The 57,136-nt window shown below is 67.0% G+C and carries 50 protein-coding genes and 1 pseudogene (1 of these 51 cut by a window edge); 27 read left to right on the top strand and 24 right to left on the bottom strand.

The window, feature by feature from the left end; genetic code table 11:
- The 5 genes from bla to WAF18_RS11395 all read left to right on the top strand — a co-directional run.
- Positions 1–265, top strand: partial view of a class A beta-lactamase gene (bla, locus tag WAF18_RS11415; protein WP_337245200.1) — the 3' end only. Its footprint begins 737 nt before the window's first position; the window shows 265 of its 1,002 coding nt (coding positions 738–1,002); its start codon lies beyond the left edge, outside the window; the stop codon is at positions 263–265.
- Positions 262–1,410 (top strand): hypothetical protein, encoded by a 1,149-nt coding sequence (locus WAF18_RS11410; RefSeq protein ID WP_337245199.1) that lies wholly within the window; start codon positions 262–264, stop codon positions 1,408–1,410. The genes bla and WAF18_RS11410 overlap by 4 nt, the downstream gene beginning before the upstream one ends.
- Before the next feature lie 122 nt (positions 1,411–1,532).
- Positions 1,533–2,570, top strand: coding sequence for an N-acetyltransferase DgcN (dgcN, locus tag WAF18_RS11405; RefSeq protein ID WP_337245198.1), 1,038 nt, complete (start codon positions 1,533–1,535; stop codon positions 2,568–2,570).
- Positions 2,555–3,625, top strand: a complete 1,071-nt coding sequence (gene dgcA / locus WAF18_RS11400; RefSeq protein WP_337245197.1) for an N-acetyl-D-Glu racemase DgcA — start codon at positions 2,555–2,557, stop codon at positions 3,623–3,625. The genes dgcN and dgcA overlap by 16 nt, the downstream gene beginning before the upstream one ends.
- A 53-nt stretch (positions 3,626–3,678) precedes the next feature.
- Positions 3,679–4,581, top strand: coding sequence for a LysR family transcriptional regulator (locus tag WAF18_RS11395; RefSeq protein WP_337245196.1), 903 nt, complete (start codon positions 3,679–3,681; stop codon positions 4,579–4,581).
- Positions 4,582–4,596: 15 nt separating this feature from the next.
- On the opposite strand, the gene WAF18_RS11390 is transcribed toward WAF18_RS11395, so the two are convergent.
- From WAF18_RS11390 to WAF18_RS11375, 4 genes are all read right to left on the bottom strand, one after another.
- On the bottom strand, positions 4,597–5,514 hold the full coding sequence (locus WAF18_RS11390) for an alpha/beta fold hydrolase (RefSeq protein ID WP_337245195.1): 918 nt from the start codon (positions 5,512–5,514) through the stop codon (positions 4,597–4,599).
- Positions 5,511–6,908 carry a serine hydrolase domain-containing protein gene (locus tag WAF18_RS11385; RefSeq protein ID WP_337245194.1) on the bottom strand — a complete coding sequence of 466 codons (1,398 nt, stop codon included), beginning with the start codon at positions 6,906–6,908 and terminating at the stop codon, positions 5,511–5,513. Before WAF18_RS11385 ends, WAF18_RS11390 begins: the two co-directional genes overlap by 4 nt.
- A gap of 2 nt (positions 6,909–6,910) precedes the next feature.
- Positions 6,911–9,133, bottom strand: coding sequence for a TonB-dependent receptor (locus tag WAF18_RS11380; protein WP_337245193.1), 2,223 nt, complete (start codon positions 9,131–9,133; stop codon positions 6,911–6,913).
- Positions 9,134–9,603: 470 nt separating this feature from the next.
- The gene (locus WAF18_RS11375; protein ID WP_337245192.1) at positions 9,604–10,515 is read right to left on the bottom strand and encodes a LysR family transcriptional regulator; all 912 of its coding nucleotides are present in this window, start codon (positions 10,513–10,515) and stop codon (positions 9,604–9,606) included.
- A gap of 314 nt (positions 10,516–10,829) precedes the next feature.
- Between WAF18_RS11375 and WAF18_RS11370 the strand changes: the two genes are divergently transcribed.
- From WAF18_RS11370 to WAF18_RS11350, 5 genes are read left to right on the top strand one after another with little or no spacing between them, the layout of a single operon-like run.
- A complete protein-coding gene (locus WAF18_RS11370; protein WP_337245191.1) occupies positions 10,830–12,080 on the top strand; it encodes a 3-methyl-2-oxobutanoate dehydrogenase (2-methylpropanoyl-transferring) subunit alpha in 1,251 nt (416 codons plus the stop codon).
- Between the two features lies 1 nt (position 12,081).
- Positions 12,082–13,125: an alpha-ketoacid dehydrogenase subunit beta gene (locus WAF18_RS11365; protein ID WP_337245190.1), complete on the top strand. Its 1,044-nt coding sequence runs from the start codon at positions 12,082–12,084 to the stop codon at positions 13,123–13,125.
- A gap of 3 nt (positions 13,126–13,128) precedes the next feature.
- Positions 13,129–14,481: a dihydrolipoamide acetyltransferase family protein gene (locus WAF18_RS11360; RefSeq protein WP_337245189.1), complete on the top strand. Its 1,353-nt coding sequence runs from the start codon at positions 13,129–13,131 to the stop codon at positions 14,479–14,481.
- A gap of 7 nt (positions 14,482–14,488) precedes the next feature.
- Entirely contained in the window at positions 14,489–15,895 is a 1,407-nt protein-coding gene (gene lpdA, locus WAF18_RS11355) for a dihydrolipoyl dehydrogenase (protein ID WP_337245188.1), read from the top strand.
- A gap of 8 nt (positions 15,896–15,903) precedes the next feature.
- Positions 15,904–17,001, top strand: a complete 1,098-nt coding sequence (locus tag WAF18_RS11350) for a branched-chain amino acid aminotransferase (RefSeq protein ID WP_337245187.1) — start codon at positions 15,904–15,906, stop codon at positions 16,999–17,001.
- Between the two features lie 182 nt (positions 17,002–17,183).
- Here the strand turns inward: WAF18_RS11350 and WAF18_RS11345 are convergent, their stop codons facing one another.
- From WAF18_RS11345 to WAF18_RS11320, 6 genes are all read right to left on the bottom strand, one after another.
- A complete protein-coding gene (locus WAF18_RS11345) occupies positions 17,184–19,628 on the bottom strand; it encodes a M20/M25/M40 family metallo-hydrolase (RefSeq protein WP_337245186.1) in 2,445 nt (814 codons plus the stop codon).
- Between the two features lie 238 nt (positions 19,629–19,866).
- Positions 19,867–20,772, bottom strand: coding sequence for a hydroxymethylglutaryl-CoA lyase (locus WAF18_RS11340; protein WP_337245185.1), 906 nt, complete (start codon positions 20,770–20,772; stop codon positions 19,867–19,869).
- Positions 20,772–22,811 carry an acetyl/propionyl/methylcrotonyl-CoA carboxylase subunit alpha gene (locus tag WAF18_RS11335; RefSeq protein ID WP_337245184.1) on the bottom strand — a complete coding sequence of 680 codons (2,040 nt, stop codon included), beginning with the start codon at positions 22,809–22,811 and terminating at the stop codon, positions 20,772–20,774. Before WAF18_RS11335 ends, WAF18_RS11340 begins: the two co-directional genes overlap by 1 nt.
- Positions 22,808–23,596 carry an enoyl-CoA hydratase-related protein gene (locus tag WAF18_RS11330; RefSeq protein WP_337245183.1) on the bottom strand — a complete coding sequence of 263 codons (789 nt, stop codon included), beginning with the start codon at positions 23,594–23,596 and terminating at the stop codon, positions 22,808–22,810. The genes WAF18_RS11335 and WAF18_RS11330 overlap by 4 nt, the downstream gene beginning before the upstream one ends.
- Positions 23,597–23,618: 22 nt before the next feature.
- Positions 23,619–25,226: a carboxyl transferase domain-containing protein gene (locus WAF18_RS11325; RefSeq protein WP_337245182.1), complete on the bottom strand. Its 1,608-nt coding sequence runs from the start codon at positions 25,224–25,226 to the stop codon at positions 23,619–23,621.
- 13 nt (positions 25,227–25,239) lie between these two features.
- Entirely contained in the window at positions 25,240–26,403 is a 1,164-nt protein-coding gene (locus WAF18_RS11320; RefSeq protein WP_337245181.1) for an isovaleryl-CoA dehydrogenase, read from the bottom strand.
- Positions 26,404–26,533: 130 nt separating this feature from the next.
- Here WAF18_RS11320 and WAF18_RS11315 point away from each other — a divergent pair, with 130 nt between their 5' ends.
- On the top strand, positions 26,534–27,169 hold the full coding sequence (locus WAF18_RS11315; RefSeq protein WP_337245180.1) for a TetR/AcrR family transcriptional regulator: 636 nt from the start codon (positions 26,534–26,536) through the stop codon (positions 27,167–27,169).
- 60 nt (positions 27,170–27,229) lie between these two features.
- On the opposite strand, the gene WAF18_RS11310 is transcribed toward WAF18_RS11315, so the two are convergent.
- The 8 genes from WAF18_RS11310 to WAF18_RS11275 all read right to left on the bottom strand — a co-directional run bounded on the left by WAF18_RS11310 (position 27,230) and on the right by WAF18_RS11275 (position 34,871).
- The gene (locus WAF18_RS11310; protein ID WP_337245179.1) at positions 27,230–27,592 is read right to left on the bottom strand and encodes a hypothetical protein; all 363 of its coding nucleotides are present in this window, start codon (positions 27,590–27,592) and stop codon (positions 27,230–27,232) included.
- A gap of 678 nt (positions 27,593–28,270) precedes the next feature.
- Positions 28,271–29,185: a LysR family transcriptional regulator gene (locus WAF18_RS11305; RefSeq protein WP_337245178.1), complete on the bottom strand. Its 915-nt coding sequence runs from the start codon at positions 29,183–29,185 to the stop codon at positions 28,271–28,273.
- A gap of 183 nt (positions 29,186–29,368) precedes the next feature.
- Positions 29,369–29,758, bottom strand: coding sequence for a carboxymuconolactone decarboxylase family protein (locus WAF18_RS11300; protein WP_337245177.1), 390 nt, complete (start codon positions 29,756–29,758; stop codon positions 29,369–29,371).
- Positions 29,759–29,837: 79 nt separating this feature from the next.
- A complete protein-coding gene (gene glyA, locus WAF18_RS11295; protein WP_337245176.1) occupies positions 29,838–31,109 on the bottom strand; it encodes a serine hydroxymethyltransferase in 1,272 nt (423 codons plus the stop codon).
- 9 nt (positions 31,110–31,118) lie between these two features.
- Positions 31,119–32,099 carry a pyridoxine/pyridoxal/pyridoxamine kinase gene (pdxK, locus tag WAF18_RS11290; RefSeq protein ID WP_337245175.1) on the bottom strand — a complete coding sequence of 327 codons (981 nt, stop codon included), beginning with the start codon at positions 32,097–32,099 and terminating at the stop codon, positions 31,119–31,121.
- Positions 32,096–32,818, bottom strand: a complete 723-nt coding sequence (locus tag WAF18_RS11285; protein WP_337245174.1) for a glutamine amidotransferase — start codon at positions 32,816–32,818, stop codon at positions 32,096–32,098. Before WAF18_RS11285 ends, pdxK begins: the two co-directional genes overlap by 4 nt.
- Positions 32,815–33,624 (bottom strand): YggS family pyridoxal phosphate-dependent enzyme, encoded by an 810-nt coding sequence (locus tag WAF18_RS11280; RefSeq protein ID WP_337245281.1) that lies wholly within the window; start codon positions 33,622–33,624, stop codon positions 32,815–32,817. Before WAF18_RS11280 ends, WAF18_RS11285 begins: the two co-directional genes overlap by 4 nt.
- A gap of 5 nt (positions 33,625–33,629) precedes the next feature.
- Positions 33,630–34,871: a benzoate/H(+) symporter BenE family transporter gene (locus tag WAF18_RS11275; RefSeq protein WP_337245173.1), complete on the bottom strand. Its 1,242-nt coding sequence runs from the start codon at positions 34,869–34,871 to the stop codon at positions 33,630–33,632.
- A 104-nt stretch (positions 34,872–34,975) separates the two neighbouring features.
- On the opposite strand from WAF18_RS11275, the gene WAF18_RS11270 reads away from it, so the two are divergent.
- A complete protein-coding gene (locus WAF18_RS11270; RefSeq protein ID WP_337245172.1) occupies positions 34,976–36,472 on the top strand; it encodes a PLP-dependent aminotransferase family protein in 1,497 nt (498 codons plus the stop codon).
- A gap of 196 nt (positions 36,473–36,668) precedes the next feature.
- Here the strand turns inward: WAF18_RS11270 and WAF18_RS11265 are convergent, their stop codons facing one another.
- The 3 genes from WAF18_RS11265 to WAF18_RS11255 all read right to left on the bottom strand — a co-directional run bounded on the left by WAF18_RS11265 (position 36,669) and on the right by WAF18_RS11255 (position 38,959).
- The gene (locus tag WAF18_RS11265) at positions 36,669–37,223 is read right to left on the bottom strand and encodes a LysR substrate-binding domain-containing protein (protein WP_337245280.1); all 555 of its coding nucleotides are present in this window, start codon (positions 37,221–37,223) and stop codon (positions 36,669–36,671) included.
- A 14-nt stretch (positions 37,224–37,237) separates the two neighbouring features.
- A complete protein-coding gene (locus tag WAF18_RS11260) occupies positions 37,238–38,449 on the bottom strand; it encodes a serine hydrolase domain-containing protein (protein WP_337245171.1) in 1,212 nt (403 codons plus the stop codon).
- 135 nt (positions 38,450–38,584) lie between these two features.
- Positions 38,585–38,959, bottom strand: coding sequence for a hypothetical protein (locus WAF18_RS11255; RefSeq protein ID WP_337245170.1), 375 nt, complete (start codon positions 38,957–38,959; stop codon positions 38,585–38,587).
- Between the two features lie 260 nt (positions 38,960–39,219).
- On the opposite strand from WAF18_RS11255, the gene WAF18_RS11250 reads away from it, so the two are divergent.
- The 5 genes from WAF18_RS11250 to WAF18_RS11230 all read left to right on the top strand — a co-directional run bounded on the left by WAF18_RS11250 (position 39,220) and on the right by WAF18_RS11230 (position 43,257).
- The gene (locus WAF18_RS11250; protein WP_337245169.1) at positions 39,220–39,777 is read left to right on the top strand and encodes a hypothetical protein; all 558 of its coding nucleotides are present in this window, start codon (positions 39,220–39,222) and stop codon (positions 39,775–39,777) included.
- Positions 39,778–39,881: 104 nt separating this feature from the next.
- Positions 39,882–40,505: a GntR family transcriptional regulator gene (locus WAF18_RS11245; RefSeq protein ID WP_337245168.1), complete on the top strand. Its 624-nt coding sequence runs from the start codon at positions 39,882–39,884 to the stop codon at positions 40,503–40,505.
- Between the two features lie 153 nt (positions 40,506–40,658).
- A complete protein-coding gene (locus WAF18_RS11240; protein WP_337245167.1) occupies positions 40,659–40,799 on the top strand; it encodes a hypothetical protein in 141 nt (46 codons plus the stop codon).
- A gap of 50 nt (positions 40,800–40,849) precedes the next feature.
- Entirely contained in the window at positions 40,850–41,515 is a 666-nt protein-coding gene (locus WAF18_RS11235) for a lasso peptide biosynthesis B2 protein (protein ID WP_337245166.1), read from the top strand.
- Positions 41,515–43,257 carry an asparagine synthase C-terminal domain-containing protein gene (locus WAF18_RS11230; protein WP_337245165.1) on the top strand — a complete coding sequence of 581 codons (1,743 nt, stop codon included), beginning with the start codon at positions 41,515–41,517 and terminating at the stop codon, positions 43,255–43,257. The genes WAF18_RS11235 and WAF18_RS11230 overlap by 1 nt, the downstream gene beginning before the upstream one ends.
- Before the next feature lie 17 nt (positions 43,258–43,274).
- Here WAF18_RS11230 and WAF18_RS11225 read toward each other — a convergent pair whose 3' ends face one another.
- Together WAF18_RS11225 and WAF18_RS11220 are read right to left on the bottom strand one after the other, a co-directional pair.
- A complete protein-coding gene (locus WAF18_RS11225; RefSeq protein ID WP_337245164.1) occupies positions 43,275–45,323 on the bottom strand; it encodes an Atxe2 family lasso peptide isopeptidase in 2,049 nt (682 codons plus the stop codon).
- A 5-nt stretch (positions 45,324–45,328) separates the two neighbouring features.
- Positions 45,329–47,662, bottom strand: coding sequence for a TonB-dependent receptor (locus WAF18_RS11220; protein WP_337245163.1), 2,334 nt, complete (start codon positions 47,660–47,662; stop codon positions 45,329–45,331).
- 357 nt (positions 47,663–48,019) lie between these two features.
- On the opposite strand from WAF18_RS11220, the gene WAF18_RS11215 reads away from it, so the two are divergent.
- Positions 48,020–48,286 carry a helix-turn-helix transcriptional regulator gene (locus WAF18_RS11215; protein ID WP_337245162.1) on the top strand — a complete coding sequence of 89 codons (267 nt, stop codon included), beginning with the start codon at positions 48,020–48,022 and terminating at the stop codon, positions 48,284–48,286.
- A gap of 95 nt (positions 48,287–48,381) precedes the next feature.
- On the opposite strand, the gene WAF18_RS11210 is transcribed toward WAF18_RS11215, so the two are convergent.
- Positions 48,382–48,921 carry an integrase core domain-containing protein gene (locus WAF18_RS11210; protein ID WP_337245161.1) on the bottom strand — a complete coding sequence of 180 codons (540 nt, stop codon included), beginning with the start codon at positions 48,919–48,921 and terminating at the stop codon, positions 48,382–48,384.
- A 67-nt stretch (positions 48,922–48,988) separates the two neighbouring features.
- On the opposite strand from WAF18_RS11210, the pseudogene WAF18_RS11205 reads away from it, so the two are divergent.
- From WAF18_RS11205 to WAF18_RS11165, 9 genes and pseudogenes are all read left to right on the top strand, one after another.
- Positions 48,989–49,303 (top strand): annotated as a pseudogene (locus WAF18_RS11205) (DUF1153 domain-containing protein).
- Entirely contained in the window at positions 49,303–50,964 is a 1,662-nt protein-coding gene (locus WAF18_RS11200) for an IS3 family transposase (protein ID WP_337245160.1), read from the top strand. Before WAF18_RS11205 ends, WAF18_RS11200 begins: the two are co-directional and overlap by 1 nt.
- A 91-nt stretch (positions 50,965–51,055) precedes the next feature.
- On the top strand, positions 51,056–51,799 hold the full coding sequence (locus tag WAF18_RS11195; protein ID WP_337245159.1) for an HNH endonuclease: 744 nt from the start codon (positions 51,056–51,058) through the stop codon (positions 51,797–51,799).
- Entirely contained in the window at positions 51,796–52,023 is a 228-nt protein-coding gene (locus WAF18_RS11190; protein WP_024350866.1) for an ABC-three component system middle component 6, read from the top strand. The genes WAF18_RS11195 and WAF18_RS11190 overlap by 4 nt, the downstream gene beginning before the upstream one ends.
- Positions 52,020–53,765, top strand: coding sequence for a DUF2326 domain-containing protein (locus WAF18_RS11185; protein ID WP_337245158.1), 1,746 nt, complete (start codon positions 52,020–52,022; stop codon positions 53,763–53,765). The genes WAF18_RS11190 and WAF18_RS11185 overlap by 4 nt, the downstream gene beginning before the upstream one ends.
- A 45-nt stretch (positions 53,766–53,810) precedes the next feature.
- On the top strand, positions 53,811–54,383 hold the full coding sequence (locus WAF18_RS11180) for a hypothetical protein (RefSeq protein WP_337245157.1): 573 nt from the start codon (positions 53,811–53,813) through the stop codon (positions 54,381–54,383).
- Positions 54,384–54,422: 39 nt separating this feature from the next.
- Positions 54,423–54,626, top strand: coding sequence for a hypothetical protein (locus tag WAF18_RS11175; RefSeq protein ID WP_337245156.1), 204 nt, complete (start codon positions 54,423–54,425; stop codon positions 54,624–54,626).
- A 7-nt stretch (positions 54,627–54,633) separates the two neighbouring features.
- On the top strand, positions 54,634–55,431 hold the full coding sequence (locus WAF18_RS11170) for a TIGR02391 family protein (RefSeq protein ID WP_337245155.1): 798 nt from the start codon (positions 54,634–54,636) through the stop codon (positions 55,429–55,431).
- Positions 55,428–56,762 carry a hypothetical protein gene (locus tag WAF18_RS11165; RefSeq protein ID WP_337245154.1) on the top strand — a complete coding sequence of 445 codons (1,335 nt, stop codon included), beginning with the start codon at positions 55,428–55,430 and terminating at the stop codon, positions 56,760–56,762. Before WAF18_RS11170 ends, WAF18_RS11165 begins: the two co-directional genes overlap by 4 nt.
- The last annotated feature ends 374 nt before the right edge of the window (positions 56,763–57,136 follow it).

Genomic DNA, 57,136 nt, shown 5'->3' with positions numbered 1-57,136 from the left:
CGTGATGGAACGCTGTCGGACCTGCGATGCGCGCCTGCGTGGCCGCATGCCGGCGGGCACCGTGGTCGCCGACAAGAGCGGCACCGTCGGTGGCACGGTCAACGACGTCGGCGTGGTCACCCTGCCCGACGGCAGCCAGTTCGTCATCGCCGCGTTCGTCAAGGCCAGCAACGCGCCCCGGCCGGAGCGCGAACGGGTGATTGCCGAGATCGCACGCACCGTGCGCGACTTCTACCTGTTCGACTCGGCGGACACCGCACGATGACGACGCAGGCCAGCCGGTTCCAGCGCTATCTGTTGCCGGGCCTGGCCTTCAAATCCGCAGTGATCGGTGGCGGTTACGCCACCGGTCGCGAGCTGGCTGAGTTCTTCCTGCCGTCGGGGCCTTGGGGCGGCCTGGCGGCCATCACGCTGTCGATGGTGGTGTGGAGCGTCGTGTGCGCGCTGACGTTCCTGCTTGCCCAGCAGATCCGCGCTTACGACTACCGCAGCTTCTTCCGGCATCTGCTCGGTCGTGGCTGGTGGACGTTCGAGATCGCCTACCTGGCCCTGATCGTCGTGGTGCTGGCGGTGTTCGGCGCGGCTGCCGGCGAACTGGCGTCGAGCATGTTCGCCTGGCCGCGCATCGTCGGCACGCTGCTGCTGGTGGTCGTGATCACCTTGGTGGTGCAGGCCGGTGCGAATGCCGTCGAGCGCCTGTTCAAGCTGATGTCGATCTTCATGTACCTGGTCTACGCGCTGGCGGCATGCCTGATTCTGATGCGCTTCGGTGGCGCATCGATGTCGGCGCTGTCGAGCGCCGGCCAGCCCGAGGCGCGCTGGGCGCTCGACGGGCTGACCTACGCCGGTTACAACGTGTTCGCAGCGGTGTCGGCATTGCTGGTCGTGCGGCACATGCTGGGGCGCCGCGATGCCGTGGTCGCTGGCGCACTCGCCGGTCCGCTGGCGATTCTGCCGGCGATGATCTTCTACCTGTGCATGCTGGCTTTCCTGCCCGAGGTCGCCGATGCGCCGCTGCCGTCGGATCTGATGCTGGGCCAACTGGGCATGCCCTGGTTCCACTGGCTGTTCCGGTTGATGATTCTGGTGGCCCTGGTCGAGACCGGTGTGGCGCTGATGGCATCGGTCGACCGACGCATCCTGATCCACTGGCAGGAGCGGACCGGCCGCGAGCCGGGCCCGCTGCTGCGCGCGGGGATCATCGCCGCGCTCCTGCTCGGCGCGGTGGTCATGGCCGACGCGATTGGGCTGGTATCGCTGATCGCGCAGGGCTATCGCCTGTTGGCGTACGCGATTCTGTCCACCTATGTCGTGCCACTGCTGCTCTACGCGGGTCGCGAGCTGTGGACCCGGCGGCGCCGGGCGTTCGATGGCAGCGTGCTGCCGTCCTCACCGACCGGAGCGGGCTGAACGCGCGCCGCGCCTGCCCATAAGCTGTGGCTATGGATTGGCAGCGCCAATTCAATAGCCGGCCGTGTGCGCGCCGCTGAAGATGGTCGGGTGATCCGGAACTGCCCAGGAGCCTGCGCTTGATGTCCCTCGAGTCCGACGCGCCCGGCCCCTGGGCCCCGCCGTTCCTGCTCTATCTGGGCGATGCCGCCGACGACCTGGCCGCCAAGACCGCGCGAGGTCTCGCGCAGTTCCGCCCGCAGTGGTGTGCCGGCCAGTTCCGTGGGCCCCAATGCCGCACGACGGTCGGACTGCCGGATATGGACTTCGTGCACGCGCACGCCGCGGGCGTCAGGACACTGGTCGTCGGCCTCGCCAGTGCGGGCGGCCGGCTGTCGCCGACCATGGTCGACGACATCGTTGCCGCGCTCGGGGCCGGGCTCGATGTCGCATCCGGCTTGCACGAGCGCCTGGCCGCGCACCCGTCGATCGCTGCCGCTGCGCAGCGCCACGGCAGACGCCTGTTCGAAGTCCGGATGCCACCGCCCGACCTGCCGGTCGGAACCGGGCGCAAGCGCGAAGGCCGGCGCCTGCTGACGGTCGGTACCGACTGCTCCACCGGCAAGATGGTCACCGCGCTCGTTCTCGAAGCGGCGTTGCGCGCACGTGGCGTCCCGGCCGACTTTCGTGCAACCGGCCAGACCGGGATTCTCATCGCCGGTCGTGGCATTGCGATCGACGCGCTGGTCGCCGACTTCATTTCGGGGGGCGTCGAAGCATTGTCGCCCGCGCGCGATGACGGCGGTTGGGACGTCATCGAGGGCCAGGGCTCGCTGTTCCACGCGTCGTTCGCCGGGGTCGCGCTCGGGCTGCTGCATGGCGCCCAGCCCGACGCACTGGTGCTGTGCCATACGCCAGGACGCCAGCACATGCGCGGCCTGCCACACATGGCCCCACCGGACCTGGCCATCACGCTCGAAGCAAACCTCGCGGCGGCACGCCTGACCAATCCCCGCGTGCAGGCGGCAGGCATCGCCCTCAATACCAGTGCCCTGTCCGATGCCGAGGCACTGCGCTTGTGCCGCGACACCGAGCATGCCTTCGCTTTGCCGACCTGCGATCCCCTGCGCCACGGCGCCGCCGCCATCATCGACAAGGTGCTCGCATGCTGTCCTGGTTGAGTGCACACCCGCGCAGTTGGCCGCTGGCCGTTCCCTTTCGCATCTCGCGCGGCTTGCGCACCACGGCCGAGGTCGTCGAGGTCCATGTCCGCGATGGCGACCACGTCGGTCGCGGCGAGTCCACGCCGTATGCCCGTTACGGGGAAACGACCGCATCGGTCCTGGCACAGATCGAGACGCTGACCCGGGCCGCGCCTCGTGGAATCGATCGGGCGCAGCTGCAGCGGATGCTGCCGCCGGGCGCGGCACGCAATGCGGTCGATGCCGCGCTGTGGGACCTGGAATCGCAGCGCCGCGGCGCGTCGGTCGCCACGCTGCTCGGGCAGACCGCCCCGCCCTGCCTGCCGAGCGCACAGACCATCGGCCTGGATACGGCCGAGCGCATGGCCAGCGCCGCACGTGGGCACGCGCATCTCGACCTGCTCAAGATCAAAGTCGGCGCCGACGATCCCGCGCGCCTGATCCGTGCGGTGCGCGAGGCAGCGCCACTAGCGCGGCTGATGGTCGATCCCAACGAGAGCTGGACGCTGGCGCTGCTGCAGGCGATGCAGCCGGTGCTCGCCGAGGCCCGGGTGGAGTTGGTGGAGCAGCCGTTGCCTGCCGGCGAAGACGCGCAGCTTGCGGGCTTCGACTCGGCCGCCCTGCTGTGCGCGGATGAATCCTGCCACGTCGCCACCGACCTGCCCCGCCTGCGCGGGCTTTACCAAGTGGTGAACATCAAGCTCGACAAGACCGGTGGCCTGACCGGTGCGCTGTCGCTGCTGGACGCAGCGCAGGCGCAAGGGTTTGACATCATGGTCGGCTGCATGGGCTGCTCGTCGCTGGCGATCGCGCCGGCGCTGCATGTGGCCCGGCACGCGCGCTTCATCGACCTCGACGGACCGCTCTGGTTGCGCGAGGATCATCCCGGCGGCGTAAGCTTCGTCGGCGGCCTGCTGCAGCCGACATCGCCCCAGCTGTGGGGTGGCGGCCTGCGCCGCGCCGACACCCGCGCGCCAACCTCGCCGGCGCCGTGCCCGCAGCCGGCTGACGTTCCGGTGGCGCACGTCCGCTGAGCCATCGGTTCCCCGCGCGCACGACGCGCCGTCACGCAAGTCCAGACCCGCCCATGCGCTTTCGCCAGATCGAAGTCTTCCATGCGATCTACACCATCGGCTCGATCAGCGGCGCCGCGCGCGCACTGCACGTCTCGCAGCCCGCACTGAGCAAGGTGCTCCAGCACACCGAGCAACGGCTGGGCATCGCGTTGTTCCGACGGGTCCGCGGGCGTCTGGTGCCGACCGACGAAGCGCACGCGCTGGCCATCGAGGCGGCGGAGGTCTTCCGACGCCTGACGTCGCTGCAGAAGGCGGCCGGCAAGCTGCGGTTTTTGACCGACGGCCACATCCGGCTGGCCGTGGTGCCGTCGCTGGGGTTGGCCGTGGCGCCGCTGGCGATCGCACGCTTCCGGATGCAGCATCCCCAGGTCACCTTCGAGGTGCAGACCCTGCACCACGACGATCTGTTCCGTGCGCTCTACGAACGCAGTTGCGACATCGCGATCGGTTACGACGCCCCGCCGCATCCGCGTCTGCAACGGCGGACGCTCGTCGACGGAGAACTGGAGGTGATGTTCCGCGAGCAGGACATGCCCGAGGTCGGCGAACGCGTCGCGCTCCAGGCGCTGCAGGACCGCGACCTGATCGGGATGACGACCGGCGGTCCGCTGGGCGACCTGTTCAACCGCGAGCTGCAGCGGCTGGAGGTGCGTGTGCGCGAGGTCGTCTCCAACCAGACCTTCTACATCGCCGCAGGCCTGACCCGATGCGGGGCGGGCCTGTCGATCGTCGACGAATTCACCGCGCGGGCGATCGGCGGCAACGGCCTCGCCTCGCGGCCGCTCACCCCGGCGCTCGGTTTCAAGGTGCAGTGCATGTTCCTGGAGGATCGCCCGCCCTCGCGTCTGACCGAGGGCTTTCTGGCGCAACTGGTGACCGCACTGGGCGAGCGCGGGGCGCCGGCGATCGGCTGACCGCCTCCGGCGCCGCTACGGCGTCGACTCAGGCGACGCGCGCGGCGGCAGCGCATCGACGAAGCCGCCGACCAGCGACACGAAGCGGTCGGGCGCCTGCGTATGCAGGAAATGCTCGCTGTCCTCGAACGTGATCTGGCGCGCACCGTAGCGTGCCGCCAGACCGCGCTGGCTGTCGAGCCAGACATCGCGGACATCGTCCCCCAGCCGGAGCACGCCGGCCGACAGCACCAGCGCGGGGACGCCGGAGACAGGTGTCAGGCTGCGCACCTGGGCCTCGCTGGCCTGCAGCGCGGCGAATTCGCGCGACTGGATCGGCGCGAGCGTCAGCACCGGGCGAACCCACCAGGGATCGGCACACCGCGCCTCGCCCAGTGTATCCAGGCAGCGCAGCATGAAATCGGAGGCGCGGGCATCGTCGAACACCAGGCCGGCGATCTGATCGGGATAGCGCGCGGCGTAGGCCTCGGCCACCAGCCCACCGAGCGAGTGGCCGACCAGCACGTATGGCGGCGCGACCTGCGTTTCTTCGAGCAGCCCGTGCAGTTCGTCGGCAATCGTCACCACATCGCGCGGTCCCGGCGGCGCGGCATCGCTCTCGCAGTAGCCGGGTCGGTCGTAGGTGAAGACGCGGCCATGCCGCAGCAGGCCTTCGAGCACGGGCGCCCATGTGCTCTGGCCGCTGCCCAGCCCCGTGATCATGACCAGCGTCGGACGTTGGTCATCAGGATCGCCGCTGATGGACCAGCGCATGCGCACCCCGTCGACATCGGCATCGCGCAATGTCGCCGCAAACGGCACCGCAGCGCTGCAGCTGCCTTTGCGGATCAGCAGGTGCAAGGTCAGCACCGCGCCCACCAGCAGCAAGGCAACGACCGCCAGCACGATGCGCAGCCAACGCCTGCGACGCCTGGGCTGTACGAGGTCGGTCATTCGGCCACCCGCAGCAGCCGGACGACTTCGTCGCCCATCGACACCCGCAGTGCGGCACCCTCGGGCTGGAAGCGCAGCCGGATCGACCGGACCGGATCCTCGGCCACGTAGCCGCCGGCATCATCGGGCCGGAACACCTGCGGTTCGCCGGCTGCCGGCGTCAGCGGCGAGAAGACCGTTGCGTGCAGGCGGTCGTCCGCCTCGATCGCGTCGATCCGGTAGCGCAGCGACAGCGCCGCATTCGCGTAGTCGCCGACACGGGCGGCCGCCTGCGCGGTTGACGACCAGAGCGTGTCCCCCTCGAGCATGGCCGCGACTGTATCGGCAAGCGGAACCGGGTCGCGGTCGCCGCGGTTGCACAACACCGCGACCGCGAGCCCACGATCGGGCAGGCGCAGGTACTGCAGGCGGAAAGCCTCGGCGCCGCCGGCGTGCTGGATGACGCGCTGGCCCAGGCGCTGCCCGATGCGCAGGCCCCCGGCATAGCCCAGGCCGTCGGGCGCACCGGACAGGCCACCGTCGGACAACCGCGCGGGCGTCCACATCAGCGCACGCACCGGTGCAGTCCAGACCCGGTGACCGACCTCGATGTCGTGCTCGTACCGCGCAAGATCCTCGACGCTGAGCATCACCCCGCCCGATCCGGAGACCAGCGGATACGTGTCGCGCACCTCGAAGCCGTCGCCGACCGGGACATAGCCGTGCGCAACGTTCGCGCCCGTCGGCCGTGCACCGTCCAGAACGAAGGCGTCGCGCATGCCCAGCGGTTCGAACACGTGGGTGCGGACACGCTCGGCGAACGGCGTACCGGTGACCCGCTCGACGAGCACGGCGAGCAGCCGATAGCCGCTGTTGGAGTAGGCGTAGCGGCTTCCCGGCACGAACGCAGTCTGCGGCTGCGCGGTGATCAGCGCCATGATCTGGCGCGCATCGAGCGTGCTCCAGTCCGACGCACCCGACAGCGCAGCGAGCATCAGCCAGTCCGGCACGCCGGCGGTATGGTGCAGCAGCATCCGTGGGGTCACGGTGTGGGCATACGCCGGCAACTCGGGCAGGTAGCGCCGCACGTCGGCGTCGAGATCGATCGTGCCCTCGACCGCGAGTTGCGCGACCACCAGCGCGGTGAACTGCTTGGACACCGACGCTGCGTAGAACACCGTGCGGGCGTCGATCGGACGCTCGCGCTCAAGGTCGGCCAGGCCTGCCGAGACCGACAGGACCGGCGCGCCACCGCGGAATGCCGCGACCGCACAGCCGGGTGCAGCCGCGTGCGCAGGGTCGGCCACCAGCGCACGCACCGCATCGGAATCGACCGCCTGCACCTGCGTCGCGACCAGCAGTCCACCCGCCAGCAACGCCCTCGCCCATCCTCTTCTTGCCCGTCCGCGTGCCATGGTCAGAACCTGTAATCGAACGAGACGCCGACTGTACGCGGTTGCAGCATCACGCCGTTCCAGCGCGTCAGACGCGCCGATCCGAACAGGGTCCGACTGGCCGAGGTGAAGGTGTCTTCGTTGGTGACGTTGTTGACGAAGAAGCGGAACGAGGCATCGGTGCTGCCCAGCTCGGCGCTGAGGTCGAGCAGGCTGTAGCTCGACAGCTCGATCGATTGCGACGCCGCGACCGACAGCGGGCGGCTGCCGTAGTAGCGCAAGGCGCCGGCCAGGCTCCAGGCCCACTCGCCGCGCGTGGGGAACTGGTAATGCGCCTGCACGCTGCCGCTCCACTCCGGGACCTGCGGCAGCGGCGTGCCCGCCGGTGCCTGCCCCGGAATCGAACCGGTCAGTTCGGCATCGGTATAGGTCAGCGCGCCGCTCAGGCGCAGGCCGTCCGTCGCGGCGACCGAACCGCTGAGTTCGACACCCTGGCTGCGTGCGGTGCCGCCGTTGAGGCCATAGGAAATGCCGCTCGGCGTTACCAGGTTGAGACGGATGTCCTCCCAGTCGATGCGGAACACAGCGGCTTCAACCAGCGCACGCCGGTCCCACAGATGGCGCTTGATCCCCAGTTCATAGTTGACCAGCGTGTCGGCGCCGACCTGGCGCGGCACGTTGGGTGCGTTGGCGATCAGCGGATTGGGACTGCCGGCGCGATAGCCGCTGGCTGCCCGCAGATACGCCATGCTGTCCTGCCCGAAGAACAGGCGCGGACTGACGCTCCAGGTGGTCACGCTTTCCGACGAGGTGCCGGTATAGGCCTGTCCACCGCCCAGCAGGCCGCCCAGGTTCTGGTCGAACACCTGATCGTTCTGCGCGTGGCGCAGGCCCAGGGCCAGGTCGAAGCGATCGCTGAACTTCCAGGTCGTATTGCCGAACAGCGCCTTCTCGCGATAGGTGGTCAGCACGTCGGCCGTGAACAGCGAGGCCACCGGCGTCATGCCCGCGCTCATGATGTCGCCAAACTCGATGTAGTCGGCATCCTCGTCGGTGTAGAACGCGCCGATCTGCCACGCCAGCCTGCCGGTGTTCTTGGAGGTCAGGCGGACTTCCTGAGTGAACTTGCGCAGGCCGATCCTGGTGTCGAGCGCGGCATAGGCCATCGGTCCACGGCCGGGCGTGCCACCGAGCAGCGGCACGTACTCGGCCGACAGGTCCTGCACGCGCCAGGTGTCCGAGTCGAGCCAACTGCTCGATGCACTGAAATCGGCCCAGCCCAGATCCCAGTCGATGGTCAACCCGTAGACGTCGGCCTCGATGGTGCTCGGCTGCGCCAGCAGATAATCGCTGGCATAGCCCGGCAGCGAGCGCTCGAGCGTCACCGGATCGAGCGAGACCACGCCGAGATTGTCGGCGCGGTTCTGCTGGGTGATCGCGCTGAGCACCACTTCGAGCGTATCGGTCGGCTGCCACAGCAGCGACAGACGTCCCGCCTTCTGGCGCACATCATTGGTGTCGCGGCGCTGGAGCACGGTGTTGTCGATCCAGCCCGGCGTCGCCTGCTCGGCGTAGCTGGCACGCATCGCCAGCGTGCCTTCGGCCAGTGGCGCATTGATCGACGCGCGTCCGGCGTAGCCCACGTGGCCGCCATCGTCGATGACGCTGACCGTGCCACCGGCCCGCCCTTCGAAGTAGTCCAGTTCGGGGCGACGGGTGACATATTTGACCAGGCCGCCCAGCGCACTGGCGCCATACAGCGTGCCCTGCGGGCCCCGCAGCACTTCGACATGCTGCAGATCGTAGGGCAGCAGATCGAACATCCCAGACGTGCCGCCGGACAGCGACCCGTTGGGGGTCAGCGGGATGTCGTCGACGTAGATCGCGGTCGAGGCCGTGTTGCCCATCGGCACGATGCCGCGCAGCGACACCTGCGTACGCCCGGGCCAGCCCAGGTTATTGACCTGCAGGCCGGGGATCACGCCGGCCAGGTTGTTGACGTTGTTGATCTGCAGGCGGTCGAGGGCTTCCTCGCCCAGCACGCTGATCGACATCGGGATTTCAGTGGGCGACTCCACGCGCTTTTGCGCGGTGACCTGCACGACCTCGAGCGTCTGCGTGCTGCGGGCGACGGACGCGGGTTCGGGCGCGTCCTGCGCGATGGACAGGACCGGCGCGCCAGCGGCGAACAGGCCGACGCTACAGGCCAGCGACAACAGGGAGGGACGGACGACGCGATTGCGCATGGTGTTCGGTCTCGGCAAGTGGGGGGTGACCCCTGAAAGGACGGACAGAACCCGGCTCTGGGGGGAGGGGCGCAGGCCGGCACAGACGATGGCGGATTCCCTCCCGCGGCTGCCGGTCTCATGGCGGAAGACGTGCTCTGATCGCGAACCGGAGAGGCCTGATCGGAGAAGCCGCCATGAAATTCTCGACTAGGAACTTAACCGGGCGACGTGTGCCCGCTCCATTGCGAATGCTTGGGTCATGCATAACCCGTCGCTATGGTCGGATCGGCGTGGCGTCGCGGCAGCGGGGCCGATTGCCCCCACCCAACCCTCCCCCGCGCGCGGGGGAGGGCTCTGATGCAGGCGCTAGGCCGGATCGCCGCCCACGACCCTCCCCGCGTTGTGTGGGAGGGCGAACGTGGCCCGATGCCATGCGGTGCGTTTCTAAGCCCTCCCCCGCCCGCGGGGGAGGGTTGGGTGGGGGCAGCTCAGCCGCCGCAGGCGAAGACCAGGAACTGGTGCAGTGCGAGTGCCGGTGCCGATAACGGATCGTCGGGGCGCCAGACCAGGCCCACTTCCATCGGCGGCACGGCCACCTCGAGCGTGCGGACGTCGATGCGGCGGCCGTCCAGTGACCAGGGCCGGTAGACCATGTCCGACAGGATGCTGACGCCGAACCCGTAGGCAACCAGGCCGCGCAAGGCTTCGAGCGACGAGGTGCGGAACGCGACGTTCGGCACATGGCCCACCGAGCGCCAGTAACGCATCGACGAGGCCTCGCCCTCGTCCACCTTCAACATGATGTAGGGATACGGCGCCACGTCGGCCGGCCCGATCGTCGGCAGTTGCGCCAACGGATGCGATTCGGCCAGCCACAACTGGCGGCGCGAGCGGATCAGGGGCTGTCGCCTGAGCAGATGCGGCGCCACCATGTTGGAGATGATGCAAAGCCCCAGGTCGAGGTCGCCGTCGCCGACGCCGCGCTCGATCTCGGCCCGGTCCATGTCGATCAGGTCGATCTCCACCAGCGGATAGGAGCGCTTGAACCGTGCCAGCAGACTGGGCAGGAAGTAGCCCAGCACCGTATAGGACGCGCCGACCCGCACGGTGCCGGCCAGTGTGTTGGCCAGCAGCGTCGGCTCGCTGAGCGCATCCTGCAGCGTGTCCAGCACGTGACGCACGTGCTGGTGGAATCGATGGCCTTCGGCAGTCAACGCGACGCCGTGTGGCATCCGGTCGAACAGCCGCAGCCCCAGCATCGTCTCGAGCTGCGCGACCGCGGTGGTGATCACCGACTGCGAGACATGCAGCTTGCGCGCGGCCTGGGAGAACTGGCCCAGCTCGGCGGCTTCGGCGAAATAGCGCAGCTGCCGCAACGACAGGTTGGCGGGAATCTGCATTGAAGCCTCCGAAGGCAGTGCGGTATCGGATTGGACGATACCTCATAAAGAATTAAACAAATTTACGATAGCCGAGCGGCACCGTAGACTTCACGCCTGGCGGAATGCGGCATGCCGCGCCCGCCTGAGTGCCGCGGGCCGAGCCCGCCCCGACCGGGAGAAGCGTTTCTTGCCCTGTGCCCTGTCCCGGCACGCGCTCCGCGCGTGCCCCCTCGCGTCGATCGCCCGTCCGGGCATCGGCCGCGCCCTCGCCGACGCCCCCCGCCGCCGGCACGCCCGTCCTTCCATGTCCCATGTCCAGCGAGGCTCCTGACATGTCCACGTCCCAGACCCCGGCCACGCCCGCTCCATTGCGGTTGCACGTGCCCGAACCCAGTGCCCGCCCGGGCCAGGCCACCGATTTCTCCTATCTGCAGCTCAGCCCGGCAGGCGCGGTCGACAAACCCGCGCTCGACGTGACCGCTGGCCAGACCGCACCGCTGACCACGCAGCTGGTCCGCGTGCTCGACGACAACGGCGACGCGGTCGGCTCGTGGGCGGCCGACATCGACGACGCCGTGCTGCTGCGCGCGATGCACGCGATGCTCAAGACCCGCGCGTTCGATGCGCGCATGCTCATCGCCCAGCGCCAGAAGAAGACCTCGTTCTACATCCAGTGCCTGGGCGAGGAAGCCATCGCGGTCGGCCAGACGCTGGCGCTGCGCGACGGCGACATGCAGTTCCCGACCTACCGCCAGCAGGGCATCCTGATCACCAAGGAAGTCTCGCTGGTCGAGATGATGTGCCAGGTCCTGTCGAACGCCGCCGACCCGCTGAAGGGCCGCCAGCTGCCGATCATGTACTCGTACAAGGACGCGGGCTTTTTCTCGATCTCCGGCAACCTGACCACGCAGTACATCCAGGCCGTGGGTTGGGCGATGGCGTCGGCGATCAAGGGCGACACCAAGATCGCGACCGCCTGGGTCGGCGACGGCGCGACCGCCGAGGGCGATTTCCACGCCGCACTGGTGTTCGCCCACGTCTACCGCGCGCCGGTGATCCTCAACGTCGTCAACAACCAGTGGGCGATCTCGACATTCCAGGCGATCGCGGGCGGTGAGAACACCACCTTCGCCGCGCGCGGCGCCGCCTACGGCATTCCGTCGCTGCGCGTGGACGGCAACGACCTGCTGGCCGTCTACGCCGCCTCGCGCTGGGCCGCCGAGCGCGCGCGCAGCAACCTGGGCTCGACGCTGATCGAATGGGTCACCTATCGCGCCGGCCCGCATTCGACCTCCGACGATCCGTCCAAGTACCGCCCCGCCGACGACGCCCAGCACTTCCCGCTCGGCGATCCGATCGAGCGCCTGAAGCGGCATCTGATCAAGCGCGGGCTGTGGAGCGAGGAACAGCACGAACAGGTGCGCAGCGAACTCGATGCCGAGATCTCGCGCGCACTCAAGGAGGCCGAGTCCCACGGGTTGCTCGGCAGCGACAACCGTCCCGGCGCGGCCGACATGTTCAACGACGTCTACAAGGACATGCCCGACCACCTTCGCCGCCAGCGCCAGCAGTTGGGAGTGTGAGATGAGCGAAACCGAACTCCAGAGCACCGGCAGCGCGCCGATGACGATGATCCAGGCGCTGCGTTCGGCGATGGACGTCATGCTCGAGCGCGACGACAACGTGGTGATCTTCGGCGAGGACGTCGGCTACTTCGGCGGCGTGTTCCGCTGCACCGACGGCCTGCAGGCCAAGTACGGCAAGCAGCGCGTGTTCGACGCGCCGATCTCCGAAAGCGGCATCGCCGGGGCGGCGATCGGCATGGCGGCCTACGGCCTGCGCCCGGTCGCCGAGATCCAGTTCGCCGACTACATCTATCCGGCCTACGATCAGATCGTCTCCGAAGCCGCGCGCCTGCGCTATCGCTCCAACGGCATGTTCACCTCGCCGCTGGTGTTTCGCACGCCCTGCGGTGGCGGCATCTACGGCGGCCAGACCCACAGCCAGAGCCCGGAGGCGATCTTCGCCCACGTCGCCGGCCTGCGCACGGTGATGCCGTCCAACCCCTATGACGCCAAGGGCCTGTTGATCGCCTCGATCGAGAACGACGATCCGGTGATCTTCCTCGAGCCCAAGCGCCTGTACAACGGCCCGTTCGACGGTCATCACGACCGACCGGTCGTCGCCTGGTCCAAGCATGCCGACAACCTGGTGCCGGAGGGCTACTACTCGGTGCCGCTGGACAAGGCCGCCATCGTGCGCGAAGGCCAGGCCGTCACCATCCTGACGTACGGCACCACGGTGTGGGTGGCGCAGGCCGCGGCCGAGGATGCCGGCATCGATGCCGAGGTCATCGACCTGCGCAGCCTGTGGCCGCTGGATCTCGAGGCGATCGTCGCCTCGGTCAAGAAGACCGGTCGCTGCATCGTGCTGCACGAAGCGACCCGCACCTGCGGCTTTGGCGCCGAGCTCGTCGCCCTGGTGCAGGAGCACTGCTTCTACCACCTGCAGGCGCCGGTGGAGCGCGTGACCGGTTGGGACACCCCCTACCCGCACGCGCAGGAATGGGACTACTTCCCGGGCCCGGCCCGGGTCATCGACGCGATGCATCGCGTGCTGGAGGACTGAGCGATGGGACACCACGTCATCAAGATGCCGGACATCGGCGAGGGCATCGCCGAAGTCGAGCTGATCGCCTGGAAGGTCGAGGTCGGCGGTACCGTCGCCGAGGACGAAGTCGTGGCCGAGGTCATGACCGACAAGGCGATGGTCGAGATCCCCTCGCCCGTCGCCGGCACCGTGGTCTCGCTGGGCGGCCAGCCCGGCGAGATGATGGCCGTCGGCAGCGAACTGATCCGACTCGAAGTCGAAGGCGCCGGCAATGTGAAGGCCGGCGCGGCGGCGCCCGAGGCACCAGCCGCCAAGCCTGCCGAATCGAAGGTCGACACGCCGAAGGCCGAGACGCGAAAGGACGAGGCCGCCAAGCCCGCGCCGGCTGCCGAACCCAAGCCCGCGGCGCCTGCGAAGCCGGCCGCGCCGGCACCGGTCGCCAAGTCCGAAACGCGCGGCGCGGTGACCAACGGCGTGCTCGCCGCCGGCGAACAGCCGCTGGCCTCGCCGGCCGTGCGCCGCCGCGCCTGGGACCTGGGCATCGAGCTGCGCTATGTGCCGGCCACCGGCCCGGGCGGCCGCATCCTGCAGGCCGATCTCGACGCCTATGCCGCGGCCGGCGGCAAGGCCCAGCCGGTCGGTGGCGCGGCCTCGGGTGGCGGCTATGCGCGCCGCACCGGCGAGCAGCAGATCCCGATCATGGGCCTGCGCCGCAAGATCGCGCAGAAGATGCAGCAGTCGTGGTCGACCATTCCGCATATCACCTATGTGGAAGAGATCGACGTCACCGAGGTCGAGGCCTTGCGCGCCCAGCTCAACGCGCGTTGGGGCAAGGAACGCGGCAAGCTGACCCTGCTGCCGCTGCTGGCGCGTGCGGTGATCCTGGCCGCACGCGACTACCCGCAGATGAATGCCCGCTTCGACGACGAAGCCAACATCGTCACCCGCTATGAAGGCGTGCAGTTGGGCATCGCGACGCAGAGCGCGGTGGGCCTGTCGGTGCCGGTGGTCGCGCATGCCGAATCGCTGGACCTGTGGCAGACCGCCGGCGAGATCGCGCGTCTGGCCACGGCCGTGCGCGAAGGCAAGGCCACCCGCGAGGAACTGTCGGGCTCGACCATCACCATCAGCAGCCTCGGCCCGGTGGGCGGCGTGGTCTCCACGCCGATCATCAACCACCCGGAGGTGGCGATCGTCGGCGTCAACCGCATCATCGAACGGCCGATGTTCCAGAACGGCCAGGTGGTCGCGCGCAAGCTGATGAACCTGTCCTCGTCGTTCGACCATCGCATCGTCGACGGCATGGACGCGGCCGAGTTCGTGCAGGCGATCCGGCGTCGCCTGGAAACCCCCGCCCTGCTGTTCGTGGAGTGAGTGTCTGATGTCGAAGACCATTGAAACCCAGCTGCTGGTCATCGGTGGCGGCCCCGGCGGCTACGTCGCCGGCATCCGCGCCGGCCAGCTCGGCGTCAAGACCGTCGTCGTCGAAGGCGTGAACCCGGGCGGCACCTGCCTCAACATCGGCTGCATCCCGTCCAAGGCGCTGATCCATGCTGCCGAGGAATTCGCCAAGGTTGCCGCGTTCGCCGCCGGCACCTCGCCGCTCGGCATCACGGTGCAGGCGCCGACGATCGACCTGGCCAAGACCGTCGAATGGAAGGCCGGCATCGTCAAGAAGCTCACCGGCGGTGTCGGCGCGCTGCTGAAGAAGAACGGCGCGCAGCTCATCAAGGGCTGGGCGACGATCGTCGACGGCAAGACCGTCGATGTCGCCGGCGCCGCAGAGGACGGCGGCAATCTGCGCATCAAGTGCGAGCACCTGCTGCTGGCGACCGGCTCGGTGCCGGTGGAACTGCCGTTCCTGCCGTTCGGCGGCAAGGTGATCTCCTCGACCGAAGCGCTGTCGCCGACCGCACTGCCCAAGCACCTGATCGTCGTCGGCGGCGGCTACATCGGCCTGGAGCTGGGCACGGTCTACCGCAAGCTCGGCTGCGAAGTCACCGTGGTCGAGGCGCAGGACCGCATCCTGCCCGCCTACGACAATGAACTGACCAAGCCGGTCGCCACCCACCTGCAGAAGTCCGGCGTCCAGGTGCTGACCGGCCACAGCGTGCTGGGCCTGTCGGACGACGGCGCGCTGCGCGTGCGCGACCCGGACGGCACCGAGCGCACGCTCGACGGCGATCAGATCCTGGTCGCGGTCGGCCGGCGTCCGAAGACCGACGGCTTCAACCTCGAATCACTGGGCCTCGACCTCGCCGGCAAGGCCATCAAGATCGACGACCAGTGCCGCACCTCGATGCGCCAGGTCTGGGCGATCGGCGATGTCGCCGGCGAGCCCATGCTCGCGCACCGCGCGATGGCCCAGGGCGAACTGGTGGCCGAGATCGTCAGCGGCAAGAAGCGCCGGTTCGTGCCGGCCGCGATTCCGGCCGTGTGCTTCACCGATCCGGAGGTCGTCGTCGTCGGCCTGTCGCCGGACGAGGCCAAGGCCCAGGGCATCAACGCCAAGACCGCGCTGTTTCCGTTTGCGGCCAACGGCCGGGCGATGTCGCTCGAATCCACCGACGGCTTCGTGCGCGTGGTCGCGCGCGCCGACGATCACCGCATCGTCGGCTGGCAGGCCGTCGGCGTGCAGGTCTCGGAACTGTCGATCGCGTTCGTGCAGTCCATCGAAATGGGCGCCACGCTCGAGGACATCGCCGGCACCATCCACCCCCACCCGACGCTGGGCGAAGCCGTGCAGGAAGCGGCGCTGCGCGCACTCGGCCACGCCTTGCACATCTGAGTTCGCGCATGACCACCGAGCCGATCCATACCTTCCGCATCGTCCCCTCGCAACAGGCCCGCCAGCAGGCCGACCGCGAAGCGATCCTCGCCGACCCGGGGTTCGGGACCCATTTCACCGACCACATGGTCGCGATCGACTGGACCGTCGAGGACGGCTGGCACGACGCGCATGTGCGGCCCTATGGCCCGCTCACGTTCTCGCCGGCCGCCGCAGTGCTGCACTACGGCCAGGAAATCTTCGAAGGCATGAAAGCGTTCCGTCATGCCGACGGTTCGATCTGGACGTTCCGGCCCGACGCCAACGGCCGCCGCCTGCAGCACTCGGCGCGCCGCATGGCCCTGCCCGAACTGCCGGTGGATCTGTTCGTCGAATCGGTCCGCCAGCTGGTGCGCACCGACCAGGCATGGGTCCCGGGCGGCGGCGAGTCGAGCCTGTACATCCGGCCCTTCATGATCGCCAACGAGGATTTTCTCGGCGTACGCCCTGCCCGTCGCGTGGCCTACTACGTGATCGCCAGCCCCGCCGGCGCCTACTTCAAGGGCGGCATCAAGCCGGTCTCGATCTGGCTGTCGCGCGACTACGCCCGCGCCGGTCGCGGCGGCACCGGCTCGGCCAAGTGCGGCGGCAACTACGCCGCCTCGCTGCTGCCCCAGCGCGAGGCCTACGACAACGGCTGCGCGCAGGTGCTGTTCCTGGATGCGGAGACCAACACCTTCGTCGAGGAACTGGGCGGCATGAACGTGTTCCTGGTCCAGCGCGATGGCAGCGTGGTCACGCCGTCGCTGACCGGCAGCATCCTGGAAGGCATCACCCGCGACAGCGTGATCCAGTTGCTGCGCGACCACGGCCACACCGTGACCGAGCGCCGGGTCGAGATCGCCGAATGGATCGACGGCGTGCGCTCAGGCGAGATTGCCGAAGTATTCGCCTGCGGCACCGCCGCCAGCATCTCCCCGATCGGCGTGCTCAAGGGGCGCGATTTCGAGGTCGGCGACGCCGAGGCCGGTCCGGGCGCGGTCACGACCACGATCCGAAAGGCGCTGCTGGATATCCAGTACGGTCGCGCGGCCGACCGCCACGGCTGGCTGACCCGCCTGGTCTGAGCGCGTGTTGCGGCACAGCGGGCCTGCGCTGCAGGCCCGCTCGTCGCGGCGATCTTTTTCAACGCAAGTAAGGTCGACACGACCCGCCGGCCCCGTGGCCGGCGTTCGCATGCCCGCCCGCTGCCTCGCAGCGGCGGACGGGCAGACGCCACGGACGCCGAGGCGCCCGCGGCCACGATCCCTCAGGGCTCGACGCGCGTCTGTCCGAGCACCCAGGTCATGTCCGAGGTGGACCAGGGCATCACGTCCGGGGCGCGCGGCGGCAGCGGCTCGGCATCCTGCGGCCAGCCGTCGATGCCAGCCGCGGCCTCGACTTCGACCGGCCCTGCACCGCCCGGCCAGCGCAGTTCGATCCCCTGCGCGCCCGGCGCATGCCAGCGCAGCCGCGACCAGGTATCGGGCGTGTCGAGCAACGGTGCCGGCTCGCCCTGCAGGGTCACGCCGGGCACGGCCGCCGCGCTCTTGAGCAGCACGCGCAGGTCGCGGGTCGCAGCCGGCGCCTGCACACGCAGCACCGCTTCGCCAGTCGCCGCATCGCGCGACTGCACGAACCGGATCGGCTCGGCCACCGCGATCGGCGCCGCCGGCGTCGCCCAGACATTGGCCAGATCGACCGCCAGCAACGGACGCGGCGCCGGCGCCTCGCGATCGGCGTGCAGCGCCGCGCGCACCCACGCCGACGACGGCGGCAATGCGCTGACGCGGTGGTACTGGCCCTGCGCCGGATCGGCGACGAACATCACCTGCGACAGCGCCGGGTAGCGGTGCCGATCCAGCCGGGGAAACGCCGTGGCAACCAGCACGCCGCAAGCCAGCAGCACGACGGCGAGCGGCGCGATCACGGGCGCGCGCCTGCCGTGCGCGACCGGCCACCACGGCAGCGCCAGCGCCGCCAGCCAGATCGCCGGAACCGCCAGCACCTCGGGCGTACCGAAGCCCACGGCGTCGAACACCTGCAGTGCCAAGCCAAAGACATGCGCCAGCCCATAGGCCGTCACCAGTCCGGCGACCGCCACGCGCGCCGCCTGCAGCGGTGCGTCGGCCGGCAGGCACCAGGCAATCACGGCCAGGCCCAGCAGCGGCCACAGCAGCAACGGCGCCAGTTCCGGCGCGAGCGCCTGCACCACCGCGCCCAGCAGACCGAAGAACGCCAACGCGCCCAGGCGCACCGCCTCACCGCGGCGCAGGGTGCCGGCCACGGTCCAGGCCAGCCCGGCCACGACGACGCCAAGCACCAATGCGACCGGATCGAAGCCGCCGCGCAGCGACGCGGCCGCGCCCGCGACCAGTGCGAGGAGCGCGAACGTCCGCCGGCCCACGCCGCCGGCGATCAGGCCGCCCACCGCCAGCACGGTGGCGATCGACAACAGCCCCAGGCCCGCGGCCAGGGTCGGAAACACGGCCAATAGATCGCGGTTGAGCAACAGCGAGGCGTCGCCGCCGCCGAGCAGCCGGTACGCCAGCCGCACCGTCAATGCGACCGCCAGCACCGTCAGCGGCGCAAGCGCCAGGCCGCTGACCAGGCCGCGCCAGCCGCCGTCGGCCCAGGCAACGCGGCGCGCGACGGCGACGATCGGCAGCAGTGCCGCCAGCCACAGCAACCAGCCCGACCAGGCCGGCAGCGCGATCATCCAACCCCCCGGTAGATCGCTGTAGACCAGGTCGGCATCGGCGGCCGGCAAGGTCGGCGACATGGCCAGGGTGCGCACCAGCGGCAGCACCTGCGCGCCCATGTGCTGCACGCTGCCCGGGTCGAGATTGTCGACCGTGGAACTCGCGGCGTGGTAGTCGAACAGGCCGCCGAGGATCGCGAAGTTGAGGCCGGGAATGCCCCGCTCGGCCGGCACCGTGAAATCGGTCCCGTTGGGCATGTAGCGATAGACGAAGCCGGTCAGCGAGTTGCCGGCCGGCAGTGGTGCACCGGCCGCGAAGGTGCGGATCAGACCGGCGTTGCCTGGCCCGGTCTCGAACAACAAGGCACGGCCGCGGCTGCCGCGCGCCTCGAGATTGACCACGGTGCCGATCCGCTGCGCCAGCGGGTGTTCGGCGAAGAACGCCCGCGCGCCAAGCAGTCCGGCTTCCTCGGCGTCGGTGAACAGGAACACCACGTCGCGCTGTCGCGCGTCGTGCGCGATCGCGCGCGAGACCTCCAGCATCACCGCCACGCCCAGGCCATCGTCGGCCGCGCCTGGCGAATTGGCGACGCTGTCGTAGTGCGCCATCATCATCACCGCAGGCAGGCTGCGGTCGCGTCCCGGCAGTACGGCGACGACGTTCTCGACATTGCCGCCGCGCAAGTTGCGCAGCCGCGGATTGCGATACTCGGCGAACGCGTGTGTGCGTTGCACCTCGACCTCCAGGCCGGCCTGCGCGAGTTGCGCGACCAACTGGTCGCGGACCCGCGCCGCCGCCGCCGAGCCAGTGGGATGGGGTTCGGCGGCGATCCAACGCAAATCCACCAGCGCACGTGCCGCGGAAAAGTCCGAGACCGGAATGTCGGCCGGCAGTGGCGCCGGCGTCTGCGTCGCGCGCCAGGCTGCAGCGCCGGCCACCGCGATACACAGCAGCAGCAACGGTAGCGACCAGCGGGCGAGGCCCGGCATCGACGCGGGCGCGGGCGCGCTCATGCGTCACGCCCGCATGGCGCGAGCGGCTCTCCAGACGGCGCGGGCGCCGACATGCGGCAGACAGCGATCACAGGCATGAAGACGCTCCTGGCGGACAAGGCCTGCAGGATTGCAAGCCATTCTCCGATATGTCAAATGATTTTCCGATCAGGCAATCGGGCGTTGCCGTTCGATGGAGCACGCCGCGACGAAGGTGCTGCCCATTGGGGCATCACCGGTCTCGATGCGCGCGGCTCGCTCAGTCGGCGGCGCGATTGGCCAATGCCACTGTCGCGAGCTTGCTCGCCGGCCGCCGTCCCAAGGCCTCGCCGATCCACAGTGCAGTCCGGGTCACCGCGTCGAGATCGACGCCGGTCTCCAGCCCCAGCCCCTCGAGCATGTACAGCAGGTCCTCGGTCGCCAGGTTGCCGCTGGCGCCCTTCGCATACGGGCAACCGCCCAGGCCGCCAACTGCACTGTCGACCACGCGCACGCCGGCCTCAAGGCAGGCATGGACGTTGGCCAGCGCCTGTCCGTAGGTGTCGTGGAAATGCACTGCCAACTGCGCCATCGGCACGACTTGCGCGCAGGCCAGCAGCATCTCGCGGGCCTTGGCCGGCGTGCCGACCCCAATGGTGTCGCCGAGCGAGATTTCATCGCAGCCCATCGCGTGCAGGGCAGCGGCCACACGCACCACGTCGCGCACCGGCACCGCCCCCTGGTAGGGACAGCCGAGTACCGTCGACACGTAGCCGCGCACCGAGACCCCAGCCGCACGTGCCTGTTCGACCACGGGCTTGAGGCGCGCCAGCGAGCCGTCGACATCGATGTTGGTGTTCTTGAGATTGAACGCGTCGGATGCTGCGGTGAACACCGCGATATGGCGCTCGCCCATCGCCATCGCGCGCGCCAGTCCCTTGTCGTTGGGCACCAGCACCGGATAGGCGACGCCTTCGCGCCGGCTGATCCCGGCCAGCACCTCCTCGGCGTCGGCCAACTGCGGCACCCACTTCGGGCTGACGAAGCTGGTGGCCTCGACGACCGGGAAGCCACACACCGACAACCGATCGATCAGCGCGATCTTGGTCGCCGTCGGCACCATTGCCTTCTCGTTCTGCAGCCCGTCGCGCGGGCCCACCTCGACGACACGGACCACATCGCGCATTAGGGCTTCTCTTCGTCAGCGGTCACGAAATCGACCAGCACCGCGCCATCGGCGACCAGATCGCCCGGCTTGGCCAGGAACGCCTCGACCACGCCGTCGTGCGGTGCCTGCAGCGTGTGCTCCATCTTCATGGCTTCCATCACCAGCAGCGGCGTGCCCTTGGCGACCGGCGTCCCGATGGGCGCCAGCAGTTCGACGATGCGCCCGGGCATCGGCGCGACCACAGCGCCGGCGTGCGCTTCGGCGCCGGCGTGGCGATGCAGCGGATCGACGTGCTCGAACACGAACCGGTCGGTGCCGCGGTACAGCACGACCTGCGCACCGACCACGTGCACGTCCACGCTACTGCGCACGCCGTCGAGCGAGACCGTCAGTGTCGGCGCCGTCCAGTCGACGCTCGCCGCCTGCGACGAGGCCCCGTCGAAACCGATCTCGACCTGGTTGCCCTGCGGCTGTAGCGCGAGCCGACGGGTCTCGCCGCTTGCCGACAATTCGATCCATTGCGGCGCAGACGCGCCGAGCCGCCAGCCATCCTGCGCCCAGGGTGAGTCATCCACACCTGCCGATGCGGCGCGGCGCTGCGCCCAGACGCCGAGGGCAGCGAGCATCCATGCCGCATCGTCGGCCTCGGACAATGGCGCCAGCAGGTGGTCGATCTCGCGCGCGACCAGCCCGGTTTCCAGACGCGCCGCGGAGAAATCCGCTTGCCGCGCCAACCGCCCGAGAAACACCGCATTGGTGGTCACGCCGACGACGCGTACCGCGTCGATCGCCTGGCGCAGGCGCTGCAGCGCTCGCGGCCGATCCTCGTCCCAGACGATCAGCTTGGCGATCATCGGGTCATACCATGGACTGATCGCGTCGCCCTGCTCCACCCCGGTGTCGATGCGCACGTGGGCGCTGGCCGCCGGGAACTGCATGACCTGCAAGGTCCCGGTCGAGGGCAGGAAGCCCTTCAGCGCGTCCTCGGCGTAAAGCCGTGCCTCGATCGCATGGCCGCTATGCCGGATCTGGTCCTGGCGCAGCGGCAGCGGCTGACCGGCCGCCACGCGCAACTGCCATTCGACCAGATCGATGCCGGTGACCAGCTCGGTGACCGGGTGCTCGACCTGCAGACGGGTGTTCATTTCCATGAAATGGAACTCGCCCGTGCCGTCGCCCGAGCCGCGGCTCTCGCCGACGATGAACTCGATCGTGCCGGCGCCGACGTAGTCGACCGCACGCGCGGCGGCGATCGCGGCCTGCGCCATCGCCTCGCGCTGCGCCTCGCCCAGCGCCGGTGCGGGCGCTTCTTCCAGCACCTTCTGGTGCCGGCGCTGCACCGAGCAGTCGCGCTCGAACAGATGCACGACGTTGCCGTGGCGATCGCCGAACACCTGGATCTCCACGTGCCGCGGCCGCACTATGTAGCGCTCGATCAGCACGCGCGCATCGCCGAACGCACTCTCGGCCTCGCGCTGGCACGACTGCAACGCCGCGGCGAAGTCCTCGGGTTTTTCCACCAGGCGCATGCCCTTGCCGCCACCGCCAGCGCTGGCCTTGATCAGCACCGGGTAACCGATGCCGTCGGCCTGCCGCTGCAGCAACGCCGGGTCTTGATCCGCGCCGTGATACCCGGGCGTCACGGGCACGCCGGCCGCCTGCATCAGCGCCTTGGCCTCACGCTTGTCGCCCATCGCCTGGATCGAGGCCGGGCTGGGGCCGATGAACACCACGCCGGCATCGGCGCAGGCCTGGGCGAACGCGGCGTTCTCGGACAGGAAGCCGTAGCCGGGATGGATCGCCTGGGCGCCGGTGCGGCGCGCGGCGTCCAATAAGCGGTCGCTGCGCAGGTAGCTCTCGCGCGCGGCGGCCGGCCCGATGTGCACCGCCTCGTCGGCCATTCGCACATGACGCGCAGTGCGGTCGGCATCGGAGTACACCGCGACGGTGCGGATGCCCAGGCGGCGACAGGTGGCGATGATCCGGCAGGCGATCTCGCCGCGGTTGGCGATCAGCACCTTGTCGAACAGCGCGGCTTGGGAAGTTCCAGTGCTCATCGAGCGTCCTTTGCGCGGCGCGCGGACAGGAAGGCATCCAGACGGGTACGCGCTTCGTCAGTGGCGCGGATATCGGCGATGCGCATCGCGGTGTCGGCGATGAGCGCATCGCCGATCGTCTGGCCATCGAGGTCGCGGATCAGCCGCTTGGATTCGGCCTGCGCCTTCGGGCCGCCCTGGGCCAGCGCCTGCACCAGCGTGTCGACGGCCGCGTCGAGCGCGTCGTCGGCGACGACGTCGTGCACCAGCCCGATGTCGCGGGCCTTGGCCGGCTGGATCAGTTCGGCGGTCAGGAAGTAGCGCGCCGCCTGCCGCGGGCCGATCGCGCGCAGCACGTACGGCCCGATCGTGGCCGGGATCAAGCCGAACTTGACCTCAGAGGTTGCGAACACGGCCTTGTCGCTGGCGATCGCGATATCGCAGGCGGCGACCAGGCCCAGCCCGCCGCCGATCGCCGCGCCGTGCACCCGGGCGATGGTCGGCTTGGGCAGTTCGGCCAGGCGTCGCAGCATGCGCGCCAGCGCCTCGGCCTCGTCGCGGTTACGCGCAACGTCGTAGTCGGCGGCGCGGCGCATCCAGTCGAGATCGGCGCCTGCGGAAAAACTGCGGCCGCGGCCGGCCAGCACGACGACGCGCACGTCGTCGTCGGCCCCCAGCGTTTGCAGGCCACGATCGATCGCGTCGATCAGGTGCTCGTCGAAGGCGTTGTGACGCTCGGGACGATCCATCCACAGGGTCGCCACGGCGCCCTGATGCACGATCGCGATGTTCGGTGTGTCGGTCATTGCGTGTCCTCGTCGCGCCCGGTCACATCCGGAAGATGCCGAACGTGGTGGCTTCGTTCGGCGCGTTCATGGCCGCCGACAGCGCCAGCGCCAACGCGCGGCGGGTCTTGGCCGGATCGATGATGCCGTCGTCCCACAGCCGGGCGCTGGCGTAGTACGGATGGCCCTGCTGCTCGAACTGCGCGCGGATCGGCGCCTTGAACGCCTCTTCGTCCTCGGCCGACCAACTGGCCCCCTTGGCCTCGATGCCATCGCGACGCACGGTCGCCAGCACGCCTGCGGCCTGTTCGCCGCCCATCACGCCGATCCGCGCATTGGGCCACATCCACAGAAAACGCGGCGAGTAAGCACGCCCGCTCATGCCGTAGTTGCCGGCACCGAAGCTGCCGCCGATCACCACGGTGAACTTGGGCACCTTTGCGCACGCGACCGCGGTCACCAGCTTGGCGCCGTCGCGCGCGATGCCGCCGTTCTCATACTTCTTGCCGACCATGAAGCCGGTGATGTTCTGCAAAAACAGCAGCGGGATGCCGCGCTTGGCGCACAGCTCGACGAAGTGCGCGCCCTTGAGCGCGCTCTCGGAGAACAGAATGCCGTTATTGGCGACAATGCCGATCGGATACCCATGCAGGTGCGCAAACCCGGTCACCAGCGTGGTGCCGTAGCGCGCCTTGAACTCGTCGAAGCGCGAGCCGTCGACCAGCCGCGCGATCACCTCGCGCACATCGTAGGGCTTGCGGGTGTCGGCCGGGATGACGCCGTAGAGCTCCTCGGCCGGATACAGCGGGTCCTCCGGCGGCTGCATCCGCAGTTCGCCCTGCTTGTGCCAGTTGAGCGAGGCGACGATGTCGCGCACGCGCGCCAGCGCATCGAGGTCGTCTTCGGCGAAATGGTCGGCCACGCCGGACACGCGCGTGTGCACGTCGGCACCGCCCAGCGACTCGGCGTCCACTTCCTCGCCGGTCGCCGCCTTCACCAGCGGCGGGCCGCCGAGGAAGATCGTCCCCTGCTCCTTGACGATCACCGTCTCGTCGCTCATTGCCGGCACATACGCACCGCCGGCAGTGCACGACCCCATGACGCAGGCGATCTGCGGGATACCCTCGGCCGAAAGATTGGCCTGGTTGTAGAAGATCCGGCCGAAGTGGTCACGGTCGGGGAAGACCTCGTCCTGCATCGGCAGGAACGCGCCGCCCGAATCGACCAGATAGATGCACGGCAGGCGGTTCTGCTGCGCGATCTCCTGCGCGCGCAGGTGCTTCTTCACCGTGATCGGGTAATAGGTGCCGCCCTTCACCGTCGCGTCGTTGGCGACGATCATGCATTCCACGCCGCTGACCAGGCCGATCCCGGCCACGACGCCGGCACAGGGCACGTCGTCGCCGTACATGCCCAGCGCCGCCAGCGGCGCGACTTCCAGGAATGCGGCGCCCGGATCGATCAGCGCATCGATGCGCTCGCGCACCAGCAGCTTGCCGCGCTTGCGGTGCTTCTCGCGTGCGGCCTCGCTGCCGCCCTGGGCGATGCGCGCCTGGGTCGCGCGCAGATCGTCGAGCGCCGCCTGCATCGCGGCCGCATTGGTCTGGAAACTCTCGCCGGCGGGATCGATCCGGCTCTGCAGGACAGCCATCGACGCGCTCCTCTCAACAGGTCTGGCGGAACAGTTCGCGGCCGATCAGCATGCGCCGGATCTCCGAGGTGCCGGCGCCGATCTCGTAGAGCTTGGCGTCGCGCCACAGCCGGCCGACCGGGTACTCGTTGATGTAGCCATTGCCGCCCAGCACCTGGATCGCCTGACCGGCGAGCCAGGTCGCCTTCTCGGCCGCGTACAGGATCACGCCCGCCGCGTCCTGACGGGTGATGCGCCCGGCGTCGGCCGCCTTGGCCACCGCATAGACGTAGGCGCGGCAGGCATTGAAGGCCACGTACATGTCGGCGATCTTGCCCTGCATCAGCTGGAAGTTGCCGATCGGCTCGCCGAACTGGTGGCGCTCGTGCACATACGGCAGCACGACGTCGAGGCCGGCCGCCATCAGCCCGAGCGGGCCGCCCGACAGCACCAGGCGCTCGTAATCCAGGCCCGACATCAGCACCTTGGCGCCGCCGCCAACCTCGCCGAGCACGTTCTCCACCGGCACCTCGCAGTCCTCGAACACCAGCTCGCAGGTGTCGGAGGCGCGCATGCCGAGCTTGTCGAGCTTCTGCGCGGTCGAAAACCCCTTGAAGCCCTTCTCGACGATGAAGGCGGTGATGCCCTTGGGACCGGCCTCCGGGTCGGTCTTGGCGTAGACCACCAGCACATCGGCAGTGGGGCCGTTGGTGATCCACATCTTGTTGCCGTTGAGTACGTAGCGGTCGCCGCGCAGCTCGGCGCGCAGCTTCATCGCGACCACGTCCGAACCCGCGCCCGGCTCGCTCATCGCCAGCGCGCCGACATGCTCGCCGCTGCACAGCTTCGGCAGGTATTGGTGCTTCTGCGCCTCGCTGGCGTTCTTGCGCAGCTGGTTGAGGCACAGGTTGGAGTGCGCACCGTAGGACAGGCCGATGCCGCCCGAGGCCCGCGAGATTTCCTCCATCGCGACCACATGGGCGAGATACCCCAGGCCGGTGCCGCCGTAGGCCTCCTCGACGGTGATGCCCAGCAGCCCCTGCGCACCAAGCTTGCGCCAAAGCGCATGGGGAAACTGATTGGTCTCGTCGGCGTGCGCGGCGAGCGGCGCGATCTCCTGCGCGGCGAAGTCCTGGACGGACTCGCGGATCATCTCGATCTCTTCGCCGAGTTGGAAATCGATGGACGGAATACGCATGCTGGACTCCAAGGTTCCCCGGGGCGTGGACCGTGCGGCAAGGCGCCGCAGGTCGGGTTCGGACGCACAGCCTAGCGGGTTCCGGAGAAGAATTGAACTAAGATTCACAAATTGAACCGAGGATCACAATTTGAGCTACCGGCGCTCCGACCTGATGGAAGAACGGATGGCCCGCAACCGCGAGCGGATCGTCCAGGCTGCGCGCACCCTGGTGTCGGTCGGCGGCTTCCGCGAGGCGCAGATGGCGGCCGTCGCGGCCGAGGCCGGGGTGTCGACCGGGCTGATCTACCGCTACTTCCCGTCGAAGGCTGAGCTGTTCGTCGAAGTGCTGACCGCCGCGATCGATGCCGAGATCGTGATCCTGCGCGCGGCCGCCGACGCCCACACCGATGCCCGTGACCAGTTGGGCGCCGCAATCGAGGCCTTCGTGCGCCGCGCCCTCGCCGGCCCGGCCCTGGCTTATGCCTTCATCGCCGAGCCGGTCGATCCGGAAGTCGACGCCGAGCGTATCCGCGGCCGCCGGCGCTTCGGCGACGTGTTCCGCGACATCCTGCGCACTGGCATCGAGCGCCGCGAGTTCCCGACGCAGGACGCCGACGTCACCGCGGCCTGCATCGTCGGCGCATTCACCGAGGCGCTGGTCGGGCCGGTCGCGCCGATCCTGCGCGAGAAGACCGCGGGCCCGTCGCAACTGGTCGCCTCGATCCGCCAGGTGTGCCTGCGCGCGGCCGGCGTCTCGGACCCGCCCCCGTCCCCTCGTGCCTGAGCGCAGGAAGGGAGGCGCACGCCGAATCGCGCGATCGCGCTATGCGCTGGGCCCGTCGCCTCAGCGCGATGCGTCGGCCGATCGCAACGTCAGCGCCCAGACCGCCAACGCCAATCCGCTGACTGCCGCGCCCAGTCCGCACACCCCGCTCCAACCAGCACGCGCATAGGTCCACGTCGTGGCGATGGCGCCCAGCCCACTGCCGACCGCATAGAACAGCATGTACAGGCCGATCAGCCGGCTGTGCGCCTCGGGGCTGCGCAGGATCAGGCTCTGGTTGGTGACGTGCAGTGCCTGGCCGGCGGCCAGCAGCGAGCGCATCACATAGGTCGCACGCGGCGTGGTCAGATCGAGCGCCGACAGCCCGCCCGCGAGCGCGTTTCGGAGCCAGGTCAGCCGCGCGGGCGGCAACACTGGCGACATATCGGATGTGGGATTGGCTTGCACCTTGCACGCTTCGCAGTGGCCGACCGGCAGGCACTGTAGGTAGGCATCGTCATTTCAAAAAGTGAAATGATTGCAATCCAACGATTGCGTTCCACGCACGCATCGAACGGGCCTGACCGCCCCCACCCAACCCTCCCCCGCACGCGGGGGAGGGCTTTGACGACCACGCGAGGGAGGGCTTTGACGACGTCGATCGGATCGATGCGTGTCTGCGAGCGCAGTCCCTCGCTCTTCGCGGGTGGAGATCGATCGCGCAACACCTCCCCCCGTTCGCAGCAGGAGCTCGACCGTGCGACACCGCCCCCGTTCGTAGCAGGAGGTCGTCCGCGCAACACCGCCCCCGTTCGCAGGAGGGGATCGATCGCGCGACACCACCCCCAGTTTGCAGCAGGAGGTCGACCGCTCAACACCGCCCCGTTCGCGGGCAGAGGTCGATCGCGCAATACCTCCCCCGCCTGCGGGCGGAGGTCGACGCCGAAGGCGTCGGGTGGGGCATGGGCTTTTGCAACCAAGCCCAAAGACATCGCATCGAACGGCCGCCCCCACCCAACCCTCCCCCGCACGCGGGGGAGGGCTTTGACGACCACGCGAGGGAGGGCTCTGACGACGTCGATCAGATCGATGCGCGCGTCTGCCGGCGCAGTCCCTCCCTCTTCAGGGGTGGAGGTCGATTGCGCAACACAGCGCATGGATCGTCTGCCGCAGCCAGCGATGCGCCGGGTCGCTGTCCAGGCGCGGATGCCAGGCCTGGGTCAGCAAGACCGTCTCCATCGGCGCCGGCAGCTCGAATACCCGCAGGCGCAAGCCCGCCGCCTGCGCGGTGCGGGCCATGTGCCGCGGCAACGACAGCAGAAGATCCGAATCCTGCAACGCGAACAACGCGGTGTAGGGATTGGGCACCACCAGCGCGACATGCCGGCGCAGGCCTTGCGCCTGCAGCGCGTCGTCGACCGGGCCGCTGTCCTTGCCGCGTCGCGACACATGGATGTGTTCCCAACGGGCGAACCGGGCCGCGGTGATCTCCTCATCGAAGATCGGATGCCCGGCGCGCGCCACGCCGACGAAAGTCGTGGTGAACAGCGATTGCACGCGGATCTCTGCGCCCAGCGTGCGCGAGGCGCTGATGAACAAGTCGATTCGACCGCTGCGCAGCGCCTCCTCGTCGATGTCGTCCCCCTCCGGCGAGAACCGCAACATCGCCCGCGGCATCTCCTTGGCCATCGCGTCGAGCAGCCGGCCCAGATGGATGCTAACGAACTCGTCGGTGGCGCGGACATTGAAGCGCCGGTCCATCGACGCCAGGTCGACCGCCGCATCCGATGCAAACACCTGCGCGGCGTGGTCGAGCGCGATGCGCACCTGCTCGCGCATCGCCAGCGCCTTGGGGGTGGGCACCAGCTTGCGCCCGACCTGGACGAACACCGGATCGCCGAGCGCATCGCGGATTCGGCTCAGCGTCCGGCTCATCGCCGGCGGGCTCAGATGCATGCGCCGCGCGGCGCCGACGACGCTGCCCTCTTCCAGCAACGCATCCAGGGCCAGCAGCAGATTGAGGTCGGGGCGTGCCATGGGCGGTCGATGCGTGAGCGAAACGCAATCATAGGCCAGCAGCGATGCCAACGAAGGCAGCGATGCGGGGCGGCCTGGGTGCCTCAGGACGCGCCGCCGCCCTGCCCTGTCCCGCCAATGCCGTCAGGACAGCAGCCGCCTGCTACTGCCGCATGCCGATCGCCAGACGATTGAACGCACTCATCAGCGCGACCGCGAAGCTGAGGTCGGAGATTTCGGCATCGCTGAAAACAGCCTTGAGCGGCAGAAAGTCCTCATCCGGCGCATGGCTGCGCGCCACGTCCACCAAGGCTTCGGTCCAGGCCACGCCAGACGCTCGCGTTCGTTGAAATGCGCACTGACGCGCCACCCGGCCAACGCGTCCAGTTTGGCCTGGGGCATGCCACCGGCGCGCAGCGCTGCGGCATGCATCTCCAGGCAGAACGCGCAGCCGTTGATCTGCGAGACGCGCAGATAGACCAGCTCGACGAGCGGCTTGCCGAGTGGAGTTTTGTCCAGCGCCTGCTTCGCCAGCCCGAAGCCTCGATAGGCTTCGGGCGAGAGGGTCTGGTAGGGCAACCGAAGAGACGACATCGATAAGCTCCTGAAAGAAACCGGAAGGGCGCGCCGGCGTACGCCGGCGCGCAGCGTCCCCGTGGCGCACTGGGCTGGTTCAGCCGTACACCGGATGGCGCCGGCACAGTGCCACCACCTGCGTGCGCACATGGTCCTGGATGCTCGTCAACGCATCGTCGCCGATCTCGAGCGCATCGAGCACATCGCACAGCCAGCCCGCCAACTGCTCGCATTCGGGTACGCCGAAGCCGCGCGTGGTCACCGCGGGCGTGCCGATGCGCAGCCCCGAGGTGACGAAGGGCGAACGCGGGTCGTTGGGCACGGAGTTCTTGTTGGTGGTGATGTAGGCATCGGCCAGCGCCGCGTCGGCGTCCTTGCCGGTGTAGGGCTTAGCGGACAGGTCGATCAACATCAGATGATTGTCGGTGCCACCCGAGACGATGGTGTAGCCACGTTGCTGCAGTATCGCGGCCATCGCACGCGCATTGGTCACCACCTGGCGTTGATAGGCCTTGAACTCGGGGCGCAGCGCCTCCTTGAACGCCACCGCCTTGGCTGCGATGCCATGCATCAACGGCCCGCCCTGGGTGCCGGGGAACACCGCCGAGTCGAGCTTTTTGTAGAACTCGCTGCTCTGCCCGTTGGCCAGGATGAGGCCGCCACGCGGACCGCGCAGCGTCTTGTGGGTCGTGCTGGTCACGACATGGGCGTGCGGCAGCGGGTCGGGATACTCCCCCGCGGCCACCAGGCCGGCGACATGCGCCATGTCCACCCAGAAGATCGCCCCCACCTCGTCGGCGATCGCCCGCATCCGCGCCCAGTCCTTGTGGCGCGAATACGCGGAGAAGCCGCCGATCAGCATCTTCGGTCGCGTCTCGCGCGCGATCCGCGCCATCTCGTCGTAGTCGATCAGCCCGGTCTCGGGATCCAGCCCGTACGGCACGATCCTGTAGTGCCGGCCAGAGAAGTTGGCCGGATTGCCGTGCGTCAGGTGACCGCCCTGCGCCAGATTCATGCCCATGATCGTGTCGCCGGGCTGGGCCAGCGCGAGGAACACCGCCGCGTTCGCCTGCGCGCCGGCATGCGGTTGGACATTGGCGTAGTCGCAATCGAACAACGCCTTGACGCGTTCGATCGCCAAGCGCTCGGCGACATCCACATAGCCGCAACCGCTGTAATAGCGCTTGCCGGGATAGCCTTCCGCGTACTTGTTGGTCAGCACCGAGTTCTGGACCGCCATCACCAACGGGCTGGCGTAGTTTTCGGAGGCGATCAGCTCGACATGATCTTCCTGCCGGCGCGCTTCGTGCTGGATGGATTGGGCGAGCTCCGGGTCGAACTCGGTCAGGGTCAAGGTGGCGTCGTACATGGCAATGGCCTATGGCGTGGGATATGAGGAGGGACGCGCGCCATCGGGCGCGGGTGTGGGCGTTTGCGGGGGACGGCGCGCCTGTCGGTGCCGCCAGCGTGCCGCGGTCACACGCGCGCGTGGCGAGGTCGCGGCATCGCCACGCGGATGGCCGGACATCGGCAGCAGCAGTTCGGCGCATTGCGCCTGTTCGGTCCGCCGCAGCGCCTCGACGACATGGCGGCAGGCCTGCGTCGCCGCATCCACCAGGCCCAGCCCGCGCAACCAGTGCCCGGTCAGCGCCGCGCAGAACAGGTCACCAGTGCCCTTGGGCGTGATGGCGACGCGCGGATGCGCGATCACGTCGACCGATGTGCGCGTGACCAGCACCACCTGGGTCTTGTGCGCGGCCCAGGTGTCGGGGGCGGCGCTGGTCACCGCGACCCACTGCGTGCGGCCGGTCAACAGTAACCGGGCGGCGGCGACCAAGCTGTCGACATCGTGCACGGCGCGACCGGTCAGCTGCGCCAGTTCGAACCCGTTCGGCGTCACGCCGTCGGCCAAGGGCAGCAGCTCTCGGCGGTAGGCCTCGACGAGCCCGGGATCGACATAGACGCCGTGGTCGTGATCGCCGATCACCGGATCGATCACGACACACAGCGCCGCGCATGCGTCCAGGCGCGCGCGGATCCAGCGCGCCACGACCGCGGCCTGCCGTGGGTCGCCCAGATACCCGACCAGTACCGCACGCAAGCCCGCGAGTGCGCCGCGCGCCGACAGATCCTGCAAGTAGCCCGCGACCCAGCCCGCCGGCAACGCGCCGCCGTGCAGCGTCGGGTAATGCGGCGTATTGCTGAAGACCACGGTCGGCACCGCCGCCACCGCAAGCCCCAACGCGTCCAGAGTCGGCACTGCGACGGCGTTGCCGACCCGCCCATAGACCACTTGCGACTGCACCGAGACCACGTCCAGCGCGAGCGGCCGAAGGTCAGGCGAGTGTGCTGCGCTCATCGTGCCGCGCCCGCCGCATCGTCGGTCTCGAGCTCGTCGAGCCAGGCGCCGAACACCGCCTGCGACACCCGCGGCAGATCGCCTCGCCTGGCGCGCGCATCGGCGCGCAAGGCGCGCGGATCGAGGCCGGCCTGCGCCAGTTCGCAGGCATGGCCGATCAACCACTGTTCGATGCGCTGCGGCTCGGCCTCCAGATGGCATTGCAGCGCCAGCAAGTGCCGTCCGATGGCGAAGGCCTGATGGGCGCACGCCTCGGTGCCCGCCAGGCGGACAGCGCCGACCGGGATCTCGAAGCGATCGCCATGCCAGTGCAGCACCGGCACATCGTCCAGCGCCGCCAGCGGCGACGCCTCGCCCGCAGGCGTCAGCATCAGCGGCGCAAAACCGATCGCCTTGTGGCCCATGCTGGCGACATCGGCGCCGAGTGCGCGGGCGATCAACTGCGCGCCCAGGCAGATGCCCAGCAGCGGACGAGAGCGTTGCAGCCGCTGGGCGATGACGTTGAGTTCGTCGGCGAGAAACGGATACGTCGCCTCATCGTATGCACCGATCGGGCCGCCCAGCACGACCAGCAGGTCGGCTGCGGCCAGCGCGTCGGCGTCGATGCGTTCGCAGCCGGCGTCCAGATAGCGCACGGTGTAGCCGCGTGCGACCAGCAGCGGCGCCAGCGTGCCCAGGTCCTCGAAGTGCAGATGGCGGATGGCCACAGCCGTCTTCATGCCGGCGTCGACTCGGTGCCTGCGGCATCGGGCCAGTAGTAGCTGTCGGGCATCGGGCGCGCACCGAAGATCGCCTGCCCCACCCGCACCACCGTCGCGCCTTCCTCGATGGCGATCTCGAAATCGCCCGACATGCCCATCGACAGCTCGTCGAGTGCGATGCCGGCAGGTGCGTCCTGCCGCAGCTGCTCGCGCAGCCCTCGCAGCAGCACGAAGCACTGGCGCACGCGTTCGGCTTCGCTGGAGAACAGCGCCAAGGTCATCAGGCCGCGCACGCGCAGCGCCGAGAACGCCGGCAGCGCCTGGAGGAAGGCCGGCACCTCGCCCGGCGCGAGCCCGTACTTGCTGGCCTCGCCGGAGGTGTTGACCTGCACATAGACATCCAGCGAGCGGCCCTCGATCTGCAGGCGACGTTCGAGCGCCTCGGCCACGCGCAGGCTGTCGAGCGCCTGGAACTCGCTGGCGAATCGCGCCACCAGCTTGGCCTTGTTGGTCTGCAAGTGACCGATGACCGACCACTGCAGGTCGCGCAGATCCTGCATCGCCTCCCACTTGCGGTGCGCTTCCTGCACCTTGTTCTCGCCCAGCAGCCGGCACCCCGCCGCATACGCCAAGCGCAGGCTGGCCTCGGGTTTGGTCTTGCTGACCGGCAGCAGGCGCACCGTGGCCGGGTCGCGTCCGACGCGGCGGCAGGCGGCCTCGATGCGCGCGTGGACTGTGGCCAGATTGCGGCGGAAATCCTCGACGCTGGTCGCTTCGGGATAGCGGCCGTGCTGGTCGTGGCCGGTCGGGGTGTCGAACGCCATCGCCATCAGCGCACCGTACCGTCCAGCGGCAGCACAGCCCCCACCGCTGCCGGCTTGCGCTGCGGCCATCGACCGTTGAGCACCGCGTAGGCCACCAGCCCGATCACCAGGCCCCAGAACGCCCCGCCGATTCCCAGCAACTTGATGTTGGCGGCCGCGGCCAGGAACGTGATCAACGCCGCTTCGCGGGTCTTGGCCTCGGCCATCGCGCTGGCCAGGCTGCCGCCGATGGTGCCGAGCAACGCCAGGCCGGCGAGCGTGGCGATGAAGGTCGCCGGAAACGCCATGAACAACGTCGCCAGGGTCACCCCGAACACCCCGACCAGGACGTAGAACACGCCCGCAGCCACGCCGGCGATCCAGCGCTTGGACGGCTGTTCGTGGGCCTCACGGCCGGTGCAGATCGCCGCGGTGATGGCCGCGATGTTGAAGGCATGCGAGCCGAACGGCGCCATCAGCAGCGAGCCCAGGCCGGTCAACGTCACGATCGGATTGGCACTGGTCTTGAAGCCGTCGTTGCGCAGCACCAGCATGCCCGGCATGTACTGGCCGGTCAGCGTGATCAAGAACAGCGGCAACGCCACGCTCAACAAGGCGTTGAACGAGAAGACCGGCATCGTGAACACCGGCGCGGCCAACGCCAGGCGCAACCCAACGACATCGACCCGATGCTGGAGCAGCAGGAACACCAGCCCCAGCACCAGGATGCCCACCACCGCGTAACGCGGCGCCACCCGCTTGAGCAACAGGTAGCCGACGATCAGCACGCCCGCCAGCAGCGGGTCCAGGCTCACGCCGGCAAAGGCGCCGATACCGAACTGCAGCAGGATGCCGGCCAGCAATCCGGCGGTCACCCCCGGCGGGATCAGTCGGATCACGCGCTCGAACCAGCCCGACACCCCCAGCAGCACGAACGCGGCCGCCGAGATCAGATAGGCGCCCACGGCTTCGGCGTACGGCGTCGTCGCCAGCGCAGTGACCAGGAATGCGGCGGCCGGCGTCGACCAGGCGGTGATGATCGGCTCGCGGGTCGTCCAGCTCAGGACGATGCCGGTGATCCCCACCCCGATGGACACCGCCCAGACCCATGAGGCCGTGAGTTCCGGACTCAGGCCAGCACTCTTGGCCGCCTGGAACACCAGGATGAAGGTGCCGCCATAATTGACGATGACGGAAATCAGCCCGGCGATGACCGGGTGCGGAAGGTCCTTCCAGCGAACGGACGCAGACGTGGGGGCATGGGCCATGGGGAACGGACGACTCCTACAGCGGCATTGAGCTTGCGGCGCCTATTTATAGGCGGACAATGGCCCGATTCGCCCAGCCACTTTCCGGCGATGGAGCAGACCACTTGTTCAAGCACGCTCAACTCGAGTCGGTGAAAGCCGCAATCGGCGACCCCGCGCAGCGCGCCTTGCCGCTGCACCTGCGGGTGCAACGCGCGGTGCGTCAGCTGATCCTCGACGGCATGCTCGAGGTCGGCCGGCCGCTGCCGGCATCGCGTGCGCTGGCGAAATCGCTGGGCGTCTCGCGCGACACCGTCGAAGCCGCTTACAGCCAACTGCACGCCGAAGGCTTCATCGACCGGCGCGTGGGCAGCGGCAGCTTCGTGTCCGAGCGCGCGCAGCGCCTACCCGGCCGCGGCAAGGCACGGCGTCCGAGCCCTGACCGCACGCCCGCACGCCTGAGCCAGCGTGGCAGCGCCCTGTTCCAGCGCGGCGGCGTGCGCGATTTCCCGGCGCCACGCGCCTTCGTGCCTGGTGTACCGGAAACCCGCAGCTTTCCGCTGGCGACCTGGGAACGGCTCGAGCGCCAGATCCTGAAGGAGTACGGCACGCGCGCCCTGCTGCACAGCCCGGCACAGGGCATGGCCCCACTGCGGCAGGCGATCGCCGACTACGTCAACCTCGAACGCGGCGCACGGGCCACACCCGATCGCGTGCTGGTGCTGACCAGCTCCCAACAGGCCCTGACCCTTTGCGCCACGCTGCTGCTCGATGCCGGCGAGCGGATCTTCATCGAAAATCCCGGTTACCACGGCGCACGCAAGGCGTTCGAGGCCGCCGGGTTGCAGTGCGTGCCGGTCCCGGTCGATGCGCACGGCCTGCAGGTCGACCGCCTGCTCGAGGCCAGCCGGCGGCCCGGCGACGCCGCGCGTGCGGTGTTCCTGACACCGTCGCACCAGTTCCCGACCGGGGCGACGCTGGCCCTGGACCGGCGCCTGGCGATCATCGACTGGGCCCGGGACCAGCAGGCCTGGATCATCGAGGACGACTACGACAGCGAGTTCCACTACGCAGGCAAACCGACCGCGTGCGTGCAAGGGCTCGATCCGCACGAGCGCACGCTCTACATCGGCACCTTCACCAAGTCGCTGTTCCCCGGTCTGCGCGTCGGCTACATGGTGCTGCCCCCATCCCTGGTCGCACCGATGACCGCCGCCCGCACCCTGCTCGACGGCCATAGCGCTCCGATCCCCCAACTCACGCTGGCCCGCTTCATCGAAGGCGGCCATTTCGGCGCCCATGTGCGCAGCATGCGTGCGGTCTACGCCGAACGCCGCGACGTGCTCGCCGCGCTGACCCGACAGCACCTGTCCGAATTCCTCGAGCCCCACGTGCCGGCCGGCGGCATGCAAATGCCCTGCGTGCTCGTCCGCGATCTGTCCGAACCCGACGCCGTGGACGCCGCGCACCGTGCAGGCATCGACCTGCTCGGCCTGAGCACGCTGTCCATCGCCGACGCGCCCACCCCTGGGTTTCTGATGGGATTCGCCGCCCACGCCCCGCAGGAGCTCGAAGCGGGAATCAAGACGCTGGCGAAGGTGTTGCGCTCAATGCGTCATTGAGCAGCGACTGGCGCAGCAGGTCGGCGGCCAAGCACACATCGTGCAGGGTCAAAGAACGCCCAGTTGCCCACTGGGCGCCGCCGATTGAATGCATCGGCATCCCGATACCTGCAATGCGAGTAAACGCAAAATAGCTGCAATCCAGGTAAACAGCTGGATTGCAGCATTGCGCGCCCACCACCGCCCCCAACGCGACTCAGCGCACCGACACGCCAGCCGCCTGGAACAACTGCGTGCGGAACCACACACTGGCGGCATCATCCCGACTGCGCGGATGCCAGTAGGCGCGAATCGTGATCTTGGGCAAGGCCAGCGGCGGCGCGAACAGGTCCAGCGAGGCGTCGAAGCGCTGCAGCAAGCGCCCGGGCAGCGTGCACATCAGATCGGTATTGGCCACCAGCGCCGGCGCTGTCGCGTAGCTCTCGGTAGACATGACGACCTGGCGGCGACGGCCCAGCTTGGCGAGCGCCGTATCCACGAAGCCGGAGAACGGATCGCCGGTGGACGAGACCACCAGATGCGCCGCCGCGCAGAACGCCGACAGGCTCAGCTTGCGGCCGCCGCGCGGGTGCCCCTTGCGTTGGGCGGCGAGGAATGTGTCGGTGAACAAGGTCCGCCCCACCCAGCCGTGCTCGGCAACATCGCTGAGCCCGACGAATACATCCACCTCGCCCTGTTCCAGTTGCGCGGGCAAGGCCTGCATGTCCGGGCGTTTCGACCAGGAAGATATTGATGGACACCTCGATCGGATTGCGCTCGAAGTTGTCAGTGCGCTTGCGCGCGGCGCAACACCTCCGCATGCGCGAACAGCGCCTTGAGGATGCCGTCGTAAGCCTTCTCCGTATCCGCGCCCGAGGTGTTCGTGAAGAAAATCACCCCGGTGCGTAGATCGGGCGTGGCCAGCATCTCGGTTTTCATGCCCGGATCGCTGCCACCGTGCCCGACGTATCGAGTGTTGTACTTCGTCTGCCAGAACAAGCCGGAGTTCTTCTCGGCGATATCGACATTGCCGGGCTTGTGGGTGGGCGTGAACTGCAGGCGCAGCATCTCGTCCACCGAGTTCTGCTGCAGCACGCGGTTTTCGTTCGCCTGACCGCGATTGAGCAGCGCGATGAAAAATTTCGACAGATCCTCGACCGAGGTCCGCAGACCGCCATCGGGCCACGTAGTCACGGTGTAGGGATGGATCGCAATCGCCATCTCGTCCTGCGCCAGGTACAGCGTCGCGTCCGGCGTCGAGCCGGCGGGGGCCAAGTGCCAACGCGTGCTGCGCATGCCCAGCGGCTCGAACAGGCGGCGTTGCGTGTAGCGCGCCAGTGGCTCGCCCGTGACGCGCTCGACGATGTAGCCGGCCAGGCCGGCGCCGATGTTGGAGTAGTCGCGCGCCGCGCCCGGGGCCGCGGAAAGGAAGTTCTCGGGCGCGTAGTCGGCGCCACCGACAGCCAAGTAGCCTTTGAGGAACTCACCCAGCGGTTGCGGCGCGTCGCGTCCGAAGTGATAGCTGGTGGCATACAGCGACCAACGATCGCTGATGCTGGACGTGTGGGTCGCCAGCTGCCGCAGCGTGATCGGCTGATCCGGATGATGCGGGTTGCGGACCGCGAATGGCAGGTAGTCGCTCACGTCGGCATCGAGCGACAACCGCCCCTCCTCCTGGGCCCGCATCATTGCCGCGCCCACGACGGACTTGCTGATGGACGCGATGTTCATCACCGTGTCCGTGGTGAACGGCCGGCCCGATTCCCGATCGGCCAGACCATAGCCACCCCGCCACACCACCTTGCCATCCAGAATGACTGCGGCGGCGACCCCGACCAGGTGGCCCTCGGCCATCTGGCGCTGGATCTCGGCGTCGACCGGCGCGCTGTCGGCAGGCGCGTTGGCGGGGACGGCGGGCGTCTGCGCCGTCGCCATTGTCGAGTGCAGACCGAACAACCCGGCAAGGATGCCGGCGACCACTGCGTAGCGAACGGCCATGGGAGACTCCACCTGGGAGCTCGGATTCTTCGGCCCACCGGGGCACCTGGCAGGTGCCATTCGTCATCCTCCGCCGACTGCGGCAGTCAAGGCCGCCATGCCAGGCGGGAGCGCGCCCCACGCCGGTGCTCGGCGCTAGTCCAGATACTGTCCCGAGCCCGTACCGTCCTTGTGCCGCACCCGCAACTGCGCCAGGAGCTCGGGCGCCAGCAGTCGGGCATTGATGCCATGTCGCGTGCGGCTAGAGGCGCGCGGCGCCCAATGGGTGACACACCCACAGGTCCGACATCGGTGGAAGTCGACATGGCGCCCGTTCCAGGCATAGGTGTCGGTGCCCTCGCCCACCGGCAGACCGGTGATCTCGGATGCCTCGTAGTAGACCCACAGCACGCCGTAGCGCCGACACAGGCTGCAGTTGCAGTCGGTGACCTCGACCGGCGCATGGGTGAAACGCATCACCACCGCACCGCAATGGCAGCTGGCGTGCACGTCGGGATTGGAGTCGGTCATCGCGGTGTCCTCGGAGATGTCGTCAATGCAATCGCGTGTGGGTCGACGCCGGCACGCCCCCGAAGTACCCGGCATGCCAGACCACCCTCAAATGAACAGACGGCGGTTGACGCCAAGCACTTGTTCCAGATTTCTTCGCTGCCGCCTAGGCAAACTCATTGAGATCGTATGCGACGGCGAAACAACCGCGCACGGAGCTAAGCTAAGCGGGGCACGACGGCATGCATGGGATGACCGGTATGGCAGCGGATCGCAATAAAATGACCACCCCACTCATCGCCCCGGCACTGATACTGCTCTCCGCCGCAGCGTGCGCCACCGATGCCATCGACAGCGTCCAGTTAGACATCGATTTGGCGACGCTAGTGCGCGAGATTGACAACCCGCCAACCTCACTGCACCAGACTCTAATCTCAAGGCTCGGCAGCAAGATGGAAGCGCCTGACGCCACGATCGAGTTGGGACCCCTGCGATCCAAGGACGGGGTCACACTGAGCAACATATCGGTTCGGCGAGGACTCCCTCACTATTCGGGATCTTCGTCCATCGTGATGAGCATCGATCAGATGCCATGCTATTCAACAGCGCAGGTTCGTCACGCTTTTTCAATCGATGGCACGGGAACCTCTCAACAAGTGGAGCATGCAGCACCAGGAGAAATCCAGAGCGTTAAGTTCATCGACTGGATGACGAGCAGAACACCTCGCGGCGAAATCAAGTTCTTCTATGCCCGCTCAGAATGCGTCACTGCCATCCAGATCAATCGACGCGCTCCGGCCAAGCACAGCAGGAACAGACTAGCCGAGTCGAAAACATAGGCCATTTGCTCGAACACGCGCCGCGGCCGCGCAGTTGCAGCGCGGTCCCCGATTAGTAAGATCGGCCCAAGGAGAGGGGGAGCAAGCAGCCACGGAGGACAGCAATGATGATGGGGACCCTTCCGAAGGTCTGGGACGCGTGCGACAAGATCAGGCACGCTATCGTGCGTGGGCGATTCGTCCCAGGGCAGCGTCTGGAACCGGCCACATTGGCCGATGAGCTCACCACCAGCCTCACCCCGATCCGGAACGCGCTGTATCGGCTGAGCGGCGAACGCCTGGTCGATGCGCATTCGCGAGACGGCTTTTACGTGCCCCTGCCTACCGAGGCCGCCCTGCGCGAGCTCTACGACTGCATGGAAGAGCGGCTGCTGACCTGCCTGGCCCGTGGCGCCTTGCCCGGTGACAGACCGTACAAGCGCCCCACCCCACACGATGGCGCCGCCGAGGCGACGTGGCTGCTGTTCGACACCATTGCGCTCAAGACGCGCGTTGTCGAGACACGGTATATCACCCAACAGGCCAACGACCGACTCGCGCCGATCCGTGTTGCCAAGCGCAGCCTGTTTCCCGACGCACACGCCGAGCTGGACGAATTGATCACGGCCTGGGAGTGCGCCGACATCGCACGCCTGGCACGTGCGCTGCACGCCTACCACGACCGTCGCCTCAACCGGGTGCCGGACATCGTGGCGCTGTTGAACGAAACGCGCCACGCGCCGCACTGAGCGGAGAGCGCGATGCACCGCAATTTTCTGGTGCGCATCACACTTCCAGGGAATTTTGGAAGTACACAACAAAAATCATTTGAGAACACTCGCAGGCGCTTCAACACTGGCTGCGTCATGGGCGGTCCATGACATAAACGAAAGGAGACAGTGATGAACGCGAACGACAACAACAGCCGCGAACTGCAGGCCGACGTGATCGAACTCGGCGTGGCCAGCACCGTGACCCTGGGTGGAGGTGCCGTTGGTGAACCCAACGGTGATCCGATAGAGGCTGATATCTCGGAAGAGTGAGCGATCAAGGGTGCGCCGCACGGCGCACCCTTCTTTCGAGGAGGCGCGACATGCCTTGGCAAGTGAGCGAAAACATCTCGTTCTGCGAACTCGACGATCGCCTGTTCTTTCTGGATCTGCGGCGGGATCGCTACTTCCAGCTGTCCGAGACGCTGGAGCGGAGATTCCGCCGACATCTACATGCCCCTGACGACACGACCTCGCTCGAACGCCTGGTCGAACAAGGGCTCTGCCCAGGGACCGCACCGGTCCGGACCGAGATCGCATCCGTAGAGCAGAGCGTCCCCGAGCTTCCCCAATCGCAGACACGAATCCGTGCAGACACGGCCCGCGACATCGTGCTGGCGGTACTCGCGACGTACCGACGGTTGACCGCGCAACCGCTGGGACATGTGCTGAACGACCTGGCCAGCTACAGACGCGCGAAGGTAAGCCGGCCGTGCTCAGATCGCCGCGACGCGGAGGAAGAGCGACGCCTGATTCAGGCCTCAGACGCCTTCAATCGGGTGAGACCTTGCATCCCGATCTCGACAAGTTGCGTCATTGACTCGGTCTCGATGATCAGATTTCTTGCCAAGCGAGGTCTTTACGCGCACTTGGTCATGGGGGTGGCCTGCGATCCCTTCTCGGCCCATGCATGGGTCCAGTGCGGCTCGTTGGTTCTGAACGACAGCGTTGGATCCGTGCAGGGGCACGTCCCCATTCGGGTTATCTGATGCATTACGCCTACATCGCACTGATCGCTAAGACCGACGGCAGTCCTGGCGAGGCCGAACACCCGCCAGCGCATCTGCTTCAGGCGCTACGCCTGGAAGCACGAGGGCGCGTGGGCTGCATGACAGTGTTCGCGCATGAGTGTACGCCCACGCTATCGCTGCCAGACGGCAGCATGATTATCGGCGATCTATATGGCCAATACGGTTCGCCCATCTGGGAGTGGGACATGCGCTCCCCCTGCCCTACGTCACGTGAACTTCGACAGCATCTTCTTGACCATTACTGGGGCGAGTACCTGCTGCTGCAGCCACCCGAGACGGGAGATGACCGCACGACTATCATGCGGGACCCGACCGCGGGCGTCGCCTGCGCCTATTCGCTACGGGGCGACCCCGGCTTCATCACATCCGATCTGTCGATTGCATCGCGCCTCGGCTTGTACAAGGAGCAGGTCGACTGGGAGTTCGTGCGACACAGCCTGGTCTATCCGCACCTGAAAGTCGCGCGCACTGGGCTTGCGGGCGTCAGCGAGCTGCTTCCCGGATGCACGCTGGCGACCAACGGCCAGACGATGTCCACGGAAATGGCCTGGTCGCCTTGGCGCTTCGTTGCCGCCCCCGAGCGCATGCAAGATTTCGACACCGCAGCAAAGACCGTTCGCGACGCACTGGTGCTTGCGGTTGAAACCATGGCCGACACCGACGGCGACGTCCTGCTCGAGCTGTCAGGCGGCCTGGATTCTTCGATTGTCGGCGCATGCTTGGAGGCCGCTGATGGGAGGTTGGTGTGCTGTACGGCGGTGACGCCGTTACCTGGGGCCGATGAGCGCCGGTATGCCGGTCAGGTCGCGGCACAGCTCGGCGTCGCTCTGCAGGAGCAGATGCTCGACTTCGACGGAACGGATATCGACTTCCCGCTACCTGCCCACTCCTTGCGCCCCGCCGTTTGGGTGCTCGGACACGCCGTTGGACGCGCCATGGACGCGGTTGGCGACCGCATGCGCGCCGCCAGCCACTATTCCGGAAGCGGTGGCGACACGGTGTTCGGTTATCTGAAAACAGCCGCTCCCGCCGCCGACGCCATCCGCGAACGCGGCATGGGGGCCGGGTGCCGTGCCATCACCGACCTGTCGAGGCTGCATGGATGCACGCTCGCGAAAGCCGCCCGTCTGACCGCTCGCAAGCTCTATGCACGCCCCAAGCCTCCCTGCAAACCGAATGCCTCCCTGCTCTCCGGCATTGACGAGACGCTGGCTCACGAGCGACACCCATGGCACGAGGCTCCAGAGACTGCGTTGCCAGGAGACCGCGAACGCATCTTCGACCTCGCGGGCAACCAGTTGTTCATGGATGCCACCTTGCGTGCAGGCGGTCGAAGGGTCCGCATGCCCCTGCTCTCGCAACCCGTCATGGAAGCCTGTCTCCGAGTGCCAACCTGGATGTGGATCGCCGGCGGACGCAACCGTTCGGTTGTCCGCGCGGCCTTCTCGAAGCGCCTGCCCGCAGACGTGCTCAACCGGCGGAGCAAAGGCAGCTTCCTCAACTACACGTTCGGGATCTACGTCAGAAACAAGGCAGCCATTCGCGAGCTCCTTCTGGACGGTCATCTCCACGCCCAAGGCCTGATCAACGCTCGCGCGCTGGACGAGTTCCTGGGCCGCCAGCTTGCGGCGCGCGACCGCTCGTTCATGCGGGTGTTCGACTTGTGCATGATCGAAAACTGGGTGCGCAATCACGCGTAGGCGCGGACGTGCTCCGATCAACGAGCAGACGCCTGGGTGCGAGTTCGCATGGCGCGCCACGCGGTGTATTGGTCGACCTTCGCCGGATCGGCATCCTCGACATCCTGCAACCAGAAGCGAAACCAGTCCATGTTCCGGCTATATACGGCCAGCTTGTGCCGAGGCTGGAACTTCTGGTGCGGTTCGTGTGGGAACACGTATAGGTCGACAGTTCCCCGTCGCATGAGCGGGATCGCATAGTCGAGCGACTGCATGTACTCCTGCTCGGGCACCTGCATCAGCAGCGGAATCGTCAGCTTGTCCAGATGGTAGACGGGTGACAGCGTCCGCCACGCCTCCGGCGTCTCATCTGGCGCCCCGAGCCCCCAGTACTGCTGCAGTCCATCGGTGAAGACCCTACCCCGCAACGAACCCAACAAGTAGTAAAGCGGCGATACCAGCACGGAGCTGACCGAGGCGGACGTCAAGAGCTGGGAGTGCATCGCCGTCCACATGGTGATCTCGGTGCCGAAGCTCAGCCCGCCCATCCCGACCCGGTTGCGATCGATCTCGCCCATCGACGCCAGAAGGTCCACCGCGCTTTCGACCGCTGACAGCCCGGTGTTGAATCGAGACACGGGATCGAGTGAGAACGGGGCCGCATTGATGCAGAGCGCTGAGATCCCTTCGGACGCCAGACTCGCAAAGGGCCACTCATCGCCGACGCCGCCCCGCACGAAGCCCGCACACCGGTAGTAGTTCACGAACAACGGAGGCTTGCCGTTCACGCGTCTGTCTGCCGGGTAGAAATGACCCGTGAACGTCTGCCCTTTCGCATCCGTCCAGCGAAGAGGTCGCGCAGGTGGTTGCCGAGCAATGGCGTGCGCAAGCGCTGCGTTCGGCGCATACAGAACTCGGCGTGCACCTGTCTCGAGATCGACACGTTCCAGCCGCGGCGGCTCGTTCGCCGAGGCGCTCACGCACACCAGCGCAGCGTGCGAGGCCGCGCACGGGCTGGCCGGATCGCGGCCGCCGTTGAGCAGGCCAGTCGACTCCGCCACCCGCCGCACCGCCCCAGACCGGACATCCCAGCCGAAGAGCGATTGCGCGAGACCTTCTGCGGGGTCGGTCACGGTGAACAGCACCTCGTCGCTACCCGGTCGCCACTGCACCGACGTGATCGCCTGACCGGTGCACGCGGGGTCCCGGCACACCACCTCATCGCCACCGGCACCCGGCAGCTTGGCCGACAACCTGACATCGGGCGCATAGCGCAGGTCCCCCCGCTCCCCCACCCGCGTCAGAACCGCCACCCGTCCATCCACCGGCGAGCGCGCCAAAATCCAGGCATCGGAATCCTGCTTCTGCTGCGCGCCATCCTCTGTGCGCTGGTCCAGCAAATCCCGGCGTTCCAAGGTCTGGAGGTCCACCTCCTTCCACCGATCGGGCACGCCAGCAAGCAGCGGGACGCGGGCAAACCACACATCGCCGTAGCGTTGTGTTGCCAACCGTCCTTCCAGGTTGCCCGAGCGAAACAGCGTCTGGCCGACCGGTGTCGCACTGTCCACGCGCACGCCTGCGTCGTACTCGGCCTGCTCCGCGTTCTCGATCGCCTTGCGCGTGGCCCCGACGCGGTAGCGAAGCGTCCGACCATCGTCAGTCAACTCGAAGCCGCGGACGTCCGCAGCATCCAGCGTCAGCGGGATGGCCCCGGCGCCATCCGCCGCCGCGCGCCAGACATCGAGCCTGCCGTCGATCAACGCCAGGTAGTAGAGCCAGCGTCCATCCGGCGACCACACCGCGGGCGCCGGTAACGCGATGCCGGCGGTGTCGCGGCGCACGAAGCCACCATCTGCGACGCGACGAGGCGGCGCGTCGCCATCGATGTCCTGCACGTACCAGAACGCATCGTAGGTGTTCCGCTCGACTGACGCCTGCTCGATGCGAAACGCAACCCGCATCCCGTCGGGAGACAACACCGGGACGCCGAAATCCGCCACCTCCAGCAGGGCCCGAGGCGAGACGGCGAACGCGGCCTGCGGGCAACAGAGCCCGACCAGCAGCAGTGACAGAACGCCCAAACGCATGGCCGTTACCACCGCTTGGTGATGGAGACAGACAGGAACCGCCCCACTGCGGAGTAGTTCGCCGCGTCGTACGGCGCATAGGTGGGCGAGATGGACGCGTACAGCGGTGGCGCCCGGTCGAGCAGGTTCTGGCCCGCCAGCTCGAACGTCACCTCTGAGAACAGACCACCACGCGGACCGGTGTCGTAACGCAACGTGCCGTCGAACGTCGTGAACGACGCGCCTGTGCTGCCGTCCCGCGGATTCTCCACGCCGCTGGAATAGTTGCCGAAGACCGATGCCGTCCAACCATCCCGATTCCAGACCGCCCCGAGGCGTGCATTGCGCCTGGCTGGGTTAAACAGCGTGCCCGAGAGATCATGCGGCGGCTGGGTCGCGAGGGTCGCCTGGGTGCTGTCCAGCCAGCTGGCGGAGCCCCGCAACGAGAGCCGCCCGCCGGCCACATCCAGCCGATAGGTTCCAGCCAGGTCCAGACCCCGGATCCGCTGACGTGAGGCGTTGACGTAGCGGTTGTCGACCACCGCCACGACCTTGCTGCCGTCATACGGCGCGCCGGCATAGTTGTAGAAGTTGCTGGCGCCGCCAATGAGCCCATCCAGCGTCGAATGAGACGGATCGAGCGCGACAAACGCCGCATAGATCGGTGCGAAGGCGCGGCCAGTATCGATGACCGGAGAGACGATGCGATCGATGTAGTCGATATCGAACCAGGTCAGTTCGGTCTCCAGCCCGGGCAACGAGCTCGGGTGGAAGGACAACGACGTGCTCCAAGTGCGGGCCCGTTCGGGATCCAGATCGACACGGCCGCCCGACAGATACAGCGCAGTCACGTCCGGTGGAAAGCCCGTCCCGCCGAATGTCGCTGGTGCATACAGATAGGCGTTCTGCTGCCAGTAGCGCTGCTGGAACGTCGGTGCCTTGAAGGACCTGCCCCAGGATGCTTTGAGCGTAACGTCGGGCAACGGCGAGTAGACGACGCCTAGCTTGGGCGTCGTGACCCGGCCGTAGCTGTCCGAATCCTCGGTGCGGACCGCACTGGTCAACACAAGGCGCTCAGCGCCACGGATGCCCTGCCCCGCCCCGACGAGCGGCAGGCTCAACTCCGCATACGCGAACCGGCTGCGCTCGTCGCCCTCGGCATTGGTGCGGTTACCGGTGAGACTGAGGCTCAAGAAGCGGTTATAGCGATAGCCCGCGCCCACGGCGAGCCGGGACTCGCCCCCCGGCAGGTCGAACAGCGGCCCTTCCCCACCCAGCTCGTACGTGACGCTCTTGTTGCTGTAGGTGCCAGCACTGGTGGAATTGACCGCTCCCGTCGCCGTGGCGATTACCTGTTGGGTCGTCACGGTCTTGTCCCGCCCCAGCGCGGCGCCCAGGGTCAGCGTCCAGTCTTGCGGCAGATGCAGCTCCAGGCTGGGCGCCACGAGGGTCGTCGTTGTTTCGGGCGCATACCGGTGATAAACGCTGGCATAGGCCGTGTCTGCCACCATAGTCCGCTCGCTTCTCAGCACGTCCAGGCGCAGTTCGGCAGCGTCGCCCAATGCCTGGTGGGCGCTCGCCACCGCGCTGCGCAGACGGTTGCCGGACCAGAGCGTGGCGGGTTGGTACATCGACAGGGTGTAGTCGCGCTGGTCGGCGCGGATCGGATCGCTGTCGGTCTTCTGACCAGCGACGATCATGCCGCCCGTGGCCCAGCTGGTGCCCGTGGTCGCGGTGTACTCGCGGGTGGTCATGCCGCCATCGGTGGCCGCGCCGAACCGCCACCCGGCGGCCACGCCGTCGAAGTCGCGCTTGAGGATCACATTGCCCACGCCGCCCACGGCATCGGAGCCGTAAAGGGCCGAAGCGCCATCAGGCACGATCTCCAGCCGCTCGACCGCATCGACCGGAATCGCGCTGATGTCCACCATCTGCATCAGACCGCCGTAGGCCAGTCGCCGGCCGTTGAGCAGCGTCAGCGTGGCGTCGGGCCCGAGGCCGCGCAGGTTCAAGCCCGAGCCGCCCGTCACGTTCTGGTTGCTGACGCCTGCACTGGGATTGGCTTGCGCACCCATGCCCGGGTTCTGCCCGCCCGAGAAGTTCTGCGGGATGCTGCGGATGACCTCGCCGAGATCCTTGAAGCCCTCCTCGCGGATGCGCTCGATGCCGATGGTGACCACTGGCGAGGGCGTCGTGCCGCCGCGGATGCGGGTGCCGGTGACTTGGATGGTGTCGAGTTGGGTGGCGTTGGCTTCAGCCTGCTTATCGTCTTTTTGCGGATCACGGTCTCGACTCTGCTGCGCGGCCACTGGCGGCGTGCAGAGAACTGCCACGACTGTCGCGATTGCGAGCGCGAGCACGCTTGGGCGCTGCTTCGCCCTCCATCGATGACCTTCCGCGCTCGCCTTTAGTGTCCACGTTGAAAGCCGGCGCGACACGTCCACTGCCCCACCGGCGCAGTCCCCCAGCTTCACCCGCACACCCGAACCATCCACAAAGGCAAAGCTCCGCCCACTACCTACCGTGTCCCAAGGCATGTGACATCTTCCGTTGCTGGTCGGTGCGTCCGCGTACGCCGGCATTTCGGGGGCGCCGTCGCGACTGCGCTGCCTGGCTGGTGGTCACACCCAAGGACGCCCCAACCCGAGCATATCCGTTTTTCGGATATTTGAAAAGCAGATTTATGGTCTATGTGGCTACCAACGGAGGGACACCACATGGCCAAGAAATCGATCCATCGACCGGAGTACAAGATCCTGACCAAGCTCGTTCGCAAGATGCGAGACGAGGCCAAGCTCGATCAGGCGGACCTTGCGGTCCTGTTGGTGCGTCCGCAGTCCTACGTCAGCAACGTCGAACGGGGTCAGCGCCGGCTCGACCTTCTGCAGTTGCGGGACATCTGCATGCACTGCGGCCTGGATCTGGTTGAGTTCGTCAGGCGGTTTGAGGAGGCAGTTGCTGAGGCTAATAGAAAACTCTCATAGCTCCACTACAATGCTTAGCCGCACTTGATCAGAAACCCGGCGCCGATGCCGAGCATGTTGGTGTTCGTGTAATGATCCAGCACTTCCTGCATAGGTCAGGCCGCTAAAGCGTATGCCTCGACGGGTGTCTTCATACCCAGCGCCTGATGGGGCCGCTGGTGGTTGTAGAACTGGATCCAGTCGCCGATCACGCGCATCGCATGCTGCTGGCTTTCGAAGCGATGCCGGTGCGCGCATTGCTCCTTCAGCGTGCGGATAACGCGTTCGACCATTCCGTTCTGCTGTGGGTAGTACGGCGTGATGAACTCCTGCAGCAAGCCATAGCTGCGCACCAGGCGCGTGTAGTGGCGGCTGGTGAAGACCAGTCCGTTGTCCGAGCACAGCAAGAATGGTTCGCAGACGCGGCCGAGCGTGCCGAAGCGCGTGATCAGCGCCTGCTCCAGCGCCGCTGCGGCCGTTGTCGCACGGCCGGTTCGCGACAGGTGCCAGCCCAGCAGTTGCCGGGTGTGGCACTCGATCACCAGGGCCAAGGTGAGCCAGCCGTCGCGGCCGCCCCAGATCCGGCACAGATCGGTCGCCCAACGCTGGCTCGGCGCCGATGCCGCCGAGGGCAGCGCCTGGATGCGGGGACGCATGCCCACAGCACGCTTGTAATGACCCAGTGATTTCCTGCTCAGGTGTAACCTTTTGAAGGAGACACCGATGAGCGCGGTAATGGAAGAAGAGATCAAGCATTGGACAGCGCGCCGGAAATCGGCGCTGGTGCTGGAGATCATCCAGGGCAAGACCGCTGTGTCGGAGGCGAGTCGCCAGTTCGACTTGCCGCCATCGGAGATCGAGAGCTGAGTCTATGACGGCAAGCGCGGGATGGAGAACGCGCTGCGTGCCAAGCCGGAGCACGTGCGCGAGCAGTACGCGCGGCAGCTCAAGGATCTGCAGGAGGCGTATGGCGAGGCGATGCTGGAGCTGCGCGCCCGAAAAAAATTGGCGTCCCTGCTGGGCAAGGACGAGACCTGATGGTCGCGATCCAGCAGGGACTACACGATGACGGCGTAGCGGTCTCGATGGCGCAGTTGTGCCGCTGGTTCGACGTGCCACGCCGGACGGTTTACTACCGGCCGGTGAAGGCGGCACCGGTGGTGCGGCCGGAACTGGCCGGCCCGATCAAACAGTTGATCGAGGCTGAGCCCTCGTTCGGCTATCGGACGGTCGCCGGCTTGCTGGGCATGAACAAGAACACGGTGCAGCGGATCTTCCAGTTGATGGGCTGGCAGGTGCGCAAGCGCGCGGTGGGCATGCGTCCCCGCATCCAGGCACTACCCTCGGTGGCGTCGGCACCGAATCAGCGTTGGGCGACCGAGCTGTGCCGGATCTGGGGCAGCCGCGACGGCTGGCTCACCTTGGCCCTGGTGATCGACTGCCACACCCGACAACTCCTGGGTTGGCACCTGTCGCGAACAGGCCGGGCGACGACAGCCGCAGCGGCTCTGGAGCAGGCGTTGATCACGCGGTTCGGCACGCTCGGCCGCGTCTGCGAACCGTTCCTGCTGCGCTCGGACAAAGGATTGGTCTTCACCAGCCGCCACTACACACGCCTGGTGCGCAGCTATGGCCTGCGGCAGGAGTTCATTACCCCGCACTGTCCACAGCAGAACGGCATGGTCGAACGTGTCATCCGCACGCTGAAGGAGCAATGCGCGCACCGGCATCGCTTCGAAAGCCAACAGCATGCGATGCGCGTGATCGGCGACTGGATCCAGTTCTACAACCACCGGCGGCCCCATCAGGCGCTGGGTATGAAGACACCCGCCGAGGTACGCTTTAGCAGCCTGACCTGTGCAGGAAGTGCTGGGTCATTACAGGATATCGACCTCTCATTCGATCGCGCTGAACTCGGCTATACCGGTGATCGCGATCCGGAAAAGGAGGGTATCAGCAGGAAGCAGGCCGCCCGGCTGATCGACGATCTCGTCGGTGACGTCGAGCTTCACATCGCCGAGAAACTTCTCCCGGCGCTTCGCGCCGCGATCGTCGAACAACTCGGCGAACCGACCAACGGCGAGTGGTCGCTGGAGATAGATGCTGGCGACACCCAAACGGTCAATTTCCACTATCCGACCGCGCTACCTGTCGCCGAGTACGAGGGCATGGCCTACATCACCCCGCGAGTGAAATTCGAACTGGGCGCGCGCGGTGATCCCTGGCCGACCGAAGAAAAGGTCATCCGTCCCTACGCAGCCGACGACTATCCGGGCTTCTTCGCCGATCCCGACACCAGCGTGATCGTGCTGTCAGCGCGGCGCACCTTCTGGGAGAAGGCGACCGCGCTCAATGCGGAGGCGCATCGCCCTGCGGAGTCCCCGACGCCGCAGTATTTCTCTCGACACTACTACGACCTCGCCATGCTCCTCGATACGGATGAGGGCCGAGCCGCCGTTTCCGATTTCGATCTGCTGGCGCAGGTCGCGCATCACAAAGCCACCTTCTTTCGTTCGAGCTGGGCCAGCTACGATACGGCTCGGCCAGCCACGCTCCGGCTAACGCCGGACGACGCGCGAGTCAAAGACCTGAAGGCAGATTATCGGGCGATGGCGCCGATGATGTTTGACCAAACACAGCCGTCATTCGACGATATACTAGCAAAACTTGCTGCGCTCCAAGACGTCATTAATAGCTAAGTAGGCACTTGCCCCGGAGGAATGCTCATCAACGCGCTTCGATCCTTTGACCGAGACCATAGCAGCGCCCGCGCGCGGACAGGCGTAGGCTATGGGCGCTAGTTACCCGACCAGAATTATTCTGGCCTTTCGGAGCGGCGGCGTGTGCGCATTTCCGAAATGCGGCAAGCATCTCACCTACGACGCCCAGGTGGGAGACGATACCTATGTCGGCGAGGCCGCACACATCCGTGGTGAGAAGCCGACCGCTGCCCGTTATGACGTGTCGATGACCGACGACGAGCGCGATAACGTCCGGAACCTCATCTATCTATGCACCGATCACCACACGATCATCGACAAGGTCGAGGCTGATTGGCCGACCGCGACCCTTCTGCAACTGAAGGATAGCCACGAAAAGCAGGTCCGCCAAGCCATGGAAGAGGCCTTTGCTGATGTCGCCTTTCCCGAATTGCAGAACGCCGTCTCTTGGGTTGCGAGCCAAGCGCCGGCCCCAAATGGCTCTTTCGATCTCCTCGCGCCGGACGAGAAGATCAAAAAGAACGCGCTCTCGAATGGATCTCGTCACATCATCGCTGCGGGACTGACCTCGCGCGCCACCGTTGGCGATTATGTCGAAGCGGAAGCGCAGCTCGATCCTGACTTTCCCGAGCGGCTGAAGGCCGGCTTCCTCGAAGAATATTACGCTCGCCGGAAAGAGGGCCATAAGGGCGACGAGCTTTTCGAGTTGATGTGCGCCTTTGCCCAGCGTGGTCTGCGTCGCCAAGCCGATAAGACCGCAGGCATCGCTGTTCTCATCTATCTCTTCGAAATCTGCGACGTGTTTGAGAAATGATTCTTCCGACCAAACATATCCCGCAGAACGAGGCGCTGATCGGCGTCGGCGCCACTCTGCTCGCGCATCTCAGCATGCCCATGACCGTTTCGGGCCTTTGGGAGCGTCTGCGCACGGAACCGAACGTCGGGAACTTCGAGCGGTTCGTGCTGGCATCGAACCTCCTCTATCTGATCGGTGCGATCGAGATCCGGGACGGCCTTATCGTCAGGACCGCCTCATGATCAGAGCCGTTCGCGCCAACCAGAAGGGCTTTCACACCGCGCTCCTTCAGCCGGGTGTCAATCTTATCCTGGCCGACCGATCCAAATCGGCCGGTGACAAGGACACGACGAACGCCCTCGGCAAATCGACGCTCATCGAGATCATCGATTTCTGCCTCGCCAGCAATACCTCACCCGGAAAAGGGCTTCGCATCGAGGCTTTGCAGGGTTGGGCATTCACGCTGGAGCTCTCCCTGTCCGGCCGCGAGGTCGCTGTGACGCGAGCGACCGATACACCCGGATTCTTCGCCATCGAAGGCGCCACCGACGACTGGCCTGTCCGACCAACGCCCAACAAGGAAGGCGTTCCGGGTCTCGACGCCAAGAAATGGCGAGCCGTTCTTGCCTGGGCCCTATTCGGTATCAGCGATCTGTCGGCGGAATCCGGATACAAGCCCTCGGCGCGGTCGCTGCTTTCCTATTTCGTGCGCAACCAGACAGCCGCCTACAACATCCCCTTCAAGCATTTCGACAATCAGAAGACTTGGGACATTCAGGTCCACAATGCTTTCCTTCTCGGCTTGAATTGGGAGAAGGCCGCGACTTGGCAGCAGCTCAAAGATCAAAAGAATGCGCTCGATGCGCTCAAACAGGCGATCAAGACCGGAGCCGTCGACGGCGAACTGGCCTCGCTCGGTGAGCTCGAAGCGGAGCGCCTGCGCCTGGCAACCCAGCTTGAACGTGAACGCGAGGCGCTGTCGAATTTTCGCGTCCTTCCACAGTACCGTGAAATCGAGAGTCAGGCGAACCTTCTGACCAGCGAAATCCACGGCCTGGTCAACGCCAATATCGTGGATAAGCGCCGGCTCGATCGCTACCGTGACTCGTTGGTGAGCGAAGACGCTCCGACGGAAGACCGTCTGGAAGCCCTTTACGGCGAGGCGAGCATCGCCCTGCCTGGCGCCGTCAAGAAGACGCTGGCGGATGCGCGGGCATTCAATGCCCAGATCATCGCCAATCGCCGTGAGTTCATCGCCGGCGAGATTGCCGCGCTGGAAGCTGCCGTCACCGAGCGTGATACCGCCATCGCGACCCTCGCGGATCGCCGTGCCAACTACCTCAGCGCGCTTGCGGGACAGGGTGCGCTGGAGGAACTGACGCAGTTACAGGAGTTGCATGCAGCCACCCGGCTGAAGATCGACGAACTCACCAACAGGATTACCCAGCTTCGTCAGATGACCACCAAGGCGGACACGATCAAGGTCGAGACCGTCGAGCTGAAACGCGCAACAACCCTGGACTATGAAGAGCGGCGTGCGCTGTGGTCACAGGCCCTCAGCCTCTTCTCGGAATTCTCGGAGAACCTCTACAAGTCGCCCGGTCGCCTGGTCATCGATATAGATGACACCGGCTACAAATTCGACGTTGAGATCGCGGGCAGCCCGAGCGAGGGCATCAGCAAGATGAAAATCTTCTGCTACGATCTCATGCTGATCTCGTTTGCGCGCCAGCGTGGTCTTGGGATCGACTTCCTGATCCACGACAGCACGATTTTCGATGGTGTTGACCCGCGGCAGCGCGCCCATGCTTTGGAACTTGCCGCCGCGATGGCTGCAAAACACGGTTTCCAGTACATCTGCACACTCAACACCGACATGGTTCCCGTGGGTGACTTTACGTCAGGCTTTGATTACGAGAGTCTCATCCGCCTCCGGCTCACCGATACTGATCCGACGGGAAGCCTCCTCGGGTTCCGTTATTGAGCGGGGCGACATGAAGCACAGTCATGACCCCAGGACGTCCCCAGCATGAGATCTGTGCCGTTCACCCGACCCACGCTGATCGCCGCCGTTGAGTTGCTGGAGCAACACAGCCAGGCACGGTTCAACCAGATGGTCCTCCGCCTCGGCCTGGAGGACGAGATTTCCACCAGCACCTCCCTCAGCGTCGCCAACAAGTGCGCCTTGCTGGGCCGGATCGTTGTGCAACGAGCCGACGCCGTGCTCGACACGCTCGAAGGCAGCATGACCCTGGGCGAGGCGGTGATCCGGCAAGCCGCGCAGCTAGCGCAACAACATGCTACGCACGCTCTGCAAACGGCCTTCGCACGTGGCCTTGCGCGTGATGGATACGTTTTGACGTGGGACGACTACGGGCGAAACGCGTCCATCCGCGCGGCACTGCCCGGCGACATCCAGCTCCCCCAAACGGACGACGAAGTGCATCAGCTTCTCAAGTCCTTCGGCTTCACAACTCCTCTCGGTCATCTCGATCAGGCCATCGAAGCGCATACCCGCGGCGATTGGGCGGCTTGCAACAGCCAGCTCCGGACCTTCCTGGAAAGCCTGTTCGACGACATCGCGCGCAACGTGCGACCATAGGAAGCGGGTCAACGGCCCAGCTCAGAAAACCGGCGCGCTTTGCTCGCTGAGATCGGCTTCCTTGCCATAGATCGCAACGAGTGGACCCAGGACGGCAAGAACTACGTCAACGGCCTCTTCAAAATGCTTCACACGGAGGGTTCGCATCCGGGCCTCTCGGATGAAGACCACAGCACCTTCCGCCTGCATGTCGTTCTCGTCACCGCCAGGACCTTCCTGCGGCGGCTCACCTACGGTCAGTGAGGCCTATATGGCGTTCTTTTCACAAGATCAGTTGGAAGCGATCGCCGGCGCGCTCGGCGACACTGCAGAAGGCCTGACCGGGCCAGAGATCGAGCACCTGCTTGCGTCGTGCAAGATTGGCGATCCGGGGCCTATGACGAAGCGCGTCCGTATCTATAACGCCTTCGCGGAATGCCAGAACACCAAACGCAACCGCACAAACATCCTTGAGTTCATCCGGCTCGCCATGAAGCCGGCGCGTTACAGCCGCGAGCCGCACCGCTATGAGCCTATGCGGGCTCGCCTAAACCTGGCGTTGGCATTCGCAGGACTTGTGGTCGATGAGTCCGGCGAGTTGAAATCGACGGATGTCGCCCAGACCTTACCCGAGGCTCAACGGCGCGCTCGCGACTTGCGAGCGGACCTTGAAGGTCGCGGTGTGCACCCTGACGTCCTGAAGTTCTGCCGCGCCGAGCTTCTCGCCGACAATTACTTCCATGCGGTGCAAGAAGCGGTCAAAAGCGTCGCTGACAAGATGCGGTCGCAGACAGGGCTTTCCGACGACGGCGCGACGCTCGTCGATCGGACCCTGGCCGGCAGTCCGCCAATGCTTGCGATCAACCCGCTATCCACCGCAAGCCAGCGAAGCGAGCAAAGCGGGTTCGCAAATCTTGTCCGCGGCACCTTCGGCATGTTCCGCAACCCCACTGCGCATGAGGCGCGCATCCATTGGGCGATGTCCAAAGAAGATGCCGAGGACCTTCTCACAATCGTGTCGCTCATCCACCGCCGGCTCGATGCCGCCCATATGCCGGCGCGCACATGACCACGAAGGACGCCGACGGAGGACATGACAGTGACCCCGAGCTGGAATCCGATCGGATCGGCCGCATCGGCGAGCGCCAGTTCGAGCTGCTTTGCGAACGCGCGGGGTTCTTCTGCAACAAGAGCACCGTCGACATCATGGGCTGGGACTTCATCGTGGAATTCCCGATGGGATCAGGCGGACAATCGTCGCTGCCGCTCGATCGGCGCCAGACCAATGCCGCCCGCGTCCAACTGAAGTCGACGCTCGGCCGCACCGGAAACCGCATCCGACTCAGCCTGTCCGCCATTGATCGCCTCGCCAAGGATCCTCGGCCGGCGCTGATCATCGTCTTCCGAATGCGGGCCGATGGTGAAATCCAGTCGGCCTACCTCGTCCATCTAATCGGCAACGAACTCGCCCGGGTGCTCAAGCGATTGCGATTGGCGGAGGCTCGAAAAGCGCGCGACATTAATCATGTCGACATCAGCTATGACTATGAGAAAGTCGGACAGCGTTTCGAGCCGACTGCCGCAGACCTCTCGGCGGCCCTGTCGGCCGCCTGCGGACGGGATCCAGGCGCCTATACCGCGGAGAAGCAGCGGCAGCTCGATGAACTCGGCTATGAGAACGGCCAGTTCGAAGCCGAGGCACTACTCCAGATCGAGGGGCCGGAGCATTTCGCCAACCTGCTGCTCGGTCTTGCGCCCCTGAAACCGCACCGTTTGCGTGTCTACGATAGCCGCTTCGGCATCCGCCTTCCGTACCAAGGCACGCTATTCGACGACATCGAGGAACTTCGACTGACGCCGCCGTCGCTCGGATCATGCGAGATCGCGATCCGAGGCCCCGGGTTCGCGCAGGCGGCGCGGTTCGATGGCGAGATGTTTATCGGTCCGCCGTTCTTCGAGCCGCATGGACCGGAACTGCTTGTCCGCAGCCGGGACTTCATCATTCGGCTCACCCCTCCTGCGCTCAGATTCGAAAGCGTCGGCTCCATCGACGATTTGGAATACACGCTCGAAGATTGGGCGGAACTACTGCGCGGTCTCACGCTCATGGCAACCGAGCGATCCACGCTAACGATTTCAGGGAACAGCCGGATTCCCCCGATTACCTTCCCCGTCAATGAACCGCTCACAGGGCCATATCTCGACGAAGTGCCTCTCATCTCAACCTTCGTGGATGGCTGGCTGCGCCTGCTAACCAACGCCGGCCTGCGCTCGACCGCACAGCTCAAATTCGATGCGTTCTGGACGGCCAATGACGCACGTATGGTTGTGGACATCCTGCTCAATCCTCGCCCGGAGGCCCGGTTTGAGATGTTGAAGAAAGTGCGCCGGCATCGGTAGGCCTTTACTTCAACAGTACATCATTTGCCGGTACGAGCATCAGCTTCAGCGCAAAGATATTCTTCGAGGAGACCGACGATGTCGAATGGCGGTATCGCTCAACACGGTTCGAAGCTCTCGATGTCCGCCCGATTGTTGAGGACCTCGAGGAATATGGGCTCGATCAGGCTGGAGCCGCCGAGGTAAAGCTCGTCATTGACCCGCGCAACATAACCATGACGCCGCGTAGCGACGCTCACGAAGCGACGAGCGTATTGCCGAAACAGGGCTAAACGGCGCGCTACCGATCGCGGTGCGAACGCCGCGCGCCCGCGGCTCGCCTCGATCAAGGTGAAGACGCGAGATTTCCGCTAAGCTCTTGCATTGTGGTAGTT

Origin of the sequence: Luteimonas sp. gir, from assembly GCF_037198055.1 — a bacterium.
Taxonomy (GTDB): domain Bacteria; phylum Pseudomonadota; class Gammaproteobacteria; order Xanthomonadales; family Xanthomonadaceae; genus Luteimonas; species Luteimonas citri_A.
This window is presented reverse-complemented; position numbering and strand designations above follow the sequence as displayed.

What these genes read in the sequence shown, in the direction of transcription:
- WAF18_RS11410 (WP_337245199.1), top strand. Translation starts at nt 262, where the DNA reads ATGACGACGCAGGCCAGCCGGTTCCAGCGCTATCTGTTGCCGGGCCTG.
- dgcN (WP_337245198.1), top strand. Translation starts at nt 1,533, where the DNA reads ATGTCCCTCGAGTCCGACGCGCCCGGCCCCTGGGCCCCGCCGTTCCTG.
- dgcA (WP_337245197.1), top strand. Translation starts at nt 2,555, where the DNA reads ATGCTGTCCTGGTTGAGTGCACACCCGCGCAGTTGGCCGCTGGCCGTT.
- WAF18_RS11395 (WP_337245196.1), top strand. Translation starts at nt 3,679, where the DNA reads ATGCGCTTTCGCCAGATCGAAGTCTTCCATGCGATCTACACCATCGGC.
- WAF18_RS11390 (WP_337245195.1), bottom strand. Translation starts at nt 5,514, where the DNA reads ATGACCGACCTCGTACAGCCCAGGCGTCGCAGGCGTTGGCTGCGCATC.
- WAF18_RS11385 (WP_337245194.1), bottom strand. Translation starts at nt 6,908, where the DNA reads ATGGCACGCGGACGGGCAAGAAGAGGATGGGCGAGGGCGTTGCTGGCG.
- WAF18_RS11380 (WP_337245193.1), bottom strand. Translation starts at nt 9,133, where the DNA reads ATGCGCAATCGCGTCGTCCGTCCCTCCCTGTTGTCGCTGGCCTGTAGC.
- WAF18_RS11375 (WP_337245192.1), bottom strand. Translation starts at nt 10,515, where the DNA reads ATGCAGATTCCCGCCAACCTGTCGTTGCGGCAGCTGCGCTATTTCGCC.
- WAF18_RS11370 (WP_337245191.1), top strand. Translation starts at nt 10,830, where the DNA reads ATGTCCACGTCCCAGACCCCGGCCACGCCCGCTCCATTGCGGTTGCAC.
- WAF18_RS11365 (WP_337245190.1), top strand. Translation starts at nt 12,082, where the DNA reads ATGAGCGAAACCGAACTCCAGAGCACCGGCAGCGCGCCGATGACGATG.
- WAF18_RS11360 (WP_337245189.1), top strand. Translation starts at nt 13,129, where the DNA reads ATGGGACACCACGTCATCAAGATGCCGGACATCGGCGAGGGCATCGCC.
- lpdA (WP_337245188.1), top strand. Translation starts at nt 14,489, where the DNA reads ATGTCGAAGACCATTGAAACCCAGCTGCTGGTCATCGGTGGCGGCCCC.
- WAF18_RS11350 (WP_337245187.1), top strand. Translation starts at nt 15,904, where the DNA reads ATGACCACCGAGCCGATCCATACCTTCCGCATCGTCCCCTCGCAACAG.
- WAF18_RS11345 (WP_337245186.1), bottom strand. Translation starts at nt 19,628, where the DNA reads ATGAGCGCGCCCGCGCCCGCGTCGATGCCGGGCCTCGCCCGCTGGTCG.
- WAF18_RS11340 (WP_337245185.1), bottom strand. Translation starts at nt 20,772, where the DNA reads ATGCGCGATGTGGTCCGTGTCGTCGAGGTGGGCCCGCGCGACGGGCTG.
- WAF18_RS11335 (WP_337245184.1), bottom strand. Translation starts at nt 22,811, where the DNA reads ATGAGCACTGGAACTTCCCAAGCCGCGCTGTTCGACAAGGTGCTGATC.
- WAF18_RS11330 (WP_337245183.1), bottom strand. Translation starts at nt 23,596, where the DNA reads ATGACCGACACACCGAACATCGCGATCGTGCATCAGGGCGCCGTGGCG.
- WAF18_RS11325 (WP_337245182.1), bottom strand. Translation starts at nt 25,226, where the DNA reads ATGGCTGTCCTGCAGAGCCGGATCGATCCCGCCGGCGAGAGTTTCCAG.
- WAF18_RS11320 (WP_337245181.1), bottom strand. Translation starts at nt 26,403, where the DNA reads ATGCGTATTCCGTCCATCGATTTCCAACTCGGCGAAGAGATCGAGATG.
- WAF18_RS11310 (WP_337245179.1), bottom strand. Translation starts at nt 27,592, where the DNA reads ATGTCGCCAGTGTTGCCGCCCGCGCGGCTGACCTGGCTCCGAAACGCG.
- WAF18_RS11305 (WP_337245178.1), bottom strand. Translation starts at nt 29,185, where the DNA reads ATGGCACGCCCCGACCTCAATCTGCTGCTGGCCCTGGATGCGTTGCTG.
- WAF18_RS11300 (WP_337245177.1), bottom strand. Translation starts at nt 29,758, where the DNA reads ATGTCGTCTCTTCGGTTGCCCTACCAGACCCTCTCGCCCGAAGCCTAT.
- glyA (WP_337245176.1), bottom strand. Translation starts at nt 31,109, where the DNA reads ATGTACGACGCCACCTTGACCCTGACCGAGTTCGACCCGGAGCTCGCC.
- pdxK (WP_337245175.1), bottom strand. Translation starts at nt 32,099, where the DNA reads ATGAGCGCAGCACACTCGCCTGACCTTCGGCCGCTCGCGCTGGACGTG.
- WAF18_RS11285 (WP_337245174.1), bottom strand. Translation starts at nt 32,818, where the DNA reads ATGAAGACGGCTGTGGCCATCCGCCATCTGCACTTCGAGGACCTGGGC.
- WAF18_RS11280 (WP_337245281.1), bottom strand. Translation starts at nt 33,624, where the DNA reads ATGGCGTTCGACACCCCGACCGGCCACGACCAGCACGGCCGCTATCCC.
- WAF18_RS11275 (WP_337245173.1), bottom strand. Translation starts at nt 34,871, where the DNA reads ATGGCCCATGCCCCCACGTCTGCGTCCGTTCGCTGGAAGGACCTTCCG.
- WAF18_RS11260 (WP_337245171.1), bottom strand. Translation starts at nt 38,449, where the DNA reads ATGGCCGTTCGCTACGCAGTGGTCGCCGGCATCCTTGCCGGGTTGTTC.
- WAF18_RS11255 (WP_337245170.1), bottom strand. Translation starts at nt 38,959, where the DNA reads ATGACCGACTCCAATCCCGACGTGCACGCCAGCTGCCATTGCGGTGCG.
- WAF18_RS11250 (WP_337245169.1), top strand. Translation starts at nt 39,220, where the DNA reads ATGACCACCCCACTCATCGCCCCGGCACTGATACTGCTCTCCGCCGCA.
- WAF18_RS11245 (WP_337245168.1), top strand. Translation starts at nt 39,882, where the DNA reads ATGATGATGGGGACCCTTCCGAAGGTCTGGGACGCGTGCGACAAGATC.
- WAF18_RS11240 (WP_337245167.1), top strand. Translation starts at nt 40,659, where the DNA reads ATGAACGCGAACGACAACAACAGCCGCGAACTGCAGGCCGACGTGATC.
- WAF18_RS11235 (WP_337245166.1), top strand. Translation starts at nt 40,850, where the DNA reads ATGCCTTGGCAAGTGAGCGAAAACATCTCGTTCTGCGAACTCGACGAT.
- WAF18_RS11230 (WP_337245165.1), top strand. Translation starts at nt 41,515, where the DNA reads ATGCATTACGCCTACATCGCACTGATCGCTAAGACCGACGGCAGTCCT.
- WAF18_RS11225 (WP_337245164.1), bottom strand. Translation starts at nt 45,323, where the DNA reads ATGCGTTTGGGCGTTCTGTCACTGCTGCTGGTCGGGCTCTGTTGCCCG.
- WAF18_RS11215 (WP_337245162.1), top strand. Translation starts at nt 48,020, where the DNA reads ATGGCCAAGAAATCGATCCATCGACCGGAGTACAAGATCCTGACCAAG.
- WAF18_RS11210 (WP_337245161.1), bottom strand. Translation starts at nt 48,921, where the DNA reads ATGCGTCCCCGCATCCAGGCGCTGCCCTCGGCGGCATCGGCGCCGAGC.
- WAF18_RS11200 (WP_337245160.1), top strand. Translation starts at nt 49,303, where the DNA reads ATGGTCGCGATCCAGCAGGGACTACACGATGACGGCGTAGCGGTCTCG.
- WAF18_RS11195 (WP_337245159.1), top strand. Translation starts at nt 51,056, where the DNA reads ATGGGCGCTAGTTACCCGACCAGAATTATTCTGGCCTTTCGGAGCGGC.
- WAF18_RS11190 (WP_024350866.1), top strand. Translation starts at nt 51,796, where the DNA reads ATGATTCTTCCGACCAAACATATCCCGCAGAACGAGGCGCTGATCGGC.
- WAF18_RS11185 (WP_337245158.1), top strand. Translation starts at nt 52,020, where the DNA reads ATGATCAGAGCCGTTCGCGCCAACCAGAAGGGCTTTCACACCGCGCTC.
- WAF18_RS11180 (WP_337245157.1), top strand. Translation starts at nt 53,811, where the DNA reads ATGAGATCTGTGCCGTTCACCCGACCCACGCTGATCGCCGCCGTTGAG.
- WAF18_RS11170 (WP_337245155.1), top strand. Translation starts at nt 54,634, where the DNA reads ATGGCGTTCTTTTCACAAGATCAGTTGGAAGCGATCGCCGGCGCGCTC.
- WAF18_RS11165 (WP_337245154.1), top strand. Translation starts at nt 55,428, where the DNA reads ATGACCACGAAGGACGCCGACGGAGGACATGACAGTGACCCCGAGCTG.